Raw genomic sequence first — 54,366 nt, forward strand, 5'->3', positions numbered from 1 at the left:
GATGGCACCGCTGCCTCGACCCAGACGATTTCCGCACACTTTGATCATTCCCAGGTAGTCGGTGACCTGGGGGCGCGCGCGTCTGATATCTTGCAGTCGAATGGCATCATCTGGGTCGAAGGGCCATCAGATGCGATATATCTCAACTACTGGATTGAGATGTTCTCGGCAGGCAGTATTTTGGAAGGCCGTGACTATGCTTGCGCTTTTTACGGGGGATCGCTCCTGGCTCGCACAAGCTTCGGGGATCCAACAGGGCCAAATCCAGAAGAGCTCATTCAGCTTCTCCGGCTGAACCGCAATGCTGCTTTGGTCTGCGACAGCGATCGATCATCCAGAGCTTCCACACTAAAGCCGCGGGTTATCAAAGCGCAAGAGGAGGTCGCACAGCTTCCGAATGGATACGCGTGGGTGACGGCCGGCAAAGAAATTGAGACATACCTACCTGGCTCGGTGATTGGTAAGGCACTCGCCATGAAATCTGATCCGCCTGATCCGGCCCAATTTGAGCTGTTCTTCCCGAGCGCGAGCAAGGCTAAGAAGGGGGCGTCTTACGTGGAAGCAAAGCTCAATCGAGCGACTATCGATAAGGTTGAGCTGGCCCTCGCCTGTCGCGAGCACACCACATCAGCGAACATGGGGGCGCGCTTTGACTGGGCCGAGCGTATGAAGGCACTCATTAGCACGATCCATAAGTGGAACGCCTAGTCCTTCTCCTTCAGCCGCGCCAAGCACCTATTCATGACCCAGCCCGGAACACGCCGTAAGCTGGAATAGGCCCTTCTTTACGCTCAGGCATTGGCGGCTACCCAAGCACCAGGAGCCCGCGCCGCATTCGAGCGCGCCGTGGAATGCAGAAACGATGCGGCCGCTCGCTGCCTCTACGCCGAATGGCTGATGGCGCAGCCGCAACCCGACGATGCCCAGCACTGGTCGCGCCACGCGCGCAGCCACAATGCCGCATGGCTGGAGCGAACCAAGGCGGCGTTGAAGGGCCACTGACGACCCGGCAGCAGGTGGCGGGCTCGAACACCTGCACTTCCAGAAAACTATCGCAGCGGGCCTAGCGCGAGCCCGGCCTGGGGAAGAGCAGCCTGGGGGTTCCGATAAACAGCAGCCATGCACCCAGGGCCGCTCCGTAGGCGAGCACCGTTCCCACAAGGAATGTGCCGAACAGATTGCCGGTGAACAGCTGATACAGCCCTTTGCCGCGACCTGCAGCGCTGCCTCCAACAGTCAGCACGATGGCAGGCAGCATGATCATTCCGCTGCAGAGGATCAGGGAGAACGCGCCCAGCAACCAGCGCTTGAGTGGCGGGCTCCATGGCATGGGATAGCCTGCGAGCAGTCGTCTCATCCAAAGAAACAGCACTGGAAGGGCGATCAGGTACATCAATGCCACATACAACCAGGTTCGAACATCAGTGCTGCCCGCCTCGAAGATGGCTCGCGGGTACGCCCCTGTGCGATAGAACGTTTCTGCGCTTGCCGTCAGCGCCGCGCTAATGATCATCGCAGGCTTGAACAGGCGCGACACCTTGCCCCATTGCGCGTTGCGTAGTTGCTGCCCGTCAGTCATGCCAGACATGAAAACCTTCTTGGGCCGATGTGTCCATGAGGTACCAAGGGGCATTGTGCTGATGATCCGCCCCGCCACATGGTGACACGCAGCGCTTTGCTTCGCAGATTTCACCTATTAACGTGACGCGTCACGCGCAATTGGTAGCGCATTGCTGGACAGGCCTGTCGCAACTGCCTCGCTCACAACCTCGCCGGGCGGATACCGACACTCGGCAGACTTGCACCACCGACATCGCCGATAGCATTGCAGTGCAAGGCTCCAGTCTCATTGCGTGGTATGCAACGATTCTGAAAATGTTGAAAGTGGTGTCGGCATCGGCCTTACTGCATTGGCATCACGCATAGGTCCGCGTATTCCTTGCTGTGCCACCGTGCATCGGTGGTCGGGATTCGAAACCCCGGTTCTACGCTGAAGTAAACGCTTGCCAGCCGGCATCACCCATCAGGTGGTGCCGGCTGGCAATCCGTCGGCCGGCTATGGCGGGCGGTGCGCGGAGGCCTTGTGCCTGCCGGTTTTAGCGTAGACCGGGTTTCGAACCTCGCACCGTCCGCCACCTTTATCGGTGGCGGCTTCTGCATGCACGCAAGGAGCCCTGCCATGAACCAGCCCCACTCCCCTGCCCCGCACCCCATCCACGACGCGCCTGCCAACGGCCCGGCGCTGGACCCGAACACCCTTATCGCCCTGCTGCACAGCATCGGCTCCGGCGCCGCCTCCGATGGCCAGCCGTGGCCTGAACGCCATCAGATGCCCGGCCGACGCATCGCCCTGGCGGATACCGACTGCTCGCTGGCGGGTCTTCGGGTGGTGCTGGAGATCCTGCTGGCCGCGCAGCGCGCCCGCGAGAACGGCGAGCTGGAGCAATACGTCGGCCCGCGCGTGATGGAGGGCCTGATCATGGCCGGAATCGGCCTTACCGCACACGCCAGTACCCGACTGCATCCGGAGGGCTGAGTGGCCTGGTGGCGCTGGGCGGCCACCGCGCTCTGTCTTGTGGTGGTGGTTGCGGCACAGACGCAGTGGCTGGCACCGCCGAAGCCCTCGCCTATCGGATTCCACAGCATCCCCGGCGATCGCTTTCTGCAGTTGCGCCGCCAAGCCATGCAGTTCGTGGAGGATCGGCCACGACAGGGCTTTCAGTTCGTCGAGCGGCGCCGAGATGCCGAGTTCCAGATTCATTGCCGGGGCATACCCGTGCTCTGGCTGGAGAGGCACTCGCACCATCTGCTGTTGCAGGTCTCGCTGGACGCGGGGCAGCGGACGCCCGCCGTTGTGCGGTTGCGGGCGCTCCTCCAATGGCAGTTGGAGCCGTTGGATTACCTGGAGCAGGTACTGGCTGACGTGCCGGAGCCTGTTCTGTTGGATCGGGTGCTGCAGATTCTTGCTGGTGATGTGCCTGATGGGGCGCGATGTGGCGTGCCGTAGTCGAGCGTGGCTCGACTCTACAGGGCTGCGGGCCTGCGAGGGTTCGAGCTCCAGCCCTGCCGCTCGTCACCTGCGCGACAGGCATTGGCCCAATGACCATGCGGGTCACCTCCCGGCATCGATCCAGCCCGCATCGCGCGCACGCGCAAGATCCTCTGGCGTATCGATATCCAGGCCGAGTTCCGGTGCCTGTAGGACATGCACCGTATCGACAGGAAGTTGCCGCAGGCGCGCTCCGAAGCCGCGGTCACCGGCTGCACGGACGGGCGTGAACCAGGCGCGCGGCACTACTGCGGGAACGCCAAGCGCATTTCCGTGGCGGGTGCCCGCGCACGTTGACGCTGCGGCGCGGGCACCCGAAAGCAGCGCCTGCAGATGGGAGCGCTCGATCGCGGGCTGGTCGCATGCCACGACCATCACCGCGGTCACCGTGGGCAGCAGGTGCGCGCCGGCAACCTGCAGGCTGCTCGCCAGGCCGCGTTCCCAGTGGTGGTTGGTTACCGGGGTAGCATCCAGCCCGGCAATGCTGGATGTCACTGCCTGTGCGTTCGCGCCAACCACGACCAGGGCCTGCGCTGGCGCGAGCTCGCGCGCCAACCGCACCACGCGATGTACCAGGGTCTCGCCCTGCCGGGTCAGAAGCTGCTTGGGCTGGCCAAGTCGGGTGCTCCCGCCGGCAGCCAGCACGACGACCGCATGCGCGTCAGTCACCTGCCGTGCGCGCTTCGCCATTGCTGCAGCTGCGCGGCGATGCTGAGCGAAATCGCCTCTGGCCCTCGGCCGCCGATGTTCAGGCCGACCGGTGACCGAAGTCTCGGGGACAGGCGGTGGCACTGATCCGGTGTCAGCAGCTTGAACAGGTCCTCGCGCCTTCGCCGCGGACCCAGCAGCCCAATGAACGCGACGTTGGTGTCAGCCAGGGCCACCAGCGCCTCCCGGTCCAGTTCGAAATCGTGATGCATCACCAGTACCGCGTCGCACGGGTCGCCATGAAGGGCCTCTGCAGGGTTGGTCTGAAGATGCACATCGGGGTACTGCCCGGCTGGGGCCCAGCGCGCTCGCCGTTCGGCCACGCTGACCCGCCACCCCAGGCCGCGCAGCAACGGAACCAGGAAGGGCGTTTCGGGACCGCCCCCCAACACCAGGGCCCGCGGAAGCCGGGGCAACGGCAAACGCCATGCGCCATCGCCAAAGGATTGCGCCCCGTCCATCGGATGCAGCTGCCATGCCTGCTCGCGATGGCCGGCACGGAAAACGACCTGCCCCGACGTGCGAAGGTCGCGCTGGAGAGACACGCCCTCGCGGAGCCAGACCTCGATGACGTCGTCGATGCCGGCCATGGCACGCAACGGCAGGAGCGCAATCCGCAGCCGGCCGCGGCAGCCGAGCGCGGACCCACTCAACAGGTCGTCGTCACTGCGGGTGTCGATCTCGATCCAGTCGACCCGCCCTGCCGCGCTCACCTGCTCCGCGCGTCGCGCGAGCTCGGGCTCCAGGCATCCGCCGCTCAGCCAGCCGACCTGGCTGCCGTTGCAGAACAGCACCATGTCGCCGGCACCGGCGTAGGTGGAGCCATCGGTTTCCAGCACCAGCGCGAGCACGGCGTGCTCCCCCGCGCGCACGCGCGTCAAGGCCGTCTCGAGTACGCCGCGCGGGCTGCCTTCGGCGAGGAAGCCCGGCGCTGCCGACAGGTCCCCGGCAAGATCGCCGGGCTCCCCTTCGCCTGCGGCGGAGGCCTCCAGAGTGGGCGAGGCTGCGGGTCGGTCCATGCGCAAGGGTCAGCCCACGTCGGGCAAGCCGGGCAACAGCTTGTCCAGGGTAATGGGATAGTTGCGCACGCGCACGCCGGTTGCGTTGTAGATCGCATTGGCGATCGCGGCGCCAACCCCGCAGATGCCCAGTTCGCCCACACCCTTGGCCTTCATCGGCGAGATCACCGGATCCAGCGTGTCGAGGAAGACCACCTCCTGATACGGGATGTCGGCGTGCACGGGAACCTCGTAGCCGGCCAGGTCGTGGTTGATGAACAAGCCAAGCCGTTTGTCGACCACCAGTTCCTCCATCAGGGTCGCGCCCGCACCCATCACCATCCCGCCGATGACCTGGCTGCGTGCAGACAGCGGATTCAGGATCCGGCCGCCATCGCATACGGCAAGCATGCGACGAATGCGCGTCTCTCCAGTGTAGGCATGCACGGCGACCTCGCAGAAATGCCCTGCATAGGTGCCGACGTCGTAGCCTTGCTTGAAGTCGCCGAAGGCAATGCCGTCCTCCGCCGACAGTGTCCCCGCCTCCGCCAGCTGGATCGTCCGCCCACCCGCCTGGATGCGGCCATTGGCGAAGTCTGCGGTGTCGCCGTCGAAGCCCAGTTTCTCACCCACCTTGCGGCGCAGGCTGACGCACGCCGCGTACACGCCCGCGGTGGAGCTTGCCGCGCCCCACTGGCCGCCGGAACCGGCGGAGGCGGGATGACGGGAGTCGCCGAGGGTCACCTGGACCCGGTCCAGCGGCACGCCCATGGTCTCGGCTGCCGTCTGCGCGATGATCGTGTAGGAGCCGGTGCCGATGTCGGTCATGTCGGTCTCCACAATCACCCCGCCCTGGCCGTCAAGCCGGACCCGCGCCGCCGACTTCATCGTCGGTGCGCCGCGATAGCCCGCAGACACGCCCATGCCGATCAGCCAGTCCCCTTCCCTGACCTGCGCCGGCTTCGGGTTGCGCTTGTTCCAGTTGAAGCGCTCCGCGCCTTCGCGCAGGCAGCGCACCAGGTTGCGGTCGGAGAACTTCTTGGACGGATCGCCGGGCACGACCTCGGGCTCGTTGAGGATGCGGAACGCGATCGGGTCGAGACCCAGCTTCTCAGCCATTTCGTCCATCGCCACTTCCAGCGCCATGTGGCCCGGTGCTTCGCCCGGTGCGCGCATCGCATTGCCTTCGGGCATGTCGAGTGTGGCGATGTAGTTGGCCACCAGGCGGTTGGCGCCTGCATAGAGCTTGGGCGTCTGCAGGGTGCCGTTCTCGCCATCCTCGCCGTTGATGTTGCCCGACCAGTTCTCATGAGCGATGGCGGAGATCCGGCCGTCCTTTCCGCAGCCGATCCGCACGCGCTGGAGGGTGGCGTGCCGGTGCGTGGTGTTGTTGGGCATCAACGGGCGTTGCAGCGCGATCTTCACCGGCCGCCCGACCTGCTTGGCCGCCAGCGCGGCCAGCACCGCGTCGGCACGGATGAACAGCTTGCCGCCGAAGCCGCCGCCGATATAGGGCGAGTCCACGCGCACCTTGGCAGGATCGATGCCGAGGATCGCCGCCATGCCCTGCCTGGCCCAGTCGATCATCTGGTTCGCCGTCCACAGCGTGAGCGTGTCACCCTCCCAGGCGGCGATGGTGGCGTGCGGCTCCATCATCGAATGACTTTCGTCGGAGGTGTGGTAGGTCTCGTCGAGCTTGACCGCGGCGCTCGCGTAGGCAGTGTCGAAATCGCCCAGCGCCTGCCGGTCGGGCTTGCCGTCACGCCCCTTTGCCAGCGGCGCGGACGGTGCCAGGGCCGGGAAATCGAAGCGGCCCTTGCTGCGCTCGTAGCGGGTGCGGATCAGCGCCGCGGCGGCGCGGGCCTGCTCGAAGGTCTCTGCCACCACGCAGGCGATGGCCTGGTGGTAGTGGGCCACCTCGGCTCCGCCGAACAACGGTGCATTGTTCCAGTTCGATTTGCCGACCGGCTTGGTTTCCGGTGCGGTGATGACCGCCAACACGCCGGGCGCGGCACGTGCGCGGGAGGCATCCATCGAAATGATGCGCCCCTTGCCGATGCCCGCACCGACGATGTAGCCGTAGGCCTGGTTCGGCGCCACGTCATGGCGCTCGTAGGCATAGGGGGCGGTACCGGTGGTCTTGCGTGGACCGTCGATGCGCGGCGTCGACTTGCCGACGACCTTGGCCTTGTCGAACAGGTTGTCGCCGGCGGGGGCGTTGAATTCAAGGGGCATCAGCGCTCTCCTTCCACCAGCACGGCTGCGAGAGTGCGCTCGGCGAGCGCGATCTTGAACGCGTTCTCCCGCGTCGGGCGGGCACCGGCGAACACCTGCCGGGTCGCGGCCTTTACGCCGTCGCGCAGCAGCGGTTCGGCTGCCTCGACGCGCCACGGTTTCGGCGCGACCCCACCGAAGGCGAACCGCGCCGAGCCGTCACGCTGCACGACCGCGGCGACCGACACCAGTGCGAACGCATAGGACGCACGGTCCCGTACCTTGTGGTACACGTGCCGACCGCCCAGGGGTTGTGGCAGCGTGACGTGGGTGATCAGCTCACCGCGCTGCAGCACGTTGTCCTGCTGCGGCTTGTCGCCGGGGGAACGATGGAAATCGGCAATCGGGATGCTGCGCGTACTGCCGTCACCCCTGACGGTCTGGATCGAGGCGTCCAGCACCCGCAGGGCCACCGCCATGTCGCCCGGATAGGTCGCGATGCAGCTGTCCGAGGTGCCGATCACGCCCATCTGCCGGGAGAACCCCTCGAGTGCGCCACAGCCGGATCCGGGCAGGCGCTTGTTGCAGGGCAGATTGGGGTCGTAGAAATACGGGCAACGCGTGCGCTGCAGCAGGTTGCCGCCGGTGGTGGCTTTGTTGCGCAACTGCCCGGAAGCACCTGCCACGATCGCGCGGGTCAGCACCGCGTAGTCGCGGCGCACGCGCTCATGCGACGCCAGTGCGGTATTGGTGACCAGCGTGCCGATGCGCAGGCCGCCTTCGTCGGTGGGTTCGATCCTGTCTAGGCCGATGTCCTGCACATCGACCAGGTGCGCTGGCGTCTCGACCTCCAGCTTCATCAGGTCGAGCAGATTGGTCCCTCCGGCCAGGAACTTCGCGCCCTCGGTACCGGCGACGGCCCTGGCGGCCTCGGCCGGGGATTTGGCGCGTTCGTAACTGAAGGCCCTCATGAGCGCCTCCCTGCAGAGGTCACGCCAGCGACCTCTGCCATCGCCTCGGCAATATTGGAATAGGCGCCGCAGCGGCAGAGGTTGCCGCTCATGCGTTCGCGCATTTCCATGTTGGTGGCCTGGGGCCGTGCGCTGACATCCGCCTGCACATGGCTGGGGACACCCCGCTTGATCTCGTCCAGTACCGCCACCGCCGAACAGATCTGCCCCGGCGTGCAATACCCGCACTGGTAGCCATCATGCTTGATGAAGGCGGCCTGCATCGGATGCAGGTCATCGGGGGTTCCGAGGCCTTCAATGGTGGTGATGGCATCGCCCTGGTGCTGCACCGCCAGGCTGAGGCAGGCATTGATGCGCTCACCGTTGACGAGCACGGTACAGGCGCCGCATTGACCGTGGTCGCAGCCCTTTTTCGTTCCAGTCAGCTTCAGATGTTCGCGCAGGGCATCGAGCAGCGTGGTCCGGGTGTCGAGCTCAAGCTCCCGCCGCTCGCCGTTGACGGTCAAGGCCACCGTGCTGATGACCGGCGGGCTGGGCGGCGGGGGCGCCGCCAGTTCGGCGGCGAGCGATGATGCCCCCGGTGCGGCGGACATTGCCACGGTCGTGACGCCGCCGGCGATCACCTGGCGACGCGTCAACTTCATTCCTTCATCACAACTTGGCACAGTGACCTCCTGGCGTTCGGGCAAACCCCGTGGCTGGATGGACGCGCTCACACTACCCAAGGGGCACTATGCCCATCTGCGGGGTACAGATCTGTGAAGTCGGTCGGAGGCGCGCCGGCATCATCGGCCGAGCCTGCTGGCCGGTCATCCTCAACGCCGCCTCTGGCAAGAGTGCGCCACTGACACTGATCCGCGCCACTTCCTCACTGATGCATGCACATCCGGCATCGCCCGGACGGAGCGATCCATGCCTGGGAGTTCGAAGAAAAGGGCAAGGAATTCACCGTGCGCGGCGACGAGCCGTTGGTCTTCAACGGCATGACCCACGTCATCAATGCCGCACTGGATGGCCTGGGCTTGGCATACGCACCGGAACCGCTGGTGGCCGAGCACATCGCGCAAGGCAGGCCGAAGGAGCATTTTCCCGACCATCATTCTTTTCGAACCTCAAGCTGACGTTGAATCGCGATGCGAACACGTTCGGCAGCATCGAGGCTGACGCGCTCCTCAAGCACATCGGCCAGATCGTATAGCTGCTCCGGCCGCAGGCCGATGTTCATGCTGATTCCAATGTGGGACTGCAATTGGGGCTCCACCCCGTACATGGCGGCCAGCATGCTGACCGTAGCCAATTCGCGGCTTTGCCAATCAAGATTGTCGCGCTCGAAGATGTCGCCGAAGAGGTGCGTACGGAGGTATTGATTTGCTTGCGGGGCAAAATCGAACAAAGGCCCTGAGACAGGAGCGCCGGCCAGCCTGGTCTGGTTTGCCGTGCCTGCAGCGAGCAAGGCATCGCCTGTGGGAATCGGCTTGCGGGGCTCGCGGCCGGCGTCATCCTGGATGCCCTGCTGTCTACGCGCATCCGCCACCTTCATCAGTTCGCTCAACGCGTTCAGGCTCCGAGGAAACCCCGCATAAGCGTAGAGCTGCATCAGGAGCTCTCGCGTTTCGGCCAAACTCAATCCCGCGTCCAGGCCCTGGTTCAACGCCTGACGAAGGCCATCCAAGTCACCGGCCGCTGCGAAGGCGCCGATCGGAATGATGGCTTTCCGGCGCGGATCCAGTTCAGTTGTGGGGGCTTGATTTGATTTGGTGTGCATCGCTATTCCATCGTGTGCGAAAGCCATCTGACCAGGAACGGCAGCAAGCGTCGCCGCGCCCAGCAGATTGGCAAGAAGGCTGGGCCCCAAGATGGGCAGCCAGCCTCTAGAACGACTCAATGCGGACCTCTACGGCCCCGGTCTTGCGAAGGAGCTGCAGCCCTCCTTCGATGCGACCCAGCCTTACGAGACCCTTTGAATAGCCAAAAGGCCTGTGAAAAATCGCCAGGTTTCCCCAAGGCGCATAGAAGGCCATATCACCTGCCACGGGCGTGATTCCCTCCGGCTCGCCATCCACGTTCAGACTGCGCGGCAGCTGCGCAATCTTCTCAGTCGCGGCGTAGTCTTCAAGTTGCAGGGTCAGCGGCAACTGAGCAATGAACTCGCGTGCAGGAAGGCTGTCCTCCAGGGTGGCTGACAGCACTTGATCATTGATGATCAGTCGAATTTTCATGGGATGAATCTCCTGATTGGCCTCAGTTCTGGCGGCAGCCACGGCTGGATGATCGGGCGCGGCTGAGCAAGCTGCTACCGCCCCAGAAGCAACAAGGAGCACGAGCAGCTTCGCCGCTACGGAAGTGAGGCGCGTCATCGCTTCGGGGCCTGTGTGGCAATCCCCGCGGCTGACGTGTGCACATCATCAGCCGCAGTGGCGTAGGCAAGCAGCGCGGCAAGCAACAGGATGCCCGCACTGGCCAGAAACGTACTGGCAAAGCCAAGGCTGTCGAACAGCAGTCCGCCGAGGGTGGCGCCAAGCGCGATGGAGCACTGCACCACCGCAACCATCAGCCCGCCGCCGGCCTCGGCATTGTCGGTGAAGGTGCGCGCCAACCAGCTCCACCAGCCGACCGGTGCGGACGTGGCCAGCAGACCCCACGCCGAGAGCAGTGCGGCGGTCGGCCAAAGATGGGGCCCGAGTGGAACCAGAGTGACGGCAATCAGCGCCATGAGCGCGGGGACAATCACCAGCGTGCGGTAGAGTCCGCGCCTGATGAATGCCCCGATGGCAAGTGTGCCCACGAAACCACTCACTCCGATCGCCAGCAGAACCCACGGAACAGCAGGTACCCCAGCATGCGTGACCCGCTCCAGGAACGGCCGCACGTAGGTGAACAGGGCAAACTGCCCCATGAAGAACGCAGCGCAGGCCATCATGCCCAGTGCCACCACGCGTCGCCGCAGCAACACGACGACTCCGCTGTGTGATCGGCCTTCCTCCGCTTCCATGGACGGCAGACAAACCCACTGCCAGGCCAGGGCGACAGCTGCCACCGGCAGAAGACAGAGGAATGCGCCGCGCCATCCGATCATGCTGCCGAGATAGCTGCCCAGTGGCGCCGCAATGACCGTTGCAAGGGCGTTGCCACTGTTGAATATCGCCAAGGCTCGCGGGACCTCGGCCTCCGGTACCAGCCGCATCGCGGTTGCGGCAGACAATGACCAGAAGCCGCCGATCACTACGCCGATCAGCGCACGGCCTGTCATGTAGACCGGATAGTTCTGGGCCAGCGCCACCACCAGTCCCGACACCGCCATCAACGCCGTGAGGGTCAACAGCAACGTTCGGCGGTTCACGCTACCCGCCAATCGCGAGATCGACAGGCTGGTCAACACCGCAAATACACCCGAAATGGCAATGCCGTAGCCGGCAAGGCCTTCGCTCACGTCCAGGTCTGCTGCCAAGGGAGTGAGCAGGCTCACCGGCATGAATTCCGAGGCGATCAACGCGAAGACGCACAGCGTCATTGCGAACACGCCGCCCCAGTTGGCGCGATGTGCGGGGGCGTCGGTGCGGCTCATTTCCCGGCCAGGCCGCGCTGGAAGAACTTGGCCAGCTTGTCAAAGGGAATCAGCTGGATGCGGTCGTACAGATCCACGTGGCCAGCACCCTTCACCCAGTAGATCTCCTTCGGCTGCCCTGCCCTTCGGTAGGCGTCTTCGCTGAACTCGCGGGAATGCGCGACGTCGCCGGAGACGAAGAGCATTGGTCGGGGCGAGATCGTCTCAATGTCGTTGAAGGGATAGAAGTTCATGAATTTGACCAGGCTGCTGAAGAGCGGCTGGGTCGTCAGTTCGGCCTTGTCACCCTTTGGCGTATAGGCGCCGCGCGGGGTGCGGTAGAAGTCGAAGAACTCACGCTGGATGGCGGGCGTGTCAGCATCGAGGTGGTTCACGGTGCCAGGCACGAACACCGGCGGCCCGCCCTTGAATTCGGCCAGACGCTGGTCTGTTGCGGCCTGGATCACCGCCTTGCGCTGCTCCAGCGACTGGCCACTGTTCAGCCCCTGCCGTGCTGCCGCGCCCATGTCGTACATGCTGACCGTGGCGATGGCCTTGATGCGTGGGTCGATCTTGGCGGCACTGATTACAAAGCTGCCGCTGCCACAGATGCCCAAGCCGCCGATGCGGTCCGGGTCGACAAATGACTGCGTGCTCAGGAAATCCACGGCCGCACTGATGTCGTCCGAATAGATTTCCGGCGCCACCAGGTGTCGCGGTGCGCCGCCACTCTCGCCCCAGAAGGAAAGATCGATCGCTAGCGTGACGAAGCCCTGCTCGGCCAGCTTCTGCGCGTAGAGCAGGGAACTCTGCTCCTTCACTGCGCCCATCGGGTGGCCAACGACCACTGCGGGGGCGCGGCTGCCGTCGGGCAGGCCTTGAGGGCGGTAAAGCGTACCCACCACCTCCATCTGGTACTGGTTGTGGAAGCTCACACGCTCCCCCTTGACCGTTGGGCTGCGGTAGAAGTTGTCGGCTCCAAGGGGCGGGGCCGGCACCGATGCGTCAGCGGCCATGGCCGAAGCTGGAACGTAGAGGCTGGCGAGCAGCGCCAACAGCAGCGTGGTGCGTTTCACGGGCGTATGGCCTCGCTTGGGGACTCAGGTCGCCACGATAGGCCCCAGCCCCTATATCGATAAGCCGGTTGAAAGTTGATGCATTACTGAGTTGTGCTCACAATTGACCCATGAGCACCGTGAAGACCCATGATCTGCAAGCGTTCCTGATAGTGGCGCAGGAGCAGAGTTTCACCAAGGCGGCCGTTCGTCTTGGGGTAACGCCCTCTGCGCTGAGCCATTCGATGCGTCTGCTGGAAGAGCGCCTCGGAATTCGCCTGCTCGCGCGGACCACGCGCAATGTCTCTCCCACTGAAGCGGGCGAGCGCCTGATGCGCTCAATCGCACCACACTTCGAGGCCATCGGTGCCAGCGTGGAGGCTCTGGGTGACCTGCGCGACCGCCCAGCTGGAACGCTACGAATCTCCTGCACGGATGATTCCATGGAGACCATCATCCGTCCGCGGCTTGCCGGATTCCTGGACGAGTACCCGGACATTACGCTTGAGTTCTACGTGGATTACGGCTTTACCAATGTGGTGGAGCAGCGCTTCGATGCGGGCATCCGGCTAGGAGAGGCACTGAGCAAGGACATGGTTGCTGTCAGGGTTGGCCCCGATTGGCGTCTGGTCGTGGTGGGCTCACCCGACTACTTCGAGAAGTATCCGAAACCGAAGAAGCCCGCCGACATTACGCACCACCGCTGCATCCACATCCGACATCGCCCAAACGGTGCCATCTATGCGTGGGAGTTCGAAGAGAAGGGCAAGGAATTCACCGTGCGCGGCGACGGGCCGTTGGTCTTCAACAGCATGACCCACGTTATCAATGCCGCACTGGATGGCTTGGGCTTGGCATATGCACCGGAACCGCTGGTGGCCGAGCACATCGCGCAAGGCAGGTTGGTGGCGGTGCTGGACAGGTGGTGCGTCCCCTTCCCCGGCTATCACCTTTACTACCCGAACCGTCGGCAGCCGTCGCCCGCGTTTGCGGCACTGGTTGCGTGGTGGAAGCTGGATAGGTGATGTGGATGCCGATGCCGGGTGAGGTCTTAATTCTCCTTTGTGCCCTGTATCGGCTGGAAACGGACACCAGCCCAACCCTCGATAGATCTTCCTAATCCCACAGCCGGGCGGCAGCTTCCCTACCCCATTTGCTAGCCATTGAACGCTATCGACCAAGCGCGGGCGTTCAATTCTGGAATCAACATGACCAGCGAAAATGGTCTCGCTTGAGTGAATTTTCAGGCCACGCCACCGTGTACCCAATTTTCAGCTAACACTCTCCGGAGAGCTTTGTGTGACGCCTCATCAAGTTACGCACGCACCCTCCCGTCTCGTTGTTCGCGGGAGCATTGCCTTGGCCACCGAAGCCCATAGTTCACCAGGCTCAATTGTAGCCGCTCGGGTTCCAGAACATCCCCGACGATCGCTTCCTGCAACTGCGCCGCCAAGCGATGCAGTTCGTGGAAGCTCGGTCACGACAGGGATATCAGTTCGTCGATCAGCGTGAGGGCGCCGCTTTGCATATCTACTGCCGCGACGTTCCGGTGCTTTGGCTGGAGAGGCACCCGAATTATCTGCTGTTGCGGGTATCACTGGATGCCCGGCAGCGGGCGCCGGCCGTTGTGCAGTTGCGGGCGCTTCTTCAATGGCAGATGGAACCTTTGGGCGTTCTGCAGCAGGCGCTGGCCGGAGTGCCTGAGCCTGTTCTGATCGAGCGGGCGCTGCGGGTTGTTGCTGCTGAGGTGCCTGATGGGGCGCGATGTGGCCCGCAGTAGCCGAACGTGGCTCGGCTCTACAGGGACGTTGGTTGCGAGGGTTCGGGTTCGTGGATGGAGCCTTCAAGCAGGGCGACGTAGGTATCCAGGCGCGAACGCAGCCCGATCAATAGCCATCCTGTGAGGTATAGCAGTACCAGGGCGTAGATGATGAATGCACCCAGCGCGCCGACATCAAAGGCGCTGCTCCAGTCACCCCATCTCCATTGGCGGAACTGCAGATAGAGGGCAATCAAGAGTGGGAATGGCCCAAGGCGCTGCAGCCCTCCGTACATTAATCCCATGCGCTCGATCATGCTGGATCGCAGGTGACTGACATACTTGAGGCGGCGCTCACGCTCGACCCTGGGAAACTTCCGAAGCTCGGCGATCACCGCTTGCCACTGAGTAAATTCGCCATCCATTTCCTGCGCGTGCGACAGCCGTGGCTGTACGAACTGCCAGATTCCGCGGCGGGCTGCGAGAAACCCGCCGATGACAAAACCTCCGATCTCCACCGCCAGGCAGACCCTGACCAAAAGCAGTGCAGCGGCAAGCGGAAGCCATCGATCAGGCAGCTGGCTACCAAGAATGCCGATGGCGGCCGCCAGTGCGCCCACCCGAAACGCCCACGTCTCCACCCTGCCCGCCTTCGGGTAGATGCTGTGCTCAACCAGTCCCTGCACCCGCTGATAGAGCCAGTGGAATGTCAGTTCCTGCGAATCGGTCGTTGCCGGCGGATCGACTCCGCCCCCTGCCTGCATGTCCATTGCACCCCTGCCCCGGCCGGCGCAAATGCCGGCCGCCCCATCGTACCTGAGCGCGCTTCGGAAGGCGCCTCGGCGGGAATCACATACCCAGCTCCGACAACCCCGGATGATCGTCCGGGCGACGCCCCAGCGGCCAATGGAACTTGCGGTCGCTCTCCTTGATCGGCATGTCGTTGATACACGAGAAGCGGCGCTGCATCAGGCCATCCTCTCCGAATTCCCAGTTTTCGTTGCCATAGGAACGGAACCAGTTGCCGGAGTCGTCGTGCCATTCGTACGCGTAGCGGACCGCAATGCGGTTTTCGGTAAAGGCCCAGAGCTCCTTGATCAGGCGGTACTCGAGCTCCTTGTTCCATTTGCGTGCCAGGAACTGCCGGGCCTCTTCCCGGCCGTTGGTGAACTCGGCGCGGTTACGCCACTGGGTGTCGAGCGAATAGGCAAGCGACACCTTGTCGGCATCGCGGGAATTCCAGCCATCCTCGGCAAGGCGCACCTTCTGCGTGGCCGATTCGAGGGTGAACGGAGGAAGCGGCGGACGGGGTTGTTCAGCGGACACGGGGAGACCTCCAATCGAAATGGACAGACGGTTTGCTTCAAAGGATCTGGCGTACCCAGGCGCTAACGCTTGGCCTGTTCCAACAACAGCTTCGCGACATCCTTCGCGGTGTCTGCGGCGCCGTAATCACCCATCACGCGCGACAGGGTAATGGCGCCTTCCATCAGGACCAGCAGCTGACGGGCCAGTACCGCCGGCTGCTCCACATCCAGTTGTCCGGTAAGTTCCAATGTGTAATCGAGCAGCTTCTGCTTGTGATCACGCGCGACCTGCCGGATCGGATCGGCCGGGTCGCCGACCTCGCCTGCGGTGTTGATGAACGCACACCCGCGATAGCCCTCGGACTGGAACCAGTTATTGAGCACGGTGAACATGCCGAGGATGCGTGCTTCCGGGGTGTCGGCCTTGTCGCACTCCTGCCGGAACCAGGCCAGCCAGCGCACATCGCGCGCCCTCAGCGCAGCAGCGGCCACGTCGTCCTTGTTCTCGAAGTGGCGGTAAATGCTCTTCCGCGCCACGCCCGAGGTCTTCACCAGCAGGTCCATGCCCGTGGCGTGGATCCCGTTCTGGTAGATCAGCGCCTCGGCCGTGGCCAGGATCTTCTGATGGGTATCGGTGGTGACCTTGCTCATGGCTGCAAGGTAGAACGGACGTTCTACCTTGTCAACAGGCGATCGCCAGCGATTCGTACGCGCACATCCGTGCAAGACGATCTATCAAGAAATCCGGACAGTTCATCACCCGGATGCCTGATCACAGGCGCAAAGTACGTCTCACCACCCACCCATGAGAGTTCCCGCATGAACACCTTCGCCCGCTCCCTGGCTATTGCCACCCTCGCCCTCTCGGTCCAGGCCGGCCTGTCCGCGCAGGCCGCCGAACCGGCCAAGCCGGCTCCGGTCACCGCCATCGCGCGCACCGCCAGCTACATCACCACCGCCGATGGCGTGCAGCTGTACTACAAGGACTGGGGCCCGAAAGACGGCCCGGTGGTGACCTTCAGTCACGGCTGGCCGTTGAACTCGGACAGCTGGGAGTCGCAGATGATCTTCCTGGCCAACCACGGCTACCGCGTCATCGCGCATGACCGTCGCGGCCACGGCCGTTCCAGCCAGCCGTGGGACGGCAACGACATGGATCACTACGCCGATGACCTGGCCACGGTGATCAATACGCTGGACCTGCACGATGTGACCTTGGTGGGCTTCTCCACCGGTGGCGGCGAAGTGGCGCGCTACATCGGCCGGCATGGCACCGGGCGGGTGAAGAAGGCCGTGCTGATCAGCTCGGTGCCGCCGTTCATGCTGAAGACCGCCGACAACCCGAACGGCCTGCAGATCGAAGTGTTCGATGGCATCCGCAAGGCACAGATGGAGAACCGCGCACAGCTGTACAAGGACATTCCGTCGGGCCCGTTCTATGGCTTCAACCGCCCGGGCGCGAAGGTGTCGCAGGGGCTGATCGATGCGTGGTGGGCGCAGGGCATGCAGGGCGGCCACAAGAACACCTACGATTCGATCGGCGCGTTCTCGGCCACCGATTTCCGCGCCGACCTGAAGAAGTTCGATGTTCCTACCCTGGTGATCCACGGTGACGACGATCAGATCGTGCCGATCGATATCTCGGGCCGCCAGTCGGCAAAGCTGATCAAGGGCGCAAAGCTGATTGTCTACCCGGGTGCGCCGCACGGCCTGACCGACACCCACAAGGACAAGGTCAACCAGGATCTGCTGGCGTTCCTGCAGGATAAGTGAGCCGCCGGGGGCTCCGGCAATGCGCCGGAGCCCGCTTTCTGTTGAAAGGCGCGGCCTGGACACTGCAAGTCGAGCGCAGGAAATCGATAGCCGAGCATGACTCGGCTCTACACAAGCGCCAACTCCCTGGCCAGGAACGGTGCCGTCCTGCTGCTCTTGGCGCGGGCCACCTGATGCGGCGCCCCGGACGCCACGATGGTGCCGCCCGCGCTGCCTGCGCCAGGCCCTACATCAATCACCCAGTCCGCCTGTGCGACAGACCGCATGTCGTGCTCGATCATTACCACCGTGTTGCCTGCGTCCACCAGCCGCTGAAGCTGCACCAGCAACCTGTCCGCGTCTGCTGCATGCAGGCCGGTGGTGGGTTCATCCAGCACGTACAGCGAGCGCCCGCGCTGGCTGCGCTGCAGCTCTGTGGCCAGTTTGATGCGTTGCGCCTCGCCACCTGAAAGTTCCGTGGCTGGCTGGCCCAGCCGCAGGTAGCCCAGGCCGATCTCCTGCAGCAGCTGCAGCGGGCGGGCGATGGCCGCTTCTTCGGCGAAGAACGCATGGGCCTGGTCCACCGTCATCTGCAGGACCTCGGCGATGTTGCGGCCGTTCCACAGCACCTTCAGCGTGGCTTGGTTGTAGCGGGCGCCATGGCAGGTCGGGCATGGCGCATAGACGCTGGGCATGAACAGCAGTTCGACGCTGACGAAGCCCTCGCCTTCGCAGGTCTCGCATCGCCCCTTGGCCACGTTGAATGAAAAGCGGCCCGCGTCGAAACGGCGGCGGCGCGCGTCGGGTGTCGCGGCAAACAGCTTGCGCACATGGTCGAACAGGCCCGTGTAGGTAGCCAGGTTGGAGCGTGGCGTGCGGCCGATGGGCCTCTGGTCTACCTGTACCACGCGCTGGATGGCGTCCACGTCGCCGGCCAGCTGGCCGCGCGTGGCTTCGATCACGGTGGGTCCATCCATGGGCGCGCTGTCGGCGCTGTCATCTACCGTCTCGTGCCCCAGGTGGAGCAGCATCAGCTCGGGCAGCGCCTGCGCCATCAGGCTGGATTTGCCCGATCCGGAAATGCCGGTCACTGCGGTCAGCAACCCCAACGGCACCTGCGCATCCACGCCGTGCAGGTTGTGGCGGTAGATGCCTTTCAGCTCCAGCCAGCTGTTGGCACTGCGCTGCCGGCTGGCCGGCGCAGGCACCCGGTCGAACAGGTACTGCGCCGTGCGCGAATGCTGAACGTCGCGCAGGCCGTCAGGCTCGCCACTGTAGAGAACGCGCCCGCCATGTTCCCCTGCCTGCGGGCCCACATCCACCAGCCACTGCGCGCGGCGCATCAGCTCCAGATCATGTTCAACAACGAACACCGAGTTGCCGCCGTCGCGCAGCCGTTCCAGTGCGTCGTACAGCGCCTGGCTGTCGGCCGGATGCAGGCCTGCCGAGGGTTCGTCGAGCACGTACAGCACGCCGAACAGCAACGCGCTGAGCTGCGTGGCCAGGCGCAGGCGCTGCAGCTCGCCGGCCGACAGCGTGGGCGTGGCGCGATCCAGCGAGAGATAGCCCAGGCCGAGCCCGCGAAGTTGTCGTACCCGCGCCATGACCCCGGCCGCCAGCCGTTGTGCCGCCAGGCGCTTTTCCTCTGACAGGGCCGAAGTCAGGCGTACGTCGGGGGCGCCCTCGTGGGTCGCGCGGCCACTTGCTGCCCGCTTGGCGCGATCGCCGCGCGTTGCACGCCTGCTGGTACGCGCGCCGTGGCTGTGTGCACTGAAGTCGCCCTGCGCGATGGGCTCGAGCAACGCTGCCAGCTGATCCAGCGGCAGCCGCATGAACTCGCCGATGTCCACGCCGGCGAAGGTGACCGAAAGCGCTTCCGGCTTCAGGCGCTTTCCGTGGCAGGCGGGGCACAGCCGGCCCTCCATGTAGCGGGAAACACGCTTGCGCATCAGCGCGCTCTGGGTGTTGGCAAAGGTGTGCAGCACGTAGCGGCGTGCCCCGGTGTACGTGCCCATGTAGCTGGGCTCCAGCTTGCGCTTGAGCGCGGCGCGGGTCTCGGCGGGCGTGAAGCCGGCATAGACCGGCACGGTCGGGGTTTCCTCGGTGAACAGGATCCAGTCCCGGTCCTTCTTCGGCAGCTTCTTCCACGGCACATCGATGTCATAGCCCAGCGTGACCAGGATGTCGCGCAGGTTCTGGCCATGCCAGGCCGGTGGCCAGGAGGCGATGGCGCGCTCGCGGATGCTCAGCGATGGGTCCGGCACCATCAGCGCTTCGGTCACTTCATAGACGTGCCCCAGACCGTGGCAGGTGCTGCAGGCACCCTGCGGAGTGTTGGGCGAGAAGTCTTCGGCGTACAGCATGGGCTGGTGGGCCGGGTACGCGCCTGCACGCGAATACATCATGCGCACCAGGCTGGACAGCGTGGTCACGCTGCCCACCGATGAACGTGCATTGCTGGCACCGCGCTGCTGCTGCAGGGCGACCGCCGGCGGCAGGCCGTCGATGGCGTCCACGTCCGGCACGCCCGCCTGGTCGATCAGGCGGCGCGCATACGGTGCGACGGATTCGAAGTAGCGCCGCTGCGCCTCGGCGAAGACCGTGCCGAAGGCCAACGAGGACTTGCCGGACCCCGATACGCCGGAGAACACCACCAGCGCATTGCGTGGAATGGAGACATCGACATTCTTCAGGTTGTGCTCGCGCGCACCGCGGACCTCGATGCAGCCGCTGGCTGCGGCAGCACATGACGACTCGCCAAAGGGGGTGTTGGACATCTCAGCATTCCTGCATTCGGTGGGCGGATCGCGCATGGTGCGCCCGAGCGGCCATTGTCGCCGGTGCGGAGTGAATGGCGCGAGGGCGCCGGAGGCGGGATGCTGTCTTCACCTCCCCTTCGTACGGCGTTGCCCAGCCACGCGCTAGCGTGGAGAGCCCACACACCGGAGGCTGCCATGCACCCCGACGTACTCGGCTGGGCCGCCACGGCGGTACTGATGGCAACCTTGATCCGGCAGATGGTTAAGCAGTGGCAGTCGTCCAACCCGGAAGCCGTGTCCAGGTGGCTGTTCGCAGGCCAGATGACTGCATCTGCGCTGTTCACGGTCTACAGCGCGATGCTCGGCAGCGTGGTCTTCGTGGTGACCAATGCAATGCTGCTGTTGACGGCGGTCGTGGGCCAGGTGCTGGCGTGGCGTCGCCGTGGCCGCCCCCGGGGGCCCCCACCCTGCTGATTGTTAACGCGCGTTGCCTGAAGGATTGACGCCACGTTGCCCCGCCCTTGATGGGGCCGCTCACCGCGCATTCCTATGCTGGGCCCGCCACCTGCGAGGTGGTGATCAACCTGGAGATGTACCATGCAACGCGACCAGAAAGACCTTCCCCATCCGGACACGGAGGCGCAGCGCCCCGAGCCTGTCAGTCCGCTGCAGGCAAAGCTGCACAACCACCGCAATCATGACGAAGCGCTGCAGGAAACCTTCCCCGCCAGCGACCCGATCTCTCCCTTCGTCGCTGCACCCACGCCGGACGAGCAGGCCAAGCGCCTTGGGGAGCGGGTCAGGCTGCCAGACCGCCGAACGGATGAGGAGGCCGGCGGAGGTGACCAGTGATCCGGCGCGGTTTCGCCCGTGTCGCGGCCGCGACGGCGCGATGGTCCGGCAGCCTGGGGGCATTCGTCGCAGCGCTGGGGGTGATCATCACCTGGGCTGCCAGCGGGCCGGCTTTCCACTTCAATGACACGTGGCAGCTGGTGGTGAATACGGGAACGACCATCGTGACCTTCCTGATGGTGTTCCTGATCCAGCATACGCAGAACGCCGATACCGCAGCGCTGCACATCAAACTGGATGAACTGATCCGTGTCAGCAAGGACGCAAACCAGGAGCTGTTGAACCTGGAGTCGATGGAGCCGGCCCACCTTGAAGAGATACGCCAGCGTTACGAGGCACTGGCGAAGACCGCTGCAGACATCAAGTCCAAGAAGGAGCGCTGCATGCCCTGCGATGCGGACGCGGCCGCCGAGGCCTGAGGTCGCTGTTCCGGCCGCTGCCTGCGCCTATAACTGTTCTGGGCTGAGGCCCTGCCTGGCAGGGCCTTCCAGCAGCGCTCCGGTGGCGGAAAAGCGGCTGCCGTGGCAAGGGCAATCCCATGTGCGCTCATGGCCATTCCATTGAACAACGCACTTCAGGTGCGGGCAGAGCGCCGACATCGTGTGCAGGCGTCCTCCCTCGTCGCGGTAGACCGCAGTCCGCTTTCCATCGACGTCCAGCAATGCGCCGCAGCCACGGGCCAGCTCGGTGGGTGAGTGCGACGGCGCAGCAGCAAGGCGATCTCCCACCATGTGCCGCGCAACCGTGCCATTGGTACGGGCCCAGCCGGCCGCCGAGCGCACCGGTGTGAAGCGCATGGGGCTGAGCAGCTGCTCGATCTCGCTGGTCGTGCCGATGATTCCCTCGGTGATCGCACGCGCGGCCACGCCCGCCCAGGTCAAGCCGTCCGGCCCATAGCCGGTAGCCAGCCACACATTGTCGTGCGCGCTGCTGCCGATGTAGGGCAGCTGGTCGGCTGCACGGAACTGCTGCGCGGACCAGCACAGCGGCTCGCCCTGCACGGTGAAATTGCGATGCGCATCGGCGACCAGATGCTGGGCTGGATCCATGGGCGGCGTTTCGCCGGTGCGGTGGGTCTCGCCGACCAGCACCAGCCAGTCACGGCCGTCAGTGCCGCGCACCCCGCGCAGCGAGCGGTGCCGATCGGCGATCCAATGAATGCCTGCCGCGGGCGGCGTGGCAACCGGTACCGCCACGCCGTATTCGCGGTAGACCTCCATCTCGGCCTGCACCAGGTTGAAACCGGCTGGCGAATGGGTGGCCAGCACGAAGTGCCTGGCGTGGATGCGGGCTCCGTCGGCCGTCGCAACCCCGGCGGATGCCTCGATGCTGTTGATCCGGGTCCAGTCGTGGATGCGCACCCGGCCCGCCAGATGTCGCGCCAGCTCAATGCAGAACGCCGCCGGATCCAATTGCGCCTGATCGGCAACGCGGAAGGCGTGGCCCAATGCGAACGGCAGCCCGGACTGGTGGTGTTCGCATTGCAGGCCGACGCGCTGATAGGCCTGCAGCTCACGCTCGAATCGCGCAGTGACCTCACGGGTGCGCTCCTGCATGCCGTACTGCATCGCCACGCGTTCGAAGCCACAGCGCAGATCGTAGCGATGAACCAGTGTTTCGATGGACCGCAGCGCCTGCTGCCGCCACTGCACGATGCGACGGGCCGTGTCACCGCCCCAACGCGCGATCAGGTCTGCCAGCCGGGAAACCGGCGCGTAAAGATTGCCCGTGGACATCACCGTATTGCGCCCGCCGATGGGCCCCGCATCGACCACCAGCACATCCAGGCCGCTATCGGCCAGGCGGGCCGCTGTCAGCAGGCCGGTCATGCCAGCACCAACTACCAGCACGTCCGCCTGCGTGGTTCCGGCAAGTGGGCGGAAGCTGTTCGATTCGGCATCACGGGACCAGAGGCTGGCGCGCGGTAACGGGTCGGCCATGAATACACCCTTGCAGAGTCAGCTGGAAGCCTTCCCTGATACGCCGTTGGGGGTGAAACAGCAGTGGTGCGTCCGTGCAGAAAATGCTCACACGCGTAGCAGCAGCGATGCCGATCAAGGGCGGGTGAACATCGCGTGGGCGATACGCCTGCGCCCGCTGTGCGGGCGACGACGCCTCCCTTGCAGTGCGGTCGCTAGCGTGCCTGGAAGGAGGAACCCGCTGTGAGCACGCCCCTGGAGATCGACCTGATGATCGCGCAGCTGGAGGAAATGCTGCCGGAATGGGCGGCGTTCTACCCCGAGCCGCAGTTCATCCAAATGCTCGCCGAGGCGCTGGACTTCATTGCTGCCAGTGCCGACTCCGATGCCCGGATGTATTGCGTGATGCGCACCGGGCACCTCAACGTGTGCAGCGGAGAGATCCCGTGGGCGGCGCGCCATGGAGGTGGTTAAGCCAGTACGTCAGGCCGCGATGGCATAGGGTTCGACCAGCCTGGCCAGGATATCCATCGCCGTCTCAGCGTCGGCCTGGCCGTCGCTGTGCTGCACAAACCCCAGCCAGTCTGCGCAGGCCAGGCGTCTCAACGCCGCCGGCTGCGTCGGGAGCCAGCGCATCGGCCAGAACGGGAGACGCCGGTTGCCTACCCTGCCGCGCTGCAACTCGATCAGTCCCGTGTGGCTGGTAGCACCGAGCACCCGTGAGTACGCCACGCTCAAGCCGTCCTCGGGCCCCTCCAGGTACTGCAGGAAGCGGGCGCCGTCGAACAGTAGGACACCGGTGACGCCGGCATTCCGGTTGAAGCGGGCGGCGTCGTCCACCAGTTCGTCCAGCTTCACGCTGCCCAGACCCAGCGGGTCGCCCGCAACGGCTGGGGCCGCTTCACTCACGTATGCGACTGCCCTGATCGGCATTGGCTGCTCCTGTAGCGAATCCCCCCAGATCCCGTGTCGAGAGCATAGGCCAACCGCGCCGCCGGTATGTTCCGACGCTGTGTATTTTGTGGATCAGTTGGGTTCGGACAGACAGACGGTACGCAGAGCGCGCCCGGGCTACCCGTCTGCCTGCGCCCATCGCGCAAGATTCTGTTTCACTTTGTCGATGCCGGCCCACGGGTCCCTGCGGCGCCGTTTGAGCTTTGCTGGCACATCCCTGATCGTGAACGCGTCGGCGCGCTTGAGTTTGGACAGATCCCCCCATGCAATCGGCAGCGCCACCGGTGCCCCCGGCCTGGCCCGCAACGAGTAGGATGCGACCGCCGTTGCTCCGCGCCCGTTTCGCAGATAGTCAACGAAGATCCGCTTGTTGCGCAGGCTTTTGGTGGCTGTTGCCAGGAACCGCTGCGGCTCGGATTGCGCCAGGGCTTCGGCGAAACCCTTCGCAAAGCGCTTGGTCAGATCCCAATCACATCCCGGATTGAGCGGCACGACCGCGTGCAGGCCCTTGCCGCCGGATACACGCAGGAATGACTCCAGCTCCAGCTGCGCCAGCAGTTTGCGGATGTCGGTGGCCGCTTTCTTGACCTCGGCAAAGGGCACGTCCGGTCCTGGATCCAGATCGAACACCACCCGGTCGGCCTGCTCGGGCGCTTCGGCGTGGCTGCCCCACGGATGGAATTCCAATGCGTTGAACTGCACCAGTTCGAGCAGGCTGGCCGGGTCGCGCACGACCAGGTAATGGGCATTGATGCCGCTTTCTTCCTTCAGCCTTGCCGCGTCGACCAGTTCCAGTCCGGCCGTATGGTGTTTCTGGAAGAAGCAGGGTTTTGCGGTGCCACTGGGGCATCGGATGATCGACAGCGGGCGATCAATCACCTCGGGCAGGAGATGATCCATCACTGCCGTGTAGTAATCCCACACGTCCTGCTTGGTGTAACCGTCGCCGGGAAACAGGATCTTGCCCGGAGACGACAGCGACGGCGGCACGCGATCCGCCGCCGGTGCCTTCCTGGTCCTGCGCGCAGGTCGCGAGGGTGCCGGTGCGCGCGCCGCCGCCGGGGACGTTCCAGCGCGATCGGAATCGGCAAGGTCGGCGATATCCTTGTCGGCCCGCACCGCTTTCAGCGACGCCTGGCGCAACAGCTTCTGCCCGCCGATCCCGCGATAGAAGACCTCGACCACGAAACGCGGTTCGAACCAGGTCGCAGCACGCAGGTCGGTGTCCTGTGTGGGCACGTAGGCGGTCGGCTTGCGGCCGCCACCGCCCTTGATGCGCTTGCTGATGTCGCCGATCAGTTCGTCCGAGAACCCAGAGCCGACGCGGCCGGCGTAGAGCCAGCCATGCTTCGCATCCGGCCGGGCCAGCAGCAGCGAGCCGAAGCCGGTGCGGCTGCCCTTGGGTGCGGTATATCCGACCACCGCGAACTCGTCGCTGGCCAGTTGCTTGGTCTTGCGCCAATCCTCGCTGCGGCCGCTGTGGTAGCTGCGGTCGGCGCGCTTGGAGATGATGCCCTCGAAATGCTGCTCGCCGGCCACGCGATAGGCTTCATCGCCATCACCTTGCACATGCGAACTGAACGCCAATGGGCTGCCCTGCCCTTCCAGCACGGACTGCAACAGGGCCTTGCGCTCCAGCAGGGGCGCATCAGCGACATCCACACCATCAAGATGCAGCAGATCGAACAGTGCATACGTCAGCACGCCTTGGCGCTCGCCGGAGAGCGTGGCCTGCAGCAGGTTGAAGTCCTCCTTGGTGCCGGCGCCGGCGATGAGCTCGCCGTCCAGTGCGGCTGAAGTGAGGCCCAGCGCCGCCACCGCGTCACGTATCTCGGGGATCTTGCCGGTCCACTCCAGTGCATTCCTGGACCAGAGCTGCACATTGCCCTCGGCGACCGTGGCAAGGATGCGGTACCCGTCCCATTTGATCTCATGGACCCACTGCTCGCCCTGGGGCGGCGCGTCTCCCAGCTTGGCCAACTGCGGTTCGAATGGACCGGACGGCGCTGCGCCCTTTCTTGCCCTGCTGAGCGCCAGGGCCTTCTTCGCCCAGTTCTTTGGCCGGGTGCGCCTGGCAGGTACTGTGGCGAGCCTCTTCTTTGCAGTCTTGCCGGCACCCGACCGCTTCAGATCCTCCGGAGGGGGTTCAGCGACATCCGCCAGCAGATCGTCCGCCTCGATATCGCCGGCAAATTCGTCGTCGTCCTTGAACAGCAGCCACTGCGGCTGGCGCGCCGGCTTCCCGGAGCGGACCAGATGCCATCCGCCCTTCAGTTTGGCGCCGAACAGCTCGAAGCGCAGATGACCCTTGGCAAGCTGTGCTTCCGGGTCGCCCTGCGTGGCCCATACACCGTGGTCGAACTGGGCAACATGGCCACCGCCGTACTGGCCCTTGGGGATCTCGCCTTCGAAGGTCGCGTAGTCGACAGGATGATCCTCCACCTCCACCGCCATGCGCTTGACCTTCGGGTCGTAACTGGGCCCTTTGGGCACGGCCCAGCTCTTCAGCGCGTCCCCGACCTGCAGGCGGAAGTCGTAGTGCCTGCGGCTGGCATGGTGCAACTGCACCACGAAGATGGCGCGTTGGCCTTTTGGTAGCGCCTTGCCCGGCTCGGGCTCCTGGGTCTGGTCAAAACGACGCTTGCGGCGGTACTCGACCAGGGACATGGGCAACTCCGCGCTACTTTCCCAGATGCTTGCGGACCGCAACGGCGGTGGGGCCGACCGCCGCGACAGCGGCACGAAGTTCTGCGGCGGACACGCCCAGCGTCGCGGTCCAGTACTGCAACTCGTAATCTTCGTTGACGTTGATACGATCCCGGTCCGGGCTGCCGGTGTTCTTCTTGTCATCGCTCATGGGAGTCTCCACGGGTGATCGGGCGTGAAGTGACCGTACCGGCCGGTGCATGGGTACGAAGCGATGCCATTGTGAAGCCATGGCGAAGACCTGGATGCATCGGCGGCAACAGATGCCGACAGATTCCGCATCGTGAAGACAGCGCGCAGAGTTCGGGTGGACGTTCCCATGCCGCCTTCACCTGGCCCCTGCCCGATCGCAACCGGGCAGGACCTACGCTGCGCACTCCACTCACTGCGGAGCCCAGTATGGCTATCAAGACGGCGGAAGACCTGTTCATCCACGAACTCTCGGACATCTACAGCGCCGAGAAGCAGCTGACCAAGGCCCTCCCACGCCTGGCCCGTGCGGCCGAGAACCCGGACCTGGCCATGGCCTTTGAGACGCACCTGGAAGAAACCCAGGGCCAGATCGAGCGCATCGACCAGGTGGTGGAGATCCTGGGCATTCGCCTGAAGCGCATCAAATGTGCGGCGATGGAGGGCCTGGTGGAAGAAGGCAAGGAAGTGATCGACAGCATCGACAAGGGGCCGGTGCGCGATGCGGCCCTGATCGGCGGCGCGCAGAAGGTCGAGCACTACGAGATTGCGTCCTACGGCACCATCGCCGCGCTGGCCAAGCAGCTGGGCTACAAGGACGCCCTGCCGCTGCTGCTGGAGACGCTGGAGGAAGAGAAGGCCACCGACGAGAAGCTGACCCTGCTGGCCAAGGGCGGCGGCAACGCCAAGGCTGCACAGGCCGCGTGATCGGCGCGCCGCGGAATACGGCTGCCACGGACGGCAGCCTCAGGTCCCGTACAGTACCTGATCATTGGGACAGAAGAACGTGCGTCGCCGCGTCGTCCCCAGATAGAGCTTGCTGATCGGGCCACCACACAGGGGACAGACCTTTTTCGTGTGCACCTGCCAATGCTTCTTCAGCTCGAAGCGGCGCTTCCACTCCAGGAAATCGAAGCTGTAGGCGCGAGCCTGCTCGATCAAGGCGGTAAGCCTGCGTGGCGGCAGGTCGCCAAGCCGGGAGGCGGGATGCACGCCTATCCGGAACAGCACCTCGTTCTTGATGATGTTGCCCACGCCGGCGAAGACGGTCTGGTCCAGGAGCGCATCACAGACCATGACGTCCGGCAGGGCCTTCAGCTTGCGCCGGGCCAGCTTCGGATCCCAGGCATCGTTCATCACGTCCGCGCGCCAATCGTAGACATCGTCCAACGGCTCATCGATCAGCCGCACGGAGCACGCATAGAAGTTCAGCTCGCCATTGTCGAACATCAGGGATACACGCGGCGGGGCTGGCTTCCTTTCATCGATGCGCCAGCTGCCGAACATCATCAGATGGATGCGCAGCGTGTGGCGGCTGAACTCCAGCAGGAAGTGCTTGCCCAACTGCGGACCGCCTTGACCCTGCGGCCCTGCAGCGGTGACAGGTCGATGCGGCTGTTACCGGACACGGTGCGGACCACGTGCCCCTTGAAATGGCTTGCGGCTTCGCGCAACAGCACGATGGAAGGGCCTTCAGGCATGTGCGTTCTCCGACAGCAGCGCCTGCAGGCGCAGGGCGTTGCGGGTGGCATGGCCCAGTGCGGTATTGTCCAGTACGAACCAGGCGGGTCGTTGCGCGTCGGATTCGCGCCGCAGCCGTTCCGCGAGCCCGGCCAGGGCCTGTTCACTGTACGCACTGCGATAGATCTGCGGTTGGCCGTGCCAGCGCCAGTAGCTCCACGTGCGGTCACCGCCGGGGATCGCTGCCGCCGGCACACGTGCCGGATCCGCGGCGACCCGTGCAACGCCATGCGCGCTCAACAGCGCATCGACCTCCGGCGTGAACCAACTCGGGTTGCGCGGCTCGCACGCTAGGTCGGCTCGCGTGCGTGCGCGCAGGCCCCGCAGGAAGGTTTCGGTCGTGATCGTGTCGTACACCAGGCTGGGCGGCAACTGCAGCAGCAACGGACCGAGCTTTCCGCCCAGCGCCAGCACGCCTTCAAGGAACTGTTCGAGCGGTTGCATTGCATCGCGCAGCCGACGCTCATGGCTGATCTCGCGCGGGAGTTTCACCGCGAACCGGAAGCCCTCCGGAACGCTCGCGGCCCATCGCGCGTAAGTCCTGGGCTGGTGCGGTCGATAGAAGGACGAGTTGATCTCCACCATCGACAGGCGTGTGGCATAGCGCTGCAGCAGGCTTTCGCCCGCGCCGAACGCTTCCTGATCCGCCCGCGGCAGCGACCATCCCGCACAACCGACGCGTGGTGGGACGGGCGCAACCGGGGCGGCTGTGTCCTTCATCGTGCCAGCTGCCCGTCCAGTTCCGTGATGCTGGCCGCAGCTGCCTCCGTGTGCGACTGCGAGACCGATAGCAGTCGATCCAGGGCACTGGTGCCCGACTGCAGCGCCGACGCGCTGCGCACGAAGCCGGTCCAGTCGGAGATGGCGATCTTTCCGAGCGCCAGCTCGTCCACCCGCACGCTGCGCATCCGCCAGTGCGGAAACTGTCGACGCCCCACCCTGCCCCGGTTCAGCTCGACGATTCCACTGTGGCTGCTGGCGGCCAGAACGCGCGTGTAAGCGGCCTTGATTCCTGCCTCCGGGCCTTCCAGGTACTGCAGGAAGCGCGAGCCATCGAACAGCAGTGTGCCGGTGACATCGACGGATTCGTTGAACTGCACCGCCTCCGCCACAAGCTGCTGCAGCCGTTGTTCCGTCAGGTTGCGGGAGGCTTCACTTACGTAGGCAATTGCTCGAAAAGGCATGGCACCACCGGTTGTTGCAGACCGCTCTACCTTAGCCACACGGATCGTACGCGCGGTGAGATCGGTGTGGAGGCTGCGTCGAACTGTGGCGTAGCCCTTCCGCATCGCGTTGACGCGCGGTTGGGTTGTGGAAGACGTGCCTGCCGATGCGCACACGCGTTCACGATGGTTCGTAGAGGCAGGATGAGGAATCGCGGGCTTCCGGATGACGCCACGTTGGCAGGCATGCCACCGCCGTCTAGCGTCGGATCTGGAAGATGGTCGCTGCCGCCAATCGGGCGGCTGAACCCAAGGAGACTTTCCATGGCCAACCAGAACCAGAACCAGGGCAACAGCAACCGCGGTTTCGCTTCGATGGACGAGGACAAGCAGCGCGAGATCGCCGCCAAGGGTGGACGTGCCGCGCACGAGTCAGGCAACGCCCATGAATTCAGCTCGGAAGAAGCACGCGAAGCCGGCCGCAAGGGCGGCGAAGCAGTGAGCCAGGACCGCCAGCACATGGCCGACATCGGCCGCGAAGGCGGCCAGAACAGCCGCGGTGGTGGCAACCAGGGCGGCAACCAGGGAGGCGGGCAGCAACAGCAGCAGCGCGGTGGCAACAACCGCGGTGGCCAGCAGCGCTGATCGGCGTTGAAACCCGATGTACCCCTTCGTGGGCGGACGTGATCTCCGCCCACTTTCCTGCGCCCTGGGTTTGCTCACGGGCGTTTCAACTGGGGTGCCGCAGGCGGGCGCCCCAGGTTTTTCATGGCTCGCGTGGTGGCAGGTCCAGTGCGCCTGCACCCGGGCCAGCCCCCAGCTCTGCCCCGGTGGTCGGCCGCGCTTCCGGGTCGGAGAGCGTGCGCAGGGTCATGGCCTGCACCGCGGCCTGTTCGCGTGGATCCAGGTCCACCGTGCCGCTGCCGTCGCCACCGTCCACCGCAGCCTGTGCCTCGCGGTCGCTGACCCGCTCCCAGAGCTCGCCGCTGTTCCAGCTGCCCTGCAGGTCGTCGGCGCCGTCGCCCTGCGACATGTCCATGTACAGATCGGTGAACGCGGGATCCCCCGGCAGCTTGCCCGGTGGGAAGTTGGGCTGGATGCTGTGCAGCGCCTTCTCGAACGACTTCATGTGCGCGATCTCGCGGGTCATCAGGAAGCGCAGCGCATCCTTGATGCCCGGGTCGTCGGTGACGTTGATCAGGCGCTCATACACCAGCTTGGCGCGCGCTTCGGCCGCAATGTTCGAGCGCAGGTCGGCGCTGGGGTCACCAATCGAGTCGATGTAGGCGGCTGTCCACGGCACCCCGCTGGAATTGACCAGCGCCGGGCCGCCGCCGTACAGGATCTGTTCGGTGTGGCTGGTGCTGTTCTGGCCCAGCAGCCGCATGTCCTCGGCCTCGGCAAGCCCTTCGGACTGGATCGCCTTGGGCCCGCGGTTGAGCATGGCGATGATGGTGCCGATGATCTCCAGGTGGCTGATCTCCTCGGTGGCGATGTCCATCAACAGGTCCTTGCGCCCGGGATCGCATTCGCCAAGTCCCTGGGTGAAGTAGCGCATCGCAGCGGCCAACTCGCCCTGCGGGCCGCCGAACTGCTCAAGCATGAGGCTGGCGAGCTGCGGATTGGATTCGCGAACACGCACGGTGTACATGAGTTTCTTGTGATGAAAGAACATGAGGATTTCTCCAGTGGCTGGCGTGGGCTGGCTTCGCGGTCAACGCTTGGCCTGGGCGCCAGGCGTTTCGTCACGGTTGAGGAACGCGCCGACCAGGCCGTCCTGGTGGTCCTCCAGCCAGCGCGCCATGGCAACCTCTTCCTGCAGGATCTGGCCACACACCGCCGCAATGTCGGGCGCGCCAGCGCGCTCGGCAGCGATCACCAGCGCCCGGTACGTGGCGATCTCGGTGTTCTCGAAGCCGAACGAAAGGCCCACGCTCTTGACCACCTCATCTTCCATCAGGGTGTTGCCAGCGGCGTGGATGGCGGCGGTCATGCTGGCGAACAATCCCTTTGCGGTGGGCACACTTCCTCCCAGCGCCTCGATGCATTGCCGCAGGGAAGCGGCCTGCCCCTGTGTCTCCTGGACGTGCTGGCCGATCCGGGCAGCAAGCTGGGGGTAGTTCTCGATCCGCGAAGCCATGGCCTTCATCATGGTCTCCGCTTCCTGCTCCATGGCGTAGGCATCCTGCAGCCATTTCAGCAGGCGTTCGCGTCGGGTGTCGTTGTGGTCTGCCATCTCGATCTCCGGTCTGGGGCGACATGCCTCCGGAGAACATGGTGGAGCGCTGGCAATCACCGCCTTGTCGGGCAGTGTGAACCGCTGGAGGTGGCCGCTGCACGCCGCCCTGATGCAGCGATAACATGCACGGACCGCGGGCTGGCTCCGGTACGCGATCAGGGCACCGGGCTGGACAGTGCCGCACCGCCGGCTCGACCTTGCAGGCTGCCACCCGACGCGCGCGGAGCGTCCGTTGCCACCAGCGCCTGTACCACACGATGTTGCATGCGATGAGCGCCGCCCTCCACGCCCACGACATACACGAAGCGCCCATCGAATTTGGCGTGCGCGCCCTCCAGGAGATCGTCGGCCTGCAGCGCCCGCTTGAGCGACTTCATCCACGTGCGTTCAGGCATGCGGTCCAGTTCCACTACGATGGCAGTGCCACCGCAGTCCAGCGGCATGCACTCCAGACGCAGGACGCGTGGAGAAGCAGAATCGGTTCCGGATAGCGGCATGAGAGAAGCTCCGATGCGGGGGACGGCGGCAGTATCCATGGCACGTGCCAAGGCGCCGTCAACGAGCTCCATCCGGCCCTGCACGCCGCCTCGACGGTGCTGGATGCGCGCTTCACGGGCTTCGCGCCGGGCTGACAACCCGCACGCACCATATTGATGCTGCACAGCACAGACTGGCGCTCCCGAAGCAATACAGGCTGCACACATGCAATCCGGAATGAGCCAGCGCAGATGCAACCTGCTGCTGGTGGAAGACCAGCTCGACCTGGCAGCACTGATGGAACATGCACTTGAGGACGCCGGCGACCAGGTGACGCACGCGTACAGCGTGTTCGACGCGCTGGGGCTGCTGGACACCCAGCGATTCGACGGCGCCGTGCTGGATGTCGAGCTTCGCGACGGCGTGGTGTTCCCAGTCGCGGATCGCCTGGCGGAACTCGGCATCCCCTACCTGTTCGTCTCCGCGGTCTATGACCAGCTGGTGCCGCAGCGCCACCGCCGCGCCGCCTTCGTGGCCAAACCATTCCACGTCGGTCAGTTGCAGGACACTGTGCGGCGCGTGGTGGGCGACGCCTGCGCACCCTCTTCCGCACACTGACCCCAGCCACAGCGGTCAACCCAGGTGCGGGGCCACCACCAGGCTCAGCTGGCGCAGCGCACCACCACGGGACAGCCCATCCCAGTTGCCATGCGCCACATCCCGGATATCAGAGCCCTGTACCCACAGCAGCCGCATTGGCCAGTAGGGAGAGAACCGGCCGGAAACCCTGCCGCGGCCCAGTTCGATCAGCTCGCAATGGCTGCGGGCACTGAGAATGCGGCTGTACACCACGTTGATGCTGTCTTCCGGTCCCTCGATGTACTGGAGGAAGCGGAGCCCGTCATAAAGAAGTACACCCGTCACGCCGGCTTCGAAGTTGAAGCGGGTGGCGGCCCTGGCGAGGTCGTCCACATGGTCCATGGAAAGCCCCGGTATCGCCTCACTTGCGTAGGCGATCGCGCGGAGGGGCACAATCGTTCCTTCTGGCGCAGGAGGTTTCCTGCACGGCAATGATCGCTGCCCCGTTGTAGGCGGGGATGAGGGCCTTCAGGCGCTGAGGCACCGCCCCGCCCCCTCGGCTGCACACTGCGCTAACACCGGTCCCGGACTTCAAGCGGCGTTCGCGTAGGGCTCAACGATTGCGAGCAGCTTCTCCATCGCTTCGGCTTCGTTCTGGCTCGTTACCGCCCGCTGGATGAAACGGCTCCAGTCAGCAAGGGCGATCCTCTGCAGCTCGCCCACGCTGACCGACAGGCAGCGCATCGGCCAGAACGGCAATCGCCGCTGCCCGACGCGGCCACGCCCGAGCTCGGTCAGTTCGGTGTGGCTGCGGGCGCCGCTCACGCGGGAGAAGGCAACATCCAGCCCGTCGGCGGGGCCTTCCATGTATTGCAGGAAGCGCTGTCCGTCAAACAACAGGACGCCGGTCACGCCCGCCGATCGGTTGAAGCGGGCCGCATCTTCCATAAGCGCAGCCAGGCATTCCGGGGTGAACCCGGGGACAGCCTGGCTGACATAGACAATCGCGCTGTTCGGCATCGGCCGCTCCTACTCTCCCAGCCGATGAATCTAAGGTCGGCAGCGTTCACGCGCCGTAAACGCGCACAGTGAACAGGTCACACAGTGCTCGATGAACCTTGATTTCATGGGCTCGGGCTGGATCCGCGAGTGCTGACGCCCCCTCGCCTGCTGCGGCGCGACGGAATGCCCGGCCTGCAATGAAGATGGGTCATGGACGTAGGCGCCCTGCGGTCACATCACTGTCTTGGCGATGTGGCGGCCACATGAATACCCGGCCCAGTGTTCCTCACGGGGTCACCGCTGGCGATGTTCCCTGGCAAGCACGCACTGGCGCAGCTCCCACAGCCATGGCAACACCACCAGGCCAAGCGCCGGCAGCAATACGAACCACCAGAGCGCCGGTGCTGCCGGGGCCACACTGACTGCCCATCGAGGTTCAGCCTGCCACGCCACCCAGCCCAGCAGGACCCAAGGAGCGGCGTCGAGCACACTGTGCACGTGCTGCTCGGCCGGGCTGATGCGTCGCCGCCCATCCGCGCTGACGGTGTCGAAGCAGCCGGCGATTGCGTGGGCGATGACCAGGACCGCCAGCAGCGTGATGAGCGACCAGGTGCTTTCCAGCAAGAGCCATGCCAGCACGCCGCTGCCGATGAGCAGCAGCTGCAGCCCATGCAGCAGGCTCTCGCGCATCGCGGACGTGTGCGGCAGGTCGGTACGCCGGTGGAAGTGGAAGTCCAGCGCACCGGCGGACAGCCAGACTGCGTAGACACAGGCCATGACAATCCCGCTCATGACGGCCTGCTCAGGGCGTCAATACGATCTTGCGGCAGTCGTCGTCCTTGGCATCGAACATCGCATAACCTTGCGCTGCGTCGGCCAGGCGCATCCGGTGCGAGATGATGTCCCCAGGATCCAGCTTTCCTTCCATGATGGCGTCGAGCAGTTCCGGCATCAGTCCCTGCACGTGGGTCTGCCCCATCTTGAATGTCAGGCCCTTGTCGAACGCATCGCCCAGCAGGAACCCGTGGATGAAACCGGCATAGACACCGGGAATGCTGACCACGCCGCCGCGGCGGGCCGCTGCGATGCACTGACGGATGGCCACGCCGCTGCTGCCTTCCAGTTTCACGGCGGTCAGCGCTGACTCCAGCGCACTGCCCTCGGCCTCGAAACCGACGGCCTCGATGCAGGCATCCACGCCGCGCCCACTGGTCTGGGTCAGGATGTAGTCGGCCGGGTCTTCGATCTCCTTGAAGTCGATCGTTGTCACACCGTAGGCACGACGCGCGTAGTCCAGGCGGTAGCGAAGATGGTCGACCATGAAGATGGTCTCCGCTCCCAGCAGCCGGCAGCAGGCCGCGCTCATCAGCCCAACCGGGCCGGCACCGAAGATCGCCACTGTCGAGCCCGGCTTGACCCCTGCGTTCAGCGCGGCCTGATAGCCGGTGGGCAGGATGTCCGACAGGAACAGAACCTGTTCGTCAGCCACGCCTTCCGGGATGCGCAGCGGCCCCACATTCGCCTTGGGCACGCGCACGAATTCGGCCTGTCCGCCTGCCACGCCGCCATACAGATGGCTGTATCCGAACAACGCCGCCGGAGGCAGAAGGCCCTTCTGGTTCAGCGCAGCGCCCTTGCCCGGGTTGGTGGTCTCGCAGGCGGCATACTCGGCCAGCCGGCAGTGGAAGCACTCGCCACAAGCGATCACGAAAGGAATCACCACGCGATCGCCCGGCCTCACCTGGGTTACGCCGCTGCCGACCTCTTCCACCACGCCCATGAATTCGTGGCCCAGCACATCGCCGTCGTGCAGATCGGGAATCTTGCCCCTGTACAGGTGCAGGTCCGACCCACAGATGGCGGTGGCGGTCACCCTCAGGATCAGGTCGTCCTCAGCTGCCAGCACCGGGTCCGGCACGGTCTCGACGCGCACATCCTTGCGGCCGTGATAGGTCAATGCCTGCATCGTGCTTCTCCAGAAGATCGGAACGCCAGCATCGCAGGGCCTCCCTCCTGCTTCGGTGACATCCGGGTGTGCGCAGCGTTCATTCCGCGGCGCCATTGCGTTAACCCGGCCCGGGCCACGCTGCGAATACCCGCCACAGGAGCCCACCATGAACGACAAGCTGCCTTTCAATCCAACAACAGACGTGGATGATCAGTCGAAGGCGCACTCGCCGGACAAGCGGCGCAATGATCGAGCGAAGTGGAAGGAGCACGACATGCCTGACGACGGCGATGGCCCCAAGGCCGTCCCCGAGGACTACGAACGACCTGATCCCGATCCCACGGGCAAGCGTTGAGTCCGCCTCACATTCTGGATGCGCCGGATTCACAAGCCATGGGCCGCTGCCGGCGCAAGCTGCGCGCATGATTCCTGGTCAGCCTGAACGAGGTGTTGCATGTGGAGACGCAACGGTCTCTCGCTGGTACTGCTTGCACTCACTGTCGTGTTCATTGTCGGGCAGGCGGTCGCGGGACATCACGTGCACAATCAGGAGTTGATACAGCACGGGCGCGCGCCGATCGACCTTTGGCACTACCTGGCGACCGGCCACTTTGTCAGTGCAACGTTCGAGAACTGGGAAAGCGAATTCCTGCAGATGGGGATGTACGTCCTCCTGACGGTGAGCCTGCGCCAACGCGGCTCGGCCGAATCCCGGCCCTTGGATCCCGCACAGGAACAGAATCGCGTCGAGCCGGGACCTGCGCCGTGGCCGGTTCGCCGCGGTGGCGCATGGAAGGCGGTATACAGCCACTCGCTTGCGATCGCCTTCGGCCTGTTGTTCCTGCTCAGCTTTACGCTGCATGCAATGGGCAGCTGGCGCGCCGAGCAGGCCGAGCAGCAGTTGCAGGGGCTGCCGACGCCGGGTTTCCTGGAGCATCTGGGCAGCAGCACGTTCTGGTTTGAATCGATGCAGAACTGGCAGAGCGAATTCCTTGCCGTGCTGTCGCTGGTCGTGCTTACGATCTTCCTGCGGCAGAAGGACTCACCGCAATCCAAGCCGGTCGAGGCCCCGCACGCGCAGACAGGAGATTGAACGATGGCGGATGACCCATCACCGGCCTTGCTGATCATCGACATGTTCAGTCGCTTCGACTTCCCGGGGGCGCAGGCGCTGGTACCGGCCGCGGAGCGGGCGGCCAGACAGATCCGGCGCCTGAGAGACCACTTCGATGACCACGGATGGCCGGTCATCTATGCCAATGACAATTTCTCGGACTGGAAGCGTGACTTCCGCCAACAGGTCGAACAGTGCCGCCGGGACGGGGGGCCAGCCGGGCGGATAGCCGAGCTGCTCTCCCCCTTGCCCGATCACTACTTCGTGCTCAAGCCCAAGCACTCGGCGTTCCTCGCCACCCCGCTGCCGGTTCTGCTGGCCAAGCTGGGCGTGCGGCGTCTTTGGCTCACCGGGATGACGGCCGATTCCTGTGTTCTGGCAACCGCGTTGGATGCCAACGCCAGGGAATTCGACGTAGTGTTGGCACGGGAGGCCGTGGCGGGGATGCCGGCGCAGAAACAGCGCGCAATGGCGCTGCTCGCCGATTCCGGCGCCGCCCGCGTCGCACGGCTTGCCTCTCTTGTGCCGGCATGACCGCCGGATGGCGTTGCATCCGGTTCACGCCCGGTCTGCGATACCCTTTACACCGGCATGACCGGCGCAATGTGCGCAGCAGAAGATACGGCCGTTTCCCTCGACACCGTGTCCGATGATGGCGCAGTCGCAGTGCGCGCAACGCGGTGCGAATGCGTGGATAGCGCACTCAAACGAATCGAACGTACCGCTGCGTCCGCCCTGCTGGAGGGTGAAGCTCTTGTCATAATCGTTGCCGCAGACATCACAGGTGGCCATGCTGCACCCCGTGCCGTGGAAGGAACGCGCAGTGTGGCGTGCGCGGATGTCGGCAGCCGTGAATGCACCGTGTCGCAGGCGTGCAGAACGCCCGCGCGGGGTGGGCTGCATGGTGCGGAATGCCGGGCTGGACTGGTGTTTCATCCTGCTTTGCCGGGCTCGGCACGGCCACCAGGCGAGGCGGCGCGATTACAGGGGAACGACGTACGCAGCGCTTCGACAACCAGGGCAGACGCATCCTGCCGCAGTCGCCCGCGGGGCAGCTGCCGGAGATGGGAAGACACCTGATCGACCAGTTCATGCGGAAGGATCCGGCCCTGCCCACACCACTGCCCGCGGCTGGCATCGGCAACGCCCAGTATGTAGCTGCTGGCCCGGGCGCTGGACAGCCCCCGGCAGTGTTCGCCATCGCAGAACCCATCAGCGCCTTTGCCCTGCAGCAGCGTGATGAGCTCCGCCCCACTGACAAGCCAGGTGCGTTCCGGTTGCGTTGTGCCTGCCACGGCGGGTCCCACCAGGGCGCCGAGGCCCAGTGTCAGGAGCCAACGCATGCGGCGGTGCGCGCGGCGGGCGTGATGTCCTTTCATATCAGGGTCCTGGCTGTCGTTTTTCCGGATTCCACGCGGCGCCGGTCAGAGTTGATCAAGCTGGTTGCGTGGTTGAAACGCCGGGTCGTCCTCAGCGTCCAGCATGGCATCCACCAAGGTGTCGAAGGGCGCGGCAGCGGTATCCAGGTCCGTGGAAGAAAGGAATCCGGATTGCCCCTGGCCGGCCAGGGCAATCGCGGCAACGGTCTCGCGCTCACCTTCCTCTGCCCAGAGATAGTCGTGGACCAGTGCCACCCCGTGGTCGCCCGCCTTCAGGAAATCGGCCGCGCCCCGTGCCACAGTCAGAAACGCGATGAGATCGTAGAGGCTTTCCGAATACGTCAGCGATCCCGCAACAAAGTGCGTACCAGTGCGGTCATAGGCGGCAACCTGGATGTTCTCGGCCTGCGCGGATGCAAGGAAGGCCTTCAATGCGGCGCGATTGTCGGGGTAGCGGGCCAGCAGGGCCTGGCAGTCTACGAGCAGTTCATCCAACGCCTCGTCGCTTGAAGACGCCAGGCATTCACCGTTGCCCAAGCGCCACGGCCCGGCGATGCATCGCCAGTCGGACCATCGGGATGGCGAAGGCAGGGGCGCCGCCAGCCATCTGGAGAGATCTTCGTGGCGCAACTGCAGGCGCAACAGCGCTGAATAAGGCTCTGACAAGGCGATGATCCATCGGGTCTGCGTGTCCAGATGGCTTTTAGCAGACAACGCGCGACCCGCCAACACCCCAGTGCCAGCCTCATGGACTGCGACTGCTACTGCCGCAGGCGCGGCGCCGGACTATCGCGCAGCCGTTGACCCTCTGACCACGCACCTTCCCGTCATCACCAGTCTGCGTACCGGCAGCTCCGGCATGCGCAGGCGCTCCAGCAACAGCGACATCGCAGCTCGCCCCATATCTTCAACCGGCTGCTCGACCACGGTAACCCCGGGTTCGACCAGTTCGGTCCATCGCTCATTGTCGAACCCTGCCAGCGCCAGCTCTCCTGGAATCGCAAGCCCAGCGCTGCGGGCCGCTTTCAATGCGCCCATGAGCAGCAGGCTGTTGCTGGTGACCAGCGCTTCGGGACGCGAAGGGCTGGTCAACCACTGCTCGACCATTGCGATGGCGGCCTCGGCGGTGGGCTCGACCTCGCGGAAGTCGGGCTCCCAGCCGTGCCTGCGCATCGCAGCGCGATAGCCATCGCGGCGCTCGGACGCCGTGGTACTGGTGCTGCCGAACAGGCCACCGATGCGGCGATAGCCGCGCTCGGCCAGGTGCTCGACCAGGCCTGACATCGCCGCTGCGTTGTCGAGGACCACGCTGTCGATCGTGCCACCCGGTGCGGCACGGTCGACCAGCACCGTCGGATAATCCAGCCTCAACCGGTTCAACCGCCCCACCGTGGTCCGGGTGGGCGCAAAGATCAACCCACTGATGCGCTCCTCATGCATCAACTGCAGGTACAGTGCTTCGCGCTCGGGGTCCTCATCGGTGTTGCAGAGGGTGACGCGAAGGCCTTCCCGGTACGCGACTTCCTCCACGGCGCGGATCAGCGCGGTGAAGAACGGGTTGCGGATATCCGCCACGATCAGGCCGATGATGCCGGTGTGCCGGGCGCGCAGGCGTCTGGCCTGCAGGTTGGGGTGGTAACCGGTCTGGCGGATCGCCGCCTCCACCCGGCCGCGCACGGCCTCGCTGACCGGGCCTCCGCCGAGCACGCGCGACACCGTGGACTTGGATACCCCCGCCACGCGTGCGACGTCGTTGATGCTGATGCTCACTGGTAACGTTCCCGCAATTGAGCGCTGTTCAGGGCCGGATGGCCGTTCAGGCCCATGTTAACGCCAAAGGACTATTGGCATTTTGTGCAGTGCACATTGAAATGACGAGTGGGAACGTTCCCAATACGCCCCAGCCCCCCCCTCTGCCGGAGCCCCCCTTTGTCGCCCCAGACCTCCCCCTCCCCCGTCAGCCGGGAACTGATCCGCCTGGACGCGCGGGCGCAGGACAAGACCGATGCCATCGCCCAGGTCGCGCAGATGCTGGCCGCGGCCGGCTGCGTGGCGCCGGGGTACGAGGCCAGCATGGGACGGCGCGAAGCGCTGGCCAATACCTTCCTCGGCCATGGCGTGGCGATCCCGCACGGCCTTGGCGAGGACCGCCATCTGGTGCGCCGCGATGGCATTGCCGTGCTGCAGTTGCCGGAAGGCGTGGAATGGAATCCGGGGCAGGTCACCCGGCTGGTGGTCGGCATCGCTGCCCAGTCGGATACCCACATCACCCTGCTGCGCCGCTTGACCCGGCTGATCCAGGATGACGCCACGCTGCAGCGCCTGTTTGCGACCACCGATGCGAGCGAGATCGTCAACGCGCTGGCCGGCGACGTTGCGATCACGGCCACCGCCGTGCCGGCGACGGATCTGGCCGAGCGCTTCGAATGGACCGTCGCGTACCCCAACGGACTGCACGCACGTCCTGCCACGCGTTGGGCAGAGACGGCGCGCGGCTTCGCGGCCCGTGCGCAGGCCCGAGCAGGCGATCAGGCGGCCGATGCCAAGAGCCTGGTTGCACTGTTGCAGCTGGGGCTGCGCCACGGCGATGTGGTGAGCGTGTCTGCCGAGGGCGCCGACGCCTCGGCCCTGCTGGCCGCGCTGCGCAGGGTCATGGAGGGCCTGGTGGCGCAGGAGCAGGCCGATGCGGAACGCGCGGCACAGCGAAAAGCAGCCCCTGTCGCGGGCTGGAATCCGCCCGAAGCCCAGGCTGCCGTCGTCGGCATCGGTGCGAGCCCAGGATTGGCGATCGGCCCGGTGCATGTGCTGGCCAGCACGCAGGCCGAGGTCGCCGATCACCCCACCCCGCTCGGCGAAGGCGGCGCACGCCTGCAGGATGCACTCGGCCGTACCCGCCAGCAGTTGGCTGCGCTGCAGGACGACACCCAGCGCCGCCTGGGCGCTTCGGATGCGGCGATCTTCAAGGCGCAGGCCGCGCTGCTCGACGACACCGATCTGATTACCCGCACCTGCCAGCTGATGGTCGAGGGCCATGGTGTGGCGTGGTCATGGAACCAGGCCATCGAGCAGATCGCCTCCGGCCTGGCTGCGCTGGGCAATCCGGTGCTGGCCGGGCGCGCGGCCGACCTGCGTGATGTCGGCCGGCGCGTGCTGGCGCAGCTTGACCCTTCTGCCGCGGGCGGTGGCCTGGCGGATCTGCCGGCGCAGCCGTGCATCCTGATCGCCGCCGATCTGTCACCTTCGGATACCGCCAATCTCGACACCGGTCGCGTGCTCGGCCTGGCGACCGCGCAGGGCGGGCCGACCTCGCACACCGCCATTCTCTCGCGCACGCTGGGCCTGCCGGCGCTGGTGGCCGGCGGCGCCGAGCTGTTGGCGATCCAGCCAGGCCGCGAAGCGATCATGGACGGCAGCAGCGGACGGCTCTACCTGTCTCCCTCCGATGCCGCTCTCGCCTCGGCGCGCGCATGGATGGCCGAACAGCAGCAGATCCGCGAGCGCGAAGCCGCGCAGCGCGCGCAACCGGCCCAGACCCCCGATGGCTACCGCATCGACATCGGCGCCAACGTCAACCTGCCCGACCAGGTACCGCTGGCACTGGAACAGGGGGCCGAAGGCGTCGGCCTGATGCGCACCGAGTTCCTGTTCCTCGAACGTGGCAGTACGCCCAGCGAGGATGAGCAGTACACCACCTATCTGGCCATGGCCAAGGCACTCGACGGCCGCCCGCTGATCGTGCGCGCGCTCGACATCGGCGGCGACAAGCAGGTGGCGCACCTGGAACTGCCACGCGAGGAGAATCCATTCCTCGGCGTGCGCGGCGCGCGCCTGCTGCTGCGCCGCCCTGACCTGCTGGACCCGCAATTGCGTGCGCTGTATCGCGCGGCGAAGGACGGTGCACGGCTGTCCATCATGTTCCCGATGATCACCTCGGTTTCCGAGCTGGTCGCACTGCGCACCCTCTGCGAGCGCTTGCGCGCCGAGCTGGAGGCGCCGGAGGTGCCGATCGGCATCATGATCGAGGTGCCTGCTGCGGCCGCGCAGAGCGATGTGCTGGCGCGCCACGCCGACTTCTTCTCGATCGGAACCAACGATCTGACCCAGTATGTGCTGGCGATCGACCGCCAGAACCCGGAACTCGCCGCCGAGGCCGACAGCCTGCATCCGGCGGTGCTGCGCGCGGTCCGCGCTACGGTCGAAGGCGCACGGCTGCATGGGCGCTGGGTCGGCGTCTGTGGCGGCCTGGCCGGCGATCCCTTCGGCGCCATGCTGCTGGCTGGCCTGGGCGTGGACGAACTGTCGATGACCCCGAACGACATCCCGGCGGTGAAGGCACGCCTGCGTGGCAACGCTATGACCGGACTGCAGGCGCTGGCCAGGACCGCACTGGGGTGCGAAACCGCCGAGCAGGTGCGCGCCCTCGATGGAGCGCGCGCATGACTGCCCGCGCCGTCACCGTGACCCTGAACCCGGCGATCGACCAGACCGTGCGCCTGGCCCACCTGCAGCCCGGCCGCGTGCATCGCGCCGGCCGCTCCCGCGACGACGCAGGCGGCAAGGGCATCAACGTGGCAGCCTGCCTGGCCGACTGGGGCGTGCCGACCATCGCGCTGGGCGTGCTGGGCGACGGCAACGACGGCGTGTTCCGCACGCTGTTCCGTGAGCGGGGCATCATTGACGGCTGCCTGCGCGTTCCGGGCCGTACCCGCACCAACATCAAGCTGGTCGAAGAGGCCAACGGCGAGACGACCGACATCAACCTGCCCGGCCTTGCCGTGGATGCTGCCGATCTGGACGCGGTGTCGCGCCAGCTCGGCGCCCTGCTCTCGCCCGGCCTGCCGGTCGTGCTGTCCGGCAGCCTGCCGTACGGACTACCGGCCGATGCGTGGGCGCGGTTGCAGGCGCAGGCCGGAACGGCCGGTGCGCGCGTGCTGCTGGATACCAGCGGCGATGCGCTTGCAGCTGCGCTGGACGGTGCGAAGGACGCGCCGCCCTACGCGATCAAGCCCAACCGCCACGAACTGGAGGCCTGGACCGGCACGTCGCTGCCGGATCGCAGCGCGCTGCGCGCCGCAGGCCAGGCCCTGGTCGAACGCGGCATCGCACTCGTCGCCATCTCCATGGGGACCGACGGCGCGCTGTTCATTGATCACGCCGGCGCCCTGGTCGCGCGACCGCCGCGTCTGGCCTTGGGCAGCACGGTCGGTGCAGGCGATGCCATGGTCGCCGGCATCGCCGCCGCCTTGTTGGAGCCCTCCCTCGACCTCGCCGGTTGTGCACGACTGGCCACGGCGTTCTCGATGAGCCGGCTGGACAGCGGAGACGCGCGGCGGCTCGATCCGGCGCAGGTGCGCACCGGGACCAGCGATGTACTGATCGAGCGGTTGGATTGAAACACCTGCCGGAGGAGCGGCGGCTGGCTTCGGGCCACCGGCGATGCCTCTCTGGCAAGGACGAACCCGAAGCATTCCAGGAGTTCCCATGCACGCTTCCACCGTAGTCATCGCCGCTGGCGAACGCAGCATCGAGGCGGTACTTGCCGCCGAGGCCCTGCGTCGCGCGGCCCGCCAGCGCGGGCTTGATCTGATGATTGAAATCCGCAGCGACCAGGGCGTTACCGGCGCACTGCCCGCCGCCAACGCCGCCGCGATCGCCCACCTGCTGCTGGTGGGCGATGGCGAGGCAGACATCGCACGCTTCGGCAATGCCCGCATCGTGCATGCCAGCCTGGGCGAGGTGCTGGACGATCCGGCGGCCGCGCTCGCACCGCTGGCTGTCGCGCCGGCCAGTGACCACGACACTGATGCGGGCAAGCGCATCGTCGCCGTCACCTCCTGCCCCACCGGCATCGCCCACACCTTCATGGCGGCGGAAGGGCTGCAACAGGCTGCCAAGGTGCTGGGCCATGCGATCCGGGTGGAAACCCAGGGCTCGGTCGGCGCGCAGGACGCGTTGAGCGATGAAGAAATCGCCGCCGCCGACCTGGTGCTGATCGCCGCCGACCGCGAAGTCGATCTGTCACGCTTCGCCGGCAAGCGCCTGTTCAAGAGTGGTACCAAACCGGCGATCAACGATGGCCAGAACCTGATCCGCAAGGCGCTGGCCGAGGCCGGCGTGCACGCGGGGACAGCGGCTTCGGGCCGTGCCGCAGAAAAGAACAAGAGCACCGGCCCTTACAAGCACCTGATGACCGGCGTGTCGTTCATGCTGCCGTTCGTGACAGCCGGCGGCCTGTTGATCGCACTGGCGTTCGCGCTCGGCGGGATCTATGCCTTCGACGACGCACACAAGGGAACGCTGGCCTGGTCGCTGTTCCAGATCGGCGCCAAGTCCGGTTTCATGCTGATGGTGCCGGCGCTGGCCGGCTACATCGCCTACTCCATCGCCGACCGCCCCGGCATCGCGCCCGGCATGATCGGCGGGCTGGTTGCGGTCAACATGGACGCAGGTTTCATCGGCGGCATCCTCGCGGGCTTCATCGCCGGCTATGGCGTGCACTGGATCAACCGTGCGCTGCGCCTGCCGCGCAGCCTGGAAGGCCTCAAGCCGGTGCTGATCCTGCCGGTGCTGGGCACGCTGCTGGTCGGCCTGTTGATGATGTATGTAATCGGTACGCCGGTGGCCGGACTGCTGGCCTGGCTGACCGACTGGCTGCGCGGCATGCAGGGCAGCAGCGCGATCCTGCTTGGCCTGCTGCTGGGCGGCATGATGGCGGTGGACATGGGCGGCCCCGTCAACAAGGCGTCCTACGCCTTCTCTACCGCATTGATCTCCAGCCAGGTGTACACGCCGATGGCGGCGACCATGATCGGCGGCATGACGCCGCCACTGGGTATTGCGCTGGCAACGTGGCTGTTCAGCAACCGCTTCACCGCCGAGGAGCGCGGCACGGCCGGTGCCGCTGGCGTGCTCGGCCTGAGTTTCGTGACCGAGGGCGCGATCCCCTACGCGGCGCGCGATCCATTGCGCACCATTCCGGCGTTGATCCTCGGCTCGGCCGTGGCCGGTGCGATCTCGATGGCCGCGGGCGTCGAACTGAAGGTGCCGCACGGCGGCGTGTTCGTGCTGCCGATCCCGAACGCGGTCACCCATCTTGGCGTCTACCTGCTGGCGCTGTTGGCGGGCGTGGCGGTCACCGCAGTTGCTCTGCGCATCCTCAAGAAGCCGGTCACGGCCCCCACCCTGTAAATGGAACCCCCGCCAATGTCCTGCTCTTCCTGTCGCCTGGTGCCGGTAGCGATCCTGCTGGCCCTGCCGTCACTGGCCGCAGCCGCCGGCGCCAGCGACACCCTCATCCCCAGGCTCTCCTACACCGGCGAGGCGGCCGCCACGCTCGACGGTGGCAAGCGCAGCGGCACCGCCTACGCCGGCCAGCTGATGTTCGGCGCCGATGTTGACCTCGACGCTGCGTTCGGCTGGCGGGGGGCAACGATCAAGGCCTATGGCATCAATCGCCACGGCACCAACCTCGCCAACAGCAGCACCGGCAACAGCACTTCGGTGCAGGAAATCTACGGCGGCCAGGGGACCCGCCTGGCCAACCTGACCCTCGAACAGAAGCTGTTCAACGACCGATTGGTGCTGGAGGCAGGGCGCAGCGTCGCCAACATCCACCACCTCGGTTCGGAGCTGTGCCAGTACTTCCAGGGCAACTCGGCCTGTGGCAACCCGACCTACGTGTTCCGCACCAGCAGTTTCACCTGGTGGCCGGTGTCGAGCTGGATGGCCGATGCCACGGCCTGGGTGACGCCCGATGTCTATGTCCGCGTCGGCGCCTACCAGGTCGATCCCAGCCAGGCCGAGGATGGCCAGCATGGCCTGAAGTGGAATACGAACCAGGCCACCGGCTGGATCGTGCCCTACACGATCGGCTGGCGCAGCCCTGCTTCGGCACGACTGAAAGCCCGCTACGAACTCGGTGGCTGGCAGGACAACTCGACCTATCGCGACCCGCTGCGCGATGCCAACGGCATTCCCGCGCTGCTCAGTGGCCAGGAGTACGCGACACGCCACGGTCGTTCAGGTGCGTTCGCCCGCTTCGAACAGCAGCTTACCGGCGATGGCAAGGGTCGTGGCCTGACCCTTTTCGGCGCCGCGCTCAAGGGTACCTCCGGGCAGTTGATCGAGGATCACTTCCTGCAGGCCGGGCTTGTGCAGAAAGGCACGTTCGCCAGCCGGCCGCAGGACAGCATCGCCTTCGTCGTGACCCAGCAGAAGTACAGCAGCATCGCACTGGAAAACCTGCGCCTTGCCCGTGCCGCAGCGGGTGGCAGCGGCACCCCGCACGGAAGCCAGGTGATGATGGAGCTGAGCTATGGCATCCAGGTCACCCCACAGCTTCGGGTCGCGCCGAACCTGCATTACATCGTGCATCCCGACCAGTTCAATGAGCCCGCACGCCAGCGGGACCTGCCGAATGCGCTGATCGCGGGCATGCGGATTGACTGGAGCCTGTAAGGGAATGGTCAGTGGCAGCGAAGCGCCGCCAGCGTGACGCACCGACGCGCACTCCCTCCGCCCGCAGATCATCGCGGAGTGCCGGCCCGCTGCGGCGTCGCCCTCCGGTGCATGCCCCCGGCGGGCTTCAAGGACTGTTCGCTGCCCACGCCAGTTCGAACGTCAACGCCAGCCGCTGCCCCGGCTCCAGCCGATGCGGTGCCAGCGTGAAGCCGTCCGGCGGGCCGCTCTGCGGCTCGACACAGGTGGCGTGCGGCGCAGCGTCGTAGACCACCCAGTGGTCGTGGTCCGACCTCAGCCGCAGGCGCTGGCCTTCGCGTACCAGGGTGATGTCACTTTCGGCGATGAAGCAGTCGTCCCATGGGCCGTGGGCAGGAGATACACAGGGCAGCGCGGCAATGCCTTCCCTGTCCCGCGGATACATCGAGCGAGGACTGAACAGCAGTCGTTCCGGCTTCCGGAACCAGGGGTGCCAGCCCAGCACCGCCGGCATCGCCTGCCCGCCCGCCTGGACCGAGAGGCGCAGCTGCAGGCTGTGAGGGTGCAGGCTCACTTCCTGGAGGGCGACGCCACCGAAGGGCCAGTACCTGTCGCGTGGCAGCGCCAGCGACAGCGTGGCCGTGGCTGTCTCCATGCGCTCGACCTGCCAGGGCCGCGTGAAGCCCACGCCATGGATGGCATGCCCGCCGAAATTGAGCGGCAGCGCATGCGGCGCGCCGTCGAAGCAGAACTGTCCCTGGCGGATACGCCCGGCCCACGGCACCATCGGGTAGCAGCCCCACGCGATCGCCGCCGTGCCCGCCTGCTGCGCATCCACCAGCCAATCCACGCCCCGGTAACGCAGGTGCGCCACGCGCCCGCCCGCCCCTGCGGCGAGCGCAACCTCCAGTTCGCCGCATCTGAGCCAGTGCAGCTCACCGGCCGGCAGCGGGGCCAGCGCATCATCCATCGGCAGCATGCGCTCAGGCCCCATAGGGATTGATCGTGCGGATGCTTCCGTCCGGCTCCATGTGCAGCGGCGTGCACTTGGCCGAGCGCAGGTGGGTGATGCCGCCGGACATCAGTGCATCGTGATAGAACAGGTACCACTGTCCGTCGAACTGGCAGATGGAGTGGTGGGTGGTCCAACCGACCACGGGGGTGAGGATCACGCCGGCATAGGTGAACGGTCCATACGGGCTGTCGCCGATGGCGTAGCACAGCTGGTGGGTGTTGCCAGTGGAGTACGACAGGTAGTAGCGACCCTGGTACCTGTGCAGCCACGGACCTTCGAAGAAGCGGCGCGCATGGTCGTCGGCACGCAGCGGCTGGCCATGCTCATCCAGGATCTGCACTTCGCGGGTGGGCTCGGCCAGCTCGGTCATGCCGGCATCCAGGCGGCCCACGCGCGGGCCCAGGGCCGGTGCGCTGCCCTCGGGTTCCTCGTGTGCCACGTCGTACTGGTTGTCACGATACTTCTGCAGCTGCCCGCCCCAGATGCCGCCGAAGTACAGGTAGTGGCTGCCATCGTCGTCTTCGAACACGGCCGGGTCGATCGAGTACGCGCCCTTGATCGGCTCCGGCTGGGGCACGAACGGGCCCTCCGGTCGCGCACCGATCGCCACGCCGATGCGGAACCGGCCCCCGGCATCCTTGGCCGGGAAGTAGAGGTAGTAGCGGCCATCACGGCAGGCGGCATCGGGGGCCCACATCTGTTTCCGCGCCCAGGGCACGTCGCGCACGTGCAACGCCATGCCGCAATCGACGGCGGTGCCGTCGGGCGTATCCATCCTCAGCACGTGGTAATCCTGCATGCCGAAGTGGCCGCCTTCATCGTCGAATGGCTGGCCGCCGTCGATGTCGTGCGACGGATAGATGTACAGGCGACCCTCGAATACATGCGCCGAAGGGTCGGCCGTGTAGATGTGGGTCACCAGCGGTTGCGAAATGGCGTGCGCGGTGAGCTGCGCAAGGCGGGCTTCGCTGGCCTGGCCGTCTTCACCGGCAGAGAGGTCGATCATGGTTGTCGTCTTGGAGTTACGCGGAGGCGTCGGCGGAACGGCGACGCAGGAGGAGATCCTGTTCGATGCGTGTTTCCGTGCGCTTGTCGATCCGGTAGAAGAACAGCAGCGCGACGGCGAGCAGGAAGGGAAGGGAGCAATAGACGCTTACGGTCAGGCGGATGCCCTGCACCACGGCCTCAGGCTGCTGCACCAGGCCTGCCTGGTAGCCGTAGTGGGCAAGGATCGCGGCGACCAGCGCGCCGCCGACACTGAGGCCGATCTTCAGCCCGCACAGCATCGCCGAGAAGATGATCGCCGTTGCCCTTCGATGGTTCTTCCACTCCGAGTAGTCCGCGACGTCGGCAATCATCGCCCACAGCAACGGGATGGTGATGCCATAGCAGAAGCCATGCAGCATGAACGCTGCGAACGCCACCGCCACCGCCGTGGGAGGGAACAGGTAGAAGGCCAGCAGGAACAGGGTCGAGACAAACAGGGCGCCACCGAAGACGTCGCGCTTGCCGAAGCGATCCGCCAGCCGCCGTGATGCGCCAATACCCAGGATCATGCAGAGGATGCCGCACGCGTTGAACAGGCTGAACGCCGAGGTGGCCGCATCCTTCGGCCAGGTGAACGCCGCGAAACCGGCGCCGGCGAGGGCGCCATTCAATGCACGGATCAGGCCGTTGAAGCCAGAGTTTTCCAGGAAGCCGGCCAGCGCCGCTTCGCTCATGTAGTACTGGAAGTAATAGATGTAGGTGCCGCCTTTCAAGGCCAGGTTGATGAACACCAGCACGGTCAGCGCCAGCATCACCTGCCACGGGCGGTTGTGCAGCAGGTCCGACAGGTCCTGCACTATGCCGCCGGTCTGCTCGCGCGTCGGCACGATGCGTTCGCGGGTGGTGGCGAAGGTGATCAGGAAGAACACCGTTCCGATCAGTGCGAAGGCGGTCATGACCTGTTCGAAGCCGCGCACCCGGTCGCCGTCGCCCAGGATCAGCACCAGCGGCATCAGCAGCACCTGGATGATGAACTGCGCGATCATCACGGCCACGAAGCGGTAGGCCGAAAGGCTGTTGCGCTGGGCCATGCTGCCGGTCAGCACGCCGCTCAGCGCCGAGTACGGCAGGTTGTTCGCGGCGTAAACGCAGACCAGCAGGGCGTAGGTGCCCAGTGCATAGATCACCTTTCCGCGCTCGCCCAGGTCCGGGGTGCTGAACGCCAGCAGCGACAGTACGCCAAAGGGAATGGCCGTCCACAGGATCCACGGGCGGAAGCGGCCCCAGCGGGTGGACGTCCGGTCAGCCGCGATGCCGATCAGCGGCGTGAACACGAACGCACCCAGCAGGCCGACCACAAAGATGATCGTGGCCGCGGTCGCAGCTGGCAGGCGGTAGACGTCGGTGTAGAAGAATGCCAGGTAGGTGATCAGGGTCTGGAAGATCAGGTTGGCAGCGAGATCGCCCAGGCTGTAGCCGAGCTTCTCGCGTACCGATAGCGCGTGTTCAGTGCTTGCCATGCAGCGGACGTCCTGGAAAAGGAATCTGGTCGAAGGGGAATCGATGTCGCCCGGGGCGATCAATCATGCGCGGGCACTACGGTGAACCTGCTCCGCGCACGTATATCGGCACTGGACGCCCCCACCCTGACCTCGTAGGCACCGGGCTGCACCGCGTACACCGCACGCGCTTCGTCATAGTGACGCAGGGCCTGCGCTGCCTCCAGTGTGAACGTCACCGTGCGGCGTTCGCCCGGGGCCAGATGGACCCGCTGGAAGCCCCGCAGTTCCTGCACGGCATCACCACCACCGGCGTGTTCGCGCCGCACGTACAGCTGCACCACTTCGTCACCGCTGCGCGTGCCCGCGTTGGTCACGTCCACCGACGCGGCCACGCGACCATCGGCGCCGATGGTGTCCGCATCGAGGCGGAGCGTTCCATAATCGAAGCGCGTGTACGACAGCCCGTGACCAAACGGATACAGCGGCGTGCCACGGAAGTAGCGGTAGGTACGGCCCTCCATGGCGTAGTCGTCGAATGCCGGCATCGCTTCGCCGGCCTTGTAGAAGGTGACCGGCAAGCGACCCGCCGGATTGATGTCGCCGAACAGCGCCTGGCCGACGGCGGTGCCGCCGCGCTGCCCGGGATACCAGCTCATCAGGATCGCCGGCAGATGCGCCTGCGCCCAGTCCACGGCGATGGCCGAACCGCCGGTGAGTACCATCACCACCGGCTTGCCGGTAGCGTGCAGGGCCTCCAGCAGGGTGCGCTGCGGCGCGGGCAACCGCAGGTCGGTGCGGTCGCCACCGGCAAAGCCCGGATAGTTGACCGTCATCTCCTCGCCTTCGACATCGCCGGTAAGGCCACCGACGAACACCACCACGTCGGCCTCGCGTGCGGCATCGAGCGCTTCATCGAACGGCGCCTTGGCGCCGGGCATGCGCCAGCCCAGGCGCACGCCGGCATCGCGCTGGTCGTCGTAGTACTCCAGCTTCAGGTCATAGGCACGCCCCGCCTGCAGGTCGAGTTCGACACCCTCGGCATGCAGGCGATCTGTGTTCACCCAGTGATCGATCACACGCTTGCCGTCCAGGTACAGGCGGTAGCCATCATCGCCGGCCACCTCCAGCCGGTAGCGACCGGACACGGGGGGCAGCAGTTGGCCGCTCCAGCGGATGCTGAAGCGGTCGTTGGGAATCCCCTGCCCCGGTGCTGCTTCGCCGCGTGCCAGCAGGTTGTCGGTCGGCGAGCCGCGGTCCCAGCGGAAGCCGATCTGCGCGTCGGTGCGCACCAGGGCCGGCGCACCGGACAGGTCGGGCGTGCGGAAGTACTCGCCACGCAGGCCACGCTCGGGCGAGTCCGCCGAGGGCCGCAGGAAGGTCGGCTCGATCAGCGGCGTGGCACCGGGATCGTCGCGCCCTTCCACCAGGTCCACGCCGCGGGCATAACGCACTTCAACGCCCTTGGCCGCCTCGCGTATGCCCTGCAGGATGGTGACCGGCGCCGCCGGTGTGCCGAAGTAGTTGCCGAGCAGTGCCATGGTGTCGTCGGCGGTGGGTCCGACCACGGCAATGCGCTTGGTGTCGCGCGACAGCGGCAGGATGCCGTCGTTCTTCAGCAGCACCAGCGACGCCTGCGCGGCCTTGAGGGCCAGCGCATCATGGGCCGGGGCCTGGTTCACCGAGGCCGGAATGCGCGCCCAGCGCACCCGCTCCGGCGGATCGAACATGCCCAGGCGCATCCGTGCGGTGAACAGGCGGGTCACCGCATCATCGATCTCCGCTTCGCTGACCAGGCCCTGACGCACGGCCTCGGGCAGCGTGGCGTACTCCTGGCCGCATTCCAGCTCGGTGCCGTTCCTGACCGCCAGCGCCGCGGCGGCTTCGCGCATGGCGACGATATGGTGGTGCTTCCAGATATCGACGATGGCCCAGCAGTCAGAGACCACGTAGCCCTTGAAGCCCCAGTCGCGTCGCAGCACATCGCGCAGCAGGAAACGGCTCGCACTGGCGGACTCGCCGTACACGCGGTTGTAGGCGCCCATGACCGCATCCACTTCGCCCTCCTTCACCAGCGCTTCGAACGCCGGCAGGTAGGTGTCATACAGGTCGCGCCGGCTGGGCCGTGCATCGAAGTGATGGCGGTCGGCCTCCGGTCCGCTGTGCACGGCCAGATGCTTGGCGGTGGCGTCCAGCTTCCGGTAGACGGGGTCGTCGCCCTGCAGGCCGCGCACGAAGGCAACGCCCATGCGGGCGGTGAGGTAGGGATCCTCGCCGTAGGTTTCCTGCCCGCGGCCCCAGCGCGGGTCGCGGAAGATGTTGACGTTCGGCGACCAGAAGGTCAGGCCCTGGTAACGGCCATGCGCGCCTTCGCGGAGGAACTGGTGGTGCTTCGCGCGGGCCTCGTCGCTGATGGTCGTGGCCACCTGCCCCATCAACGGAACATCGAAGGTCGCGGCCAGGCCGATTGCCTGCGGAAACACCGTGGCCTGCCCTGCCCGTGCGACGCCATGCAACCCCTCATTCCACCAGTCGTAGGCGGGCACACCCAGCCGTTCGATTGCCGGCGCGGCATTCTGCATCTGCGCGGCCTTTTCTTCCAGGGTCATCTGCGCGACGAGTGCGGCGGCCCGTTGCTCGAAGCTTGCCGAGAGATCCAGCCAGGGCCGTGGCGCGGCCGCGGATGCGGCGGCCGCCACGCAGGTCAGGACGAACAGGATGGCCCGGCCACGCCACGTACGGCGGCGGGCACTGGATGAAATCGACAGTCTCATTTGCTTCTCCCGGTGCGCTCGTCGCGCGCGAAGGGACCCAGCAGTGCGCCCACGAAGCCGCCTGCCCGGTCCGTACTCAGAACGGTGCCGTCCACGTCGCCCGCGAGCAGTTGCCAGCCCTGCCCGTCGCCGGTGTCGAACGAGAACGCGTAGTCGCCCTCGTTGCCGGCAATCTTCAGGCGCACTGCTGCAGACGTCGGCACGGCATGGCTGGCCAGCGTCCGCGTACTGCCACCACCGTCACGCGCTTCGAGGAAGAGCGAGAGGCGCCCCCCGCCAAGGTCACGAACGCCGAGGAAGTACCAGTACGCCTCGCTCTGGAACGCCGCCAGACCGGCGGCGACACCGGGGGCGGGCGGGGTCATCGCGGTGCTCGCCTCGAAGCGCAGATGCTGCTGGCGCCGGCCGAGAAATGCCGGATTGCGCAACGTGTCCAGATTCTCGGCAAGCGGGTGCACGGCCAGCATGCCGGGGCGCTTGTGCAGGTCTGCCCAGGCATGCCTGGGCACGCGCACGCGCAGCCACTGGCGATCGAGCGTCGGGCCATCAAAATTGTCGCGCGCTACGAAATTACCGGTCGACGGGGCCTGCGATGCCTCGCCCTGCATCCATGACGGCGCCTTGGCCACGTAGGGAATGGCCTGGTCGGTCGGCAGGATCTGCGGCCAGCCATCCTGCCAGCGCACCGGCAACAGGTAGGTCTCGCGCCCGGTGTTGTAGTGGCGCTTCTGATAGTTGCGGCTGGCCAGGAATACCGCCCACCACGAGCCGTCCGGGCCTTCGACCAGGTCGGCGTGGCCGGCATTGGTGATCGGAAGCGGACGGTCGTCCGGCAGTTCGCGCTGGGTCAGGATCGGATTGCCCGCATAGGGAACGTAGGGCCCCCACACCGCGCGGCTGCGCAGCACCACCTGCGAGTGCTGCGGCCCGGTACCTCCTTCAGCGTCGGACAGGTAATACCAGCCCTCCCGCTTGTAGATGTGCGGTCCCTCGATCCAGATCGGATTCTTCGCCGGCTCCACGCCTCCATCAACCAGCACCCGGCGGGGCCCGACCGGCTTGAATGCCGCCAGGTCGATCTGCTGCATCCAGATGGCGCGGTGCCCGTCGTAGCGCGGCGGACCGGGCGGTGCGTCGTTGTTGATCAGGTACACCTTGCCGTCGTCGTCAAAAAACAGTGATGGATCGATGCCATCGATGCCGGGCAGCCAGTGCGGATCGGACCACGGCCCGGCCGGGTCGCGCGCGGTGGCGATGAAGTTGCCACCGCTGTCGGTGGCGGTGGTGACGACGTAGAAGGTGCCGTCATGGTATTCGATGGTGGGCGCGAAGATGCCGCGCGAGACGCTCAGCCCGTCGAAATCCAGCTGCGTGGGGCGGTCAATCACATTGCCGATCTGCTTCCAGTGCACCAGGTCGGCACTTTCAAACACCGGAATGCCCGGGAAGTAGGTGAAGCTGGAATTGACCAGATAGAACCGGCCGTTCGCGCGCACG

57 protein-coding genes and 2 pseudogenes (2 of these 59 running past the window's edge) are annotated in these 54,366 nt (G+C 65.8%); 22 read left to right on the forward strand and 37 right to left on the reverse strand.

The genetic code is table 11. The features are described 5' to 3' along the window. Both AC5P66_RS08870 and AC5P66_RS08875 read left to right on the forward strand, forming a co-directional pair. On the forward strand, window positions 1–708 hold the 3' portion of the coding sequence (locus AC5P66_RS08870) for an ATP-dependent nuclease (RefSeq protein WP_495216219.1). It extends 1,041 nt beyond the left edge of the window; only the last 708 of its 1,749 coding nucleotides appear in the window; the start codon falls outside the window, past its left edge; it ends in the stop codon at window positions 706–708. Between the two features lie 72 nt (window positions 709–780). Then, window positions 781–1,002 (forward strand): annotated as a pseudogene (locus AC5P66_RS08875) (hypothetical protein); the annotation flags it as partial. A gap of 61 nt (window positions 1,003–1,063) precedes the next feature. Here AC5P66_RS08875 and AC5P66_RS08880 read toward each other — a convergent pair. Then, window positions 1,064–1,588 (reverse strand): transporter, encoded by a 525-nt coding sequence (locus AC5P66_RS08880; protein WP_495216220.1) that lies wholly within the window; start codon window positions 1,586–1,588, stop codon window positions 1,064–1,066. 591 nt (window positions 1,589–2,179) lie between these two features. Between AC5P66_RS08880 and AC5P66_RS08885 the strand changes: the two genes are divergently transcribed. Both AC5P66_RS08885 and AC5P66_RS08890 read left to right on the forward strand, forming a co-directional pair. Then, entirely contained in the window at window positions 2,180–2,536 is a 357-nt protein-coding gene (locus AC5P66_RS08885) for a hypothetical protein (protein WP_495216221.1), read from the forward strand. Beyond that, window positions 2,537–3,007 carry a hypothetical protein gene (locus AC5P66_RS08890; RefSeq protein WP_495216222.1) on the forward strand — a complete coding sequence of 157 codons (471 nt, stop codon included), beginning with the start codon at window positions 2,537–2,539 and terminating at the stop codon, window positions 3,005–3,007. It abuts the gene before it with no gap. Window positions 3,008–3,112: 105 nt separating this feature from the next. Here the strand turns inward: AC5P66_RS08890 and AC5P66_RS08895 are convergent, their stop codons facing one another. Genes AC5P66_RS08895 through paoA form a run of 5 tightly spaced genes read right to left on the reverse strand, consistent with a single transcriptional unit; the run spans window position 3,113 to window position 8,584 of the window. Further along, window positions 3,113–3,739: a nucleotidyltransferase family protein gene (locus tag AC5P66_RS08895; protein WP_495216223.1), complete on the reverse strand. Its 627-nt coding sequence runs from the start codon at window positions 3,737–3,739 to the stop codon at window positions 3,113–3,115. Beyond that, complete coding sequence (locus AC5P66_RS08900; protein ID WP_495216225.1) at window positions 3,715–4,776, reverse strand: XdhC family protein; 1,062 nt, start codon at window positions 4,774–4,776, stop codon at window positions 3,715–3,717. Before AC5P66_RS08900 ends, AC5P66_RS08895 begins: the two co-directional genes overlap by 25 nt. Before the next feature lie 9 nt (window positions 4,777–4,785). Next, entirely contained in the window at window positions 4,786–6,990 is a 2,205-nt protein-coding gene (gene paoC / locus AC5P66_RS08905) for an aldehyde oxidoreductase molybdenum-binding subunit PaoC (RefSeq protein ID WP_495216226.1), read from the reverse strand. After that, a complete protein-coding gene (locus AC5P66_RS08910) occupies window positions 6,990–7,940 on the reverse strand; it encodes an FAD binding domain-containing protein (protein ID WP_087802615.1) in 951 nt (316 codons plus the stop codon). Before AC5P66_RS08910 ends, paoC begins: the two co-directional genes overlap by 1 nt. Next, the gene (paoA, locus tag AC5P66_RS08915; RefSeq protein WP_099560617.1) at window positions 7,937–8,584 is read right to left on the reverse strand and encodes an aldehyde dehydrogenase iron-sulfur subunit PaoA; all 648 of its coding nucleotides are present in this window, start codon (window positions 8,582–8,584) and stop codon (window positions 7,937–7,939) included. Before paoA ends, AC5P66_RS08910 begins: the two co-directional genes overlap by 4 nt. Before the next feature lie 234 nt (window positions 8,585–8,818). On the opposite strand from paoA, the gene AC5P66_RS08920 reads away from it, so the two are divergent. After that, window positions 8,819–9,061 carry a hypothetical protein gene (locus AC5P66_RS08920; RefSeq protein WP_495216227.1) on the forward strand — a complete coding sequence of 81 codons (243 nt, stop codon included), beginning with the start codon at window positions 8,819–8,821 and terminating at the stop codon, window positions 9,059–9,061. Here the strand turns inward: AC5P66_RS08920 and AC5P66_RS08925 are convergent. From AC5P66_RS08925 to AC5P66_RS08940, 4 genes are all read right to left on the reverse strand, one after another. Next, window positions 9,037–9,705, reverse strand: coding sequence for a carboxymuconolactone decarboxylase family protein (locus tag AC5P66_RS08925; RefSeq protein WP_495216228.1), 669 nt, complete (start codon window positions 9,703–9,705; stop codon window positions 9,037–9,039). The genes AC5P66_RS08920 and AC5P66_RS08925 overlap by 25 nt on opposite strands. A gap of 106 nt (window positions 9,706–9,811) precedes the next feature. After that, complete coding sequence (locus AC5P66_RS08930) at window positions 9,812–10,159, reverse strand: cyclophilin-like fold protein (RefSeq protein WP_495216229.1); 348 nt, start codon at window positions 10,157–10,159, stop codon at window positions 9,812–9,814. Between the two features lie 134 nt (window positions 10,160–10,293). Then, window positions 10,294–11,505, reverse strand: a complete 1,212-nt coding sequence (locus AC5P66_RS08935) for an MFS transporter (protein ID WP_495216230.1) — start codon at window positions 11,503–11,505, stop codon at window positions 10,294–10,296. Continuing rightward, on the reverse strand, window positions 11,502–12,560 hold the full coding sequence (locus tag AC5P66_RS08940; RefSeq protein ID WP_495216231.1) for an alpha/beta hydrolase: 1,059 nt from the start codon (window positions 12,558–12,560) through the stop codon (window positions 11,502–11,504). Before AC5P66_RS08940 ends, AC5P66_RS08935 begins: the two co-directional genes overlap by 4 nt. A gap of 110 nt (window positions 12,561–12,670) precedes the next feature. Here AC5P66_RS08940 and AC5P66_RS08945 point away from each other — a divergent pair, with 110 nt between their 5' ends. Together AC5P66_RS08945 and AC5P66_RS08950 are read left to right on the forward strand one after the other, a co-directional pair. Next, the gene (locus AC5P66_RS08945; protein WP_180878912.1) at window positions 12,671–13,564 is read left to right on the forward strand and encodes a LysR family transcriptional regulator; all 894 of its coding nucleotides are present in this window, start codon (window positions 12,671–12,673) and stop codon (window positions 13,562–13,564) included. A 431-nt stretch (window positions 13,565–13,995) separates the two neighbouring features. Further along, window positions 13,996–14,319, forward strand: a complete 324-nt coding sequence (locus AC5P66_RS08950) for a hypothetical protein (protein ID WP_495216232.1) — start codon at window positions 13,996–13,998, stop codon at window positions 14,317–14,319. A gap of 17 nt (window positions 14,320–14,336) precedes the next feature. Here the strand turns inward: AC5P66_RS08950 and AC5P66_RS08955 are convergent, their stop codons facing one another. The 3 genes from AC5P66_RS08955 to AC5P66_RS08965 all read right to left on the reverse strand — a co-directional run bounded on the left by AC5P66_RS08955 (window position 14,337) and on the right by AC5P66_RS08965 (window position 16,256). Beyond that, window positions 14,337–15,068 carry a hypothetical protein gene (locus AC5P66_RS08955; protein WP_180878914.1) on the reverse strand — a complete coding sequence of 244 codons (732 nt, stop codon included), beginning with the start codon at window positions 15,066–15,068 and terminating at the stop codon, window positions 14,337–14,339. A gap of 79 nt (window positions 15,069–15,147) precedes the next feature. Beyond that, window positions 15,148–15,624 (reverse strand): nuclear transport factor 2 family protein, encoded by a 477-nt coding sequence (locus tag AC5P66_RS08960; RefSeq protein ID WP_021202431.1) that lies wholly within the window; start codon window positions 15,622–15,624, stop codon window positions 15,148–15,150. 62 nt (window positions 15,625–15,686) lie between these two features. Further along, the gene (locus tag AC5P66_RS08965) at window positions 15,687–16,256 is read right to left on the reverse strand and encodes a TetR/AcrR family transcriptional regulator (protein ID WP_495216233.1); all 570 of its coding nucleotides are present in this window, start codon (window positions 16,254–16,256) and stop codon (window positions 15,687–15,689) included. Window positions 16,257–16,424: 168 nt separating this feature from the next. Between AC5P66_RS08965 and AC5P66_RS08970 the strand changes: the two genes are divergently transcribed. Continuing rightward, window positions 16,425–17,378 (forward strand): alpha/beta fold hydrolase, encoded by a 954-nt coding sequence (locus AC5P66_RS08970; RefSeq protein WP_262223266.1) that lies wholly within the window; start codon window positions 16,425–16,427, stop codon window positions 17,376–17,378. Between the two features lie 107 nt (window positions 17,379–17,485). On the opposite strand, the gene AC5P66_RS08975 is transcribed toward AC5P66_RS08970, so the two are convergent. Then, window positions 17,486–20,134, reverse strand: a complete 2,649-nt coding sequence (locus AC5P66_RS08975; protein ID WP_262223265.1) for an excinuclease ABC subunit UvrA — start codon at window positions 20,132–20,134, stop codon at window positions 17,486–17,488. Window positions 20,135–20,311: 177 nt separating this feature from the next. Between AC5P66_RS08975 and AC5P66_RS08980 the strand changes: the two genes are divergently transcribed. From AC5P66_RS08980 to AC5P66_RS08990, 3 genes are all read left to right on the forward strand, one after another. Further along, complete coding sequence (locus tag AC5P66_RS08980; RefSeq protein ID WP_049416443.1) at window positions 20,312–20,590, forward strand: hypothetical protein; 279 nt, start codon at window positions 20,312–20,314, stop codon at window positions 20,588–20,590. A 123-nt stretch (window positions 20,591–20,713) separates the two neighbouring features. Then, entirely contained in the window at window positions 20,714–20,968 is a 255-nt protein-coding gene (locus AC5P66_RS08985) for a hypothetical protein (RefSeq protein ID WP_049416445.1), read from the forward strand. Continuing rightward, window positions 20,965–21,387 carry a low affinity iron permease family protein gene (locus tag AC5P66_RS08990; protein WP_049416449.1) on the forward strand — a complete coding sequence of 141 codons (423 nt, stop codon included), beginning with the start codon at window positions 20,965–20,967 and terminating at the stop codon, window positions 21,385–21,387. Before AC5P66_RS08985 ends, AC5P66_RS08990 begins: the two co-directional genes overlap by 4 nt. Before the next feature lie 27 nt (window positions 21,388–21,414). On the opposite strand, the gene AC5P66_RS08995 is transcribed toward AC5P66_RS08990, so the two are convergent. Then, the gene (locus AC5P66_RS08995; RefSeq protein ID WP_049416451.1) at window positions 21,415–22,908 is read right to left on the reverse strand and encodes an FAD-dependent oxidoreductase; all 1,494 of its coding nucleotides are present in this window, start codon (window positions 22,906–22,908) and stop codon (window positions 21,415–21,417) included. A gap of 222 nt (window positions 22,909–23,130) precedes the next feature. Between AC5P66_RS08995 and AC5P66_RS09000 the strand changes: the two genes are divergently transcribed. Next, entirely contained in the window at window positions 23,131–23,361 is a 231-nt protein-coding gene (locus AC5P66_RS09000) for a hypothetical protein (protein WP_049441027.1), read from the forward strand. 9 nt (window positions 23,362–23,370) lie between these two features. Here AC5P66_RS09000 and AC5P66_RS09005 read toward each other — a convergent pair whose 3' ends face one another. The 3 genes from AC5P66_RS09005 to AC5P66_RS09015 form a co-directional block, all read right to left on the reverse strand. Continuing rightward, on the reverse strand, window positions 23,371–23,820 hold the full coding sequence (locus AC5P66_RS09005; RefSeq protein ID WP_049416458.1) for a BLUF domain-containing protein: 450 nt from the start codon (window positions 23,818–23,820) through the stop codon (window positions 23,371–23,373). Window positions 23,821–23,958: 138 nt separating this feature from the next. After that, on the reverse strand, window positions 23,959–26,508 hold the full coding sequence (ligD, locus tag AC5P66_RS09010; protein WP_262223264.1) for a DNA ligase D: 2,550 nt from the start codon (window positions 26,506–26,508) through the stop codon (window positions 23,959–23,961). A 13-nt stretch (window positions 26,509–26,521) separates the two neighbouring features. After that, window positions 26,522–26,698, reverse strand: coding sequence for a DUF3606 domain-containing protein (locus AC5P66_RS09015; protein WP_065426543.1), 177 nt, complete (start codon window positions 26,696–26,698; stop codon window positions 26,522–26,524). A 248-nt stretch (window positions 26,699–26,946) separates the two neighbouring features. Between AC5P66_RS09015 and AC5P66_RS09020 the strand changes: the two genes are divergently transcribed. Beyond that, window positions 26,947–27,444, forward strand: coding sequence for a YciE/YciF ferroxidase family protein (locus AC5P66_RS09020; RefSeq protein WP_049441022.1), 498 nt, complete (start codon window positions 26,947–26,949; stop codon window positions 27,442–27,444). Window positions 27,445–27,483: 39 nt separating this feature from the next. Here the strand turns inward: AC5P66_RS09020 and AC5P66_RS09025 are convergent. From AC5P66_RS09025 to AC5P66_RS09035, 3 genes and pseudogenes are all read right to left on the reverse strand, one after another. Then, window positions 27,484–28,217: pseudogene (locus tag AC5P66_RS09025) on the reverse strand (DNA-formamidopyrimidine glycosylase family protein). After that, entirely contained in the window at window positions 28,210–28,977 is a 768-nt protein-coding gene (locus tag AC5P66_RS09030; RefSeq protein ID WP_099542685.1) for a DUF72 domain-containing protein, read from the reverse strand. The pseudogene AC5P66_RS09025 and the gene AC5P66_RS09030 overlap by 8 nt, the downstream one beginning before the upstream one ends. Then, entirely contained in the window at window positions 28,974–29,441 is a 468-nt protein-coding gene (locus AC5P66_RS09035) for a BLUF domain-containing protein (protein WP_049416469.1), read from the reverse strand. Before AC5P66_RS09035 ends, AC5P66_RS09030 begins: the two co-directional genes overlap by 4 nt. Window positions 29,442–29,744: 303 nt before the next feature. On the opposite strand from AC5P66_RS09035, the gene AC5P66_RS09040 reads away from it, so the two are divergent. Continuing rightward, entirely contained in the window at window positions 29,745–30,065 is a 321-nt protein-coding gene (locus tag AC5P66_RS09040; protein WP_049416473.1) for a KGG domain-containing protein, read from the forward strand. Window positions 30,066–30,186: 121 nt separating this feature from the next. Here the strand turns inward: AC5P66_RS09040 and AC5P66_RS09045 are convergent, their stop codons facing one another. The 3 genes from AC5P66_RS09045 to AC5P66_RS09055 form a co-directional block, all read right to left on the reverse strand. After that, window positions 30,187–31,095, reverse strand: coding sequence for a manganese catalase family protein (locus tag AC5P66_RS09045; RefSeq protein ID WP_049416476.1), 909 nt, complete (start codon window positions 31,093–31,095; stop codon window positions 30,187–30,189). Window positions 31,096–31,134: 39 nt separating this feature from the next. Then, window positions 31,135–31,656 carry a ferritin-like domain-containing protein gene (locus AC5P66_RS09050; protein ID WP_049416479.1) on the reverse strand — a complete coding sequence of 174 codons (522 nt, stop codon included), beginning with the start codon at window positions 31,654–31,656 and terminating at the stop codon, window positions 31,135–31,137. 158 nt (window positions 31,657–31,814) lie between these two features. Continuing rightward, the gene (locus tag AC5P66_RS09055) at window positions 31,815–32,102 is read right to left on the reverse strand and encodes a hypothetical protein (protein ID WP_240458991.1); all 288 of its coding nucleotides are present in this window, start codon (window positions 32,100–32,102) and stop codon (window positions 31,815–31,817) included. Window positions 32,103–32,361: 259 nt separating this feature from the next. On the opposite strand from AC5P66_RS09055, the gene AC5P66_RS09060 reads away from it, so the two are divergent. Further along, window positions 32,362–32,754, forward strand: a complete 393-nt coding sequence (locus AC5P66_RS09060) for a response regulator (protein WP_111097390.1) — start codon at window positions 32,362–32,364, stop codon at window positions 32,752–32,754. A gap of 15 nt (window positions 32,755–32,769) precedes the next feature. On the opposite strand, the gene AC5P66_RS09065 is transcribed toward AC5P66_RS09060, so the two are convergent. From AC5P66_RS09065 to AC5P66_RS09080, 4 genes are all read right to left on the reverse strand, one after another. Beyond that, complete coding sequence (locus AC5P66_RS09065; protein WP_495216235.1) at window positions 32,770–33,168, reverse strand: BLUF domain-containing protein; 399 nt, start codon at window positions 33,166–33,168, stop codon at window positions 32,770–32,772. Between the two features lie 138 nt (window positions 33,169–33,306). Next, the gene (locus AC5P66_RS09070) at window positions 33,307–33,735 is read right to left on the reverse strand and encodes a BLUF domain-containing protein (protein WP_049441009.1); all 429 of its coding nucleotides are present in this window, start codon (window positions 33,733–33,735) and stop codon (window positions 33,307–33,309) included. Window positions 33,736–34,011: 276 nt separating this feature from the next. After that, window positions 34,012–34,509 (reverse strand): hypothetical protein, encoded by a 498-nt coding sequence (locus tag AC5P66_RS09075; RefSeq protein ID WP_495216237.1) that lies wholly within the window; start codon window positions 34,507–34,509, stop codon window positions 34,012–34,014. A 10-nt stretch (window positions 34,510–34,519) separates the two neighbouring features. Continuing rightward, window positions 34,520–35,683, reverse strand: coding sequence for a zinc-dependent alcohol dehydrogenase (locus AC5P66_RS09080; protein WP_049435273.1), 1,164 nt, complete (start codon window positions 35,681–35,683; stop codon window positions 34,520–34,522). Between the two features lie 148 nt (window positions 35,684–35,831). Here AC5P66_RS09080 and AC5P66_RS09085 point away from each other — a divergent pair, with 148 nt between their 5' ends. The 3 genes from AC5P66_RS09085 to AC5P66_RS09095 all read left to right on the forward strand — a co-directional run bounded on the left by AC5P66_RS09085 (window position 35,832) and on the right by AC5P66_RS09095 (window position 37,313). Continuing rightward, window positions 35,832–36,020: a hypothetical protein gene (locus tag AC5P66_RS09085; RefSeq protein ID WP_495216238.1), complete on the forward strand. Its 189-nt coding sequence runs from the start codon at window positions 35,832–35,834 to the stop codon at window positions 36,018–36,020. 99 nt (window positions 36,021–36,119) lie between these two features. Beyond that, window positions 36,120–36,758, forward strand: coding sequence for a DUF6766 family protein (locus AC5P66_RS09090; RefSeq protein ID WP_099495610.1), 639 nt, complete (start codon window positions 36,120–36,122; stop codon window positions 36,756–36,758). A gap of 3 nt (window positions 36,759–36,761) precedes the next feature. Next, on the forward strand, window positions 36,762–37,313 hold the full coding sequence (locus AC5P66_RS09095) for a cysteine hydrolase family protein (RefSeq protein ID WP_049441000.1): 552 nt from the start codon (window positions 36,762–36,764) through the stop codon (window positions 37,311–37,313). Window positions 37,314–37,337: 24 nt separating this feature from the next. Here the strand turns inward: AC5P66_RS09095 and AC5P66_RS09100 are convergent, their stop codons facing one another. The 4 genes from AC5P66_RS09100 to AC5P66_RS09115 all read right to left on the reverse strand — a co-directional run bounded on the left by AC5P66_RS09100 (window position 37,338) and on the right by AC5P66_RS09115 (window position 39,928). Beyond that, on the reverse strand, window positions 37,338–37,571 hold the full coding sequence (locus AC5P66_RS09100; protein WP_080354781.1) for a metallothionein: 234 nt from the start codon (window positions 37,569–37,571) through the stop codon (window positions 37,338–37,340). Between the two features lie 140 nt (window positions 37,572–37,711). Continuing rightward, complete coding sequence (locus tag AC5P66_RS09105; protein WP_240458989.1) at window positions 37,712–38,158, reverse strand: Rap1a/Tai family immunity protein; 447 nt, start codon at window positions 38,156–38,158, stop codon at window positions 37,712–37,714. Window positions 38,159–38,203: 45 nt separating this feature from the next. Next, window positions 38,204–38,824, reverse strand: coding sequence for a hypothetical protein (locus AC5P66_RS09110; RefSeq protein WP_239666584.1), 621 nt, complete (start codon window positions 38,822–38,824; stop codon window positions 38,204–38,206). 120 nt (window positions 38,825–38,944) lie between these two features. Continuing rightward, complete coding sequence (locus AC5P66_RS09115; protein ID WP_262223261.1) at window positions 38,945–39,928, reverse strand: LacI family DNA-binding transcriptional regulator; 984 nt, start codon at window positions 39,926–39,928, stop codon at window positions 38,945–38,947. 159 nt (window positions 39,929–40,087) lie between these two features. Between AC5P66_RS09115 and ptsP the strand changes: the two genes are divergently transcribed. From ptsP to AC5P66_RS09135, 4 genes are all read left to right on the forward strand, one after another. Then, window positions 40,088–42,598 (forward strand): phosphoenolpyruvate--protein phosphotransferase, encoded by a 2,511-nt coding sequence (ptsP, locus tag AC5P66_RS09120; RefSeq protein ID WP_495216239.1) that lies wholly within the window; start codon window positions 40,088–40,090, stop codon window positions 42,596–42,598. Beyond that, complete coding sequence (locus AC5P66_RS09125; protein ID WP_049411206.1) at window positions 42,595–43,551, forward strand: 1-phosphofructokinase family hexose kinase; 957 nt, start codon at window positions 42,595–42,597, stop codon at window positions 43,549–43,551. The genes ptsP and AC5P66_RS09125 overlap by 4 nt, the downstream gene beginning before the upstream one ends. Before the next feature lie 88 nt (window positions 43,552–43,639). Continuing rightward, entirely contained in the window at window positions 43,640–45,346 is a 1,707-nt protein-coding gene (locus AC5P66_RS09130) for a PTS fructose transporter subunit IIC (protein WP_049411204.1), read from the forward strand. A 15-nt stretch (window positions 45,347–45,361) separates the two neighbouring features. Next, window positions 45,362–46,615 carry a carbohydrate porin gene (locus tag AC5P66_RS09135; RefSeq protein ID WP_100478149.1) on the forward strand — a complete coding sequence of 418 codons (1,254 nt, stop codon included), beginning with the start codon at window positions 45,362–45,364 and terminating at the stop codon, window positions 46,613–46,615. 127 nt (window positions 46,616–46,742) lie between these two features. Here the strand turns inward: AC5P66_RS09135 and AC5P66_RS09140 are convergent, their stop codons facing one another. The 5 genes in view from AC5P66_RS09140 to AC5P66_RS09160 are tightly spaced (at most 59 nt apart) and all read right to left on the reverse strand, a layout consistent with a single transcriptional unit that may run on beyond the window. Further along, the gene (locus AC5P66_RS09140) at window positions 46,743–47,588 is read right to left on the reverse strand and encodes an aldose epimerase family protein (protein WP_262223258.1); all 846 of its coding nucleotides are present in this window, start codon (window positions 47,586–47,588) and stop codon (window positions 46,743–46,745) included. Beyond that, window positions 47,578–48,615, reverse strand: a complete 1,038-nt coding sequence (locus AC5P66_RS09145; RefSeq protein WP_049411193.1) for a glycoside hydrolase family 43 protein — start codon at window positions 48,613–48,615, stop codon at window positions 47,578–47,580. The genes AC5P66_RS09140 and AC5P66_RS09145 overlap by 11 nt, the downstream gene beginning before the upstream one ends. A 16-nt stretch (window positions 48,616–48,631) precedes the next feature. Then, a complete protein-coding gene (locus AC5P66_RS09150) occupies window positions 48,632–50,116 on the reverse strand; it encodes an MFS transporter (RefSeq protein ID WP_262223257.1) in 1,485 nt (494 codons plus the stop codon). Between the two features lie 59 nt (window positions 50,117–50,175). Continuing rightward, on the reverse strand, window positions 50,176–52,869 hold the full coding sequence (locus AC5P66_RS09155) for a glycoside hydrolase family 3 protein (RefSeq protein WP_495216240.1): 2,694 nt from the start codon (window positions 52,867–52,869) through the stop codon (window positions 50,176–50,178). After that, window positions 52,866–54,366, reverse strand: partial view of a glycoside hydrolase family 43 protein gene (locus AC5P66_RS09160; RefSeq protein ID WP_262223314.1) — the 3' portion only. The gene runs 194 nt beyond the window's last position; 1,501 of the gene's 1,695 nt are visible here — the last part of the coding sequence; the start codon falls outside the window, past its right edge; it ends in the stop codon at window positions 52,866–52,868. Before AC5P66_RS09160 ends, AC5P66_RS09155 begins: the two co-directional genes overlap by 4 nt.

The sequence above is a fragment of the Stenotrophomonas sp. YJH_SMC_122 genome (assembly GCF_059369535.1).

Excerpts from the sequence above, each read along its gene's own strand:
- AC5P66_RS08995 (WP_049416451.1), bottom strand. The coding sequence starts at position 22,908 with ATGGCCGACCCGTTACCGCGCGCCAGCCTCTGGTCCCGTGATGCCGAA.
- AC5P66_RS09150 (WP_262223257.1), bottom strand. The coding sequence starts at position 50,116 with ATGGCAAGCACTGAACACGCGCTATCGGTACGCGAGAAGCTCGGCTAC.
- AC5P66_RS09050 (WP_049416479.1), bottom strand. The coding sequence starts at position 31,656 with ATGGCAGACCACAACGACACCCGACGCGAACGCCTGCTGAAATGGCTG.
- AC5P66_RS08880 (WP_495216220.1), bottom strand. The coding sequence starts at position 1,588 with ATGTCTGGCATGACTGACGGGCAGCAACTACGCAACGCGCAATGGGGC.
- AC5P66_RS09015 (WP_065426543.1), bottom strand. The coding sequence starts at position 26,698 with ATGAGCGATGACAAGAAGAACACCGGCAGCCCGGACCGGGATCGTATC.
- AC5P66_RS08955 (WP_180878914.1), bottom strand. The coding sequence starts at position 15,068 with ATGGACATGCAGGCAGGGGGCGGAGTCGATCCGCCGGCAACGACCGAT.
- AC5P66_RS08910 (WP_087802615.1), bottom strand. The coding sequence starts at position 7,940 with ATGAGGGCCTTCAGTTACGAACGCGCCAAATCCCCGGCCGAGGCCGCC.
- AC5P66_RS08985 (WP_049416445.1), top strand. The coding sequence starts at position 20,714 with ATGCAACGCGACCAGAAAGACCTTCCCCATCCGGACACGGAGGCGCAG.
- AC5P66_RS08935 (WP_495216230.1), bottom strand. The coding sequence starts at position 11,505 with ATGAGCCGCACCGACGCCCCCGCACATCGCGCCAACTGGGGCGGCGTG.
- AC5P66_RS09080 (WP_049435273.1), bottom strand. The coding sequence starts at position 35,683 with ATGCAGGCATTGACCTATCACGGCCGCAAGGATGTGCGCGTCGAGACC.
- AC5P66_RS09060 (WP_111097390.1), top strand. The coding sequence starts at position 32,362 with ATGCAATCCGGAATGAGCCAGCGCAGATGCAACCTGCTGCTGGTGGAA.
- AC5P66_RS08945 (WP_180878912.1), top strand. The coding sequence starts at position 12,671 with ATGAGCACCGTGAAGACCCATGATCTGCAAGCGTTCCTGATAGTGGCG.
- AC5P66_RS09145 (WP_049411193.1), bottom strand. The coding sequence starts at position 48,615 with ATGATCGACCTCTCTGCCGGTGAAGACGGCCAGGCCAGCGAAGCCCGC.
- AC5P66_RS08970 (WP_262223266.1), top strand. The coding sequence starts at position 16,425 with ATGAACACCTTCGCCCGCTCCCTGGCTATTGCCACCCTCGCCCTCTCG.
- AC5P66_RS08920 (WP_495216227.1), top strand. The coding sequence starts at position 8,819 with ATGCACATCCGGCATCGCCCGGACGGAGCGATCCATGCCTGGGAGTTC.
- AC5P66_RS09055 (WP_240458991.1), bottom strand. The coding sequence starts at position 32,102 with ATGCCGCTGGACTGCGGTGGCACTGCCATCGTAGTGGAACTGGACCGC.
- AC5P66_RS08885 (WP_495216221.1), top strand. The coding sequence starts at position 2,180 with ATGAACCAGCCCCACTCCCCTGCCCCGCACCCCATCCACGACGCGCCT.
- AC5P66_RS09090 (WP_099495610.1), top strand. The coding sequence starts at position 36,120 with ATGTGGAGACGCAACGGTCTCTCGCTGGTACTGCTTGCACTCACTGTC.
- AC5P66_RS09140 (WP_262223258.1), bottom strand. The coding sequence starts at position 47,588 with ATGGGGCCTGAGCGCATGCTGCCGATGGATGATGCGCTGGCCCCGCTG.
- paoC (WP_495216226.1), bottom strand. The coding sequence starts at position 6,990 with ATGCCCCTTGAATTCAACGCCCCCGCCGGCGACAACCTGTTCGACAAG.
- AC5P66_RS09075 (WP_495216237.1), bottom strand. The coding sequence starts at position 34,509 with ATGAGCGGGATTGTCATGGCCTGTGTCTACGCAGTCTGGCTGTCCGCC.
- AC5P66_RS09095 (WP_049441000.1), top strand. The coding sequence starts at position 36,762 with ATGGCGGATGACCCATCACCGGCCTTGCTGATCATCGACATGTTCAGT.
- AC5P66_RS08975 (WP_262223265.1), bottom strand. The coding sequence starts at position 20,134 with ATGTCCAACACCCCCTTTGGCGAGTCGTCATGTGCTGCCGCAGCCAGC.
- AC5P66_RS09005 (WP_049416458.1), bottom strand. The coding sequence starts at position 23,820 with ATGCCGATCAGGGCAGTCGCATACGTGAGTGAAGCGGCCCCAGCCGTT.
- AC5P66_RS09105 (WP_240458989.1), bottom strand. The coding sequence starts at position 38,158 with ATGAAAGGACATCACGCCCGCCGCGCGCACCGCCGCATGCGTTGGCTC.
- AC5P66_RS09085 (WP_495216238.1), top strand. The coding sequence starts at position 35,832 with ATGAACGACAAGCTGCCTTTCAATCCAACAACAGACGTGGATGATCAG.
- AC5P66_RS08965 (WP_495216233.1), bottom strand. The coding sequence starts at position 16,256 with ATGAGCAAGGTCACCACCGATACCCATCAGAAGATCCTGGCCACGGCC.
- paoA (WP_099560617.1), bottom strand. The coding sequence starts at position 8,584 with ATGAAGTTGACGCGTCGCCAGGTGATCGCCGGCGGCGTCACGACCGTG.
- AC5P66_RS09020 (WP_049441022.1), top strand. The coding sequence starts at position 26,947 with ATGGCTATCAAGACGGCGGAAGACCTGTTCATCCACGAACTCTCGGAC.
- AC5P66_RS09135 (WP_100478149.1), top strand. The coding sequence starts at position 45,362 with ATGTCCTGCTCTTCCTGTCGCCTGGTGCCGGTAGCGATCCTGCTGGCC.
- AC5P66_RS09030 (WP_099542685.1), bottom strand. The coding sequence starts at position 28,977 with ATGAAGGACACAGCCGCCCCGGTTGCGCCCGTCCCACCACGCGTCGGT.
- AC5P66_RS08950 (WP_495216232.1), top strand. The coding sequence starts at position 13,996 with ATGCAGTTCGTGGAAGCTCGGTCACGACAGGGATATCAGTTCGTCGAT.
- AC5P66_RS09035 (WP_049416469.1), bottom strand. The coding sequence starts at position 29,441 with ATGCCTTTTCGAGCAATTGCCTACGTAAGTGAAGCCTCCCGCAACCTG.
- AC5P66_RS09100 (WP_080354781.1), bottom strand. The coding sequence starts at position 37,571 with ATGGCCACCTGTGATGTCTGCGGCAACGATTATGACAAGAGCTTCACC.
- AC5P66_RS08980 (WP_049416443.1), top strand. The coding sequence starts at position 20,312 with ATGCACCCCGACGTACTCGGCTGGGCCGCCACGGCGGTACTGATGGCA.
- AC5P66_RS08895 (WP_495216223.1), bottom strand. The coding sequence starts at position 3,739 with ATGGCGAAGCGCGCACGGCAGGTGACTGACGCGCATGCGGTCGTCGTG.
- AC5P66_RS08900 (WP_495216225.1), bottom strand. The coding sequence starts at position 4,776 with ATGGACCGACCCGCAGCCTCGCCCACTCTGGAGGCCTCCGCCGCAGGC.
- AC5P66_RS09130 (WP_049411204.1), top strand. The coding sequence starts at position 43,640 with ATGCACGCTTCCACCGTAGTCATCGCCGCTGGCGAACGCAGCATCGAG.
- AC5P66_RS09125 (WP_049411206.1), top strand. The coding sequence starts at position 42,595 with ATGACTGCCCGCGCCGTCACCGTGACCCTGAACCCGGCGATCGACCAG.
- AC5P66_RS09040 (WP_049416473.1), top strand. The coding sequence starts at position 29,745 with ATGGCCAACCAGAACCAGAACCAGGGCAACAGCAACCGCGGTTTCGCT.
- AC5P66_RS09045 (WP_049416476.1), bottom strand. The coding sequence starts at position 31,095 with ATGTTCTTTCATCACAAGAAACTCATGTACACCGTGCGTGTTCGCGAA.
- AC5P66_RS08925 (WP_495216228.1), bottom strand. The coding sequence starts at position 9,705 with ATGCACACCAAATCAAATCAAGCCCCCACAACTGAACTGGATCCGCGC.
- AC5P66_RS09155 (WP_495216240.1), bottom strand. The coding sequence starts at position 52,869 with ATGAGACTGTCGATTTCATCCAGTGCCCGCCGCCGTACGTGGCGTGGC.
- ligD (WP_262223264.1), bottom strand. The coding sequence starts at position 26,508 with ATGTCCCTGGTCGAGTACCGCCGCAAGCGTCGTTTTGACCAGACCCAG.
- AC5P66_RS08930 (WP_495216229.1), bottom strand. The coding sequence starts at position 10,159 with ATGAAAATTCGACTGATCATCAATGATCAAGTGCTGTCAGCCACCCTG.
- AC5P66_RS09070 (WP_049441009.1), bottom strand. The coding sequence starts at position 33,735 with ATGCCGAACAGCGCGATTGTCTATGTCAGCCAGGCTGTCCCCGGGTTC.